Origin of the sequence: Pseudomonas abietaniphila (assembly GCF_900100795.1) — a bacterium.
GTDB classification, from domain to species: Bacteria; Pseudomonadota; Gammaproteobacteria; order Pseudomonadales; family Pseudomonadaceae; genus Aquipseudomonas; species Aquipseudomonas abietaniphila.
On sequence record NZ_FNCO01000030.1, the window covers coordinates 1 to 42,300 of the forward strand.

General features: G+C 60.2%; 35 protein-coding genes. 17 read left to right on the forward strand and 18 right to left on the reverse strand.

The window, feature by feature from the left end; genetic code table 11:
* The first annotated feature begins 914 nt into the window (after positions 1 to 914).
* A complete protein-coding gene (gene mgtA, locus BLS87_RS32205; protein WP_074759262.1) occupies positions 915 to 3,656 on the forward strand; it encodes a magnesium-translocating P-type ATPase in 2,742 nt (913 codons plus the stop codon).
* Positions 3,657 to 3,916: 260 nt separating this feature from the next.
* On the opposite strand, the gene BLS87_RS32210 is transcribed toward mgtA, so the two are convergent.
* The 13 genes from BLS87_RS32210 to dksA form a co-directional block, all read right to left on the reverse strand.
* Positions 3,917 to 5,095: an acetyl-CoA C-acetyltransferase gene (locus tag BLS87_RS32210; RefSeq protein ID WP_074759205.1), complete on the reverse strand. Its 1,179-nt coding sequence runs from the start codon at positions 5,093 to 5,095 to the stop codon at positions 3,917 to 3,919.
* A 195-nt stretch (positions 5,096 to 5,290) separates the two neighbouring features.
* On the reverse strand, positions 5,291 to 6,160 hold the full coding sequence (locus BLS87_RS32215) for an oxygenase MpaB family protein (RefSeq protein ID WP_074759207.1): 870 nt from the start codon (positions 6,158 to 6,160) through the stop codon (positions 5,291 to 5,293).
* Positions 6,161 to 6,459: 299 nt separating this feature from the next.
* Entirely contained in the window at positions 6,460 to 8,397 is a 1,938-nt protein-coding gene (gene acs, locus BLS87_RS32220; RefSeq protein WP_074759209.1) for an acetate--CoA ligase, read from the reverse strand.
* A 251-nt stretch (positions 8,398 to 8,648) separates the two neighbouring features.
* The gene (pgi, locus tag BLS87_RS32225; protein WP_074759211.1) at positions 8,649 to 10,313 is read right to left on the reverse strand and encodes a glucose-6-phosphate isomerase; all 1,665 of its coding nucleotides are present in this window, start codon (positions 10,311 to 10,313) and stop codon (positions 8,649 to 8,651) included.
* 282 nt (positions 10,314 to 10,595) lie between these two features.
* A complete protein-coding gene (panC, locus tag BLS87_RS32230; RefSeq protein ID WP_074759213.1) occupies positions 10,596 to 11,447 on the reverse strand; it encodes a pantoate--beta-alanine ligase in 852 nt (283 codons plus the stop codon).
* On the reverse strand, positions 11,444 to 12,244 hold the full coding sequence (gene panB, locus BLS87_RS32235; RefSeq protein ID WP_074759215.1) for a 3-methyl-2-oxobutanoate hydroxymethyltransferase: 801 nt from the start codon (positions 12,242 to 12,244) through the stop codon (positions 11,444 to 11,446). Before panB ends, panC begins: the two co-directional genes overlap by 4 nt.
* A gap of 738 nt (positions 12,245 to 12,982) precedes the next feature.
* Complete coding sequence (gene folK / locus BLS87_RS32240) at positions 12,983 to 13,456, reverse strand: 2-amino-4-hydroxy-6-hydroxymethyldihydropteridine diphosphokinase (RefSeq protein ID WP_074759217.1); 474 nt, start codon at positions 13,454 to 13,456, stop codon at positions 12,983 to 12,985.
* A 5-nt stretch (positions 13,457 to 13,461) separates the two neighbouring features.
* Entirely contained in the window at positions 13,462 to 14,856 is a 1,395-nt protein-coding gene (locus BLS87_RS32245; RefSeq protein ID WP_074759219.1) for a polynucleotide adenylyltransferase PcnB, read from the reverse strand.
* Between the two features lie 764 nt (positions 14,857 to 15,620).
* A complete protein-coding gene (locus BLS87_RS32250; RefSeq protein ID WP_074759221.1) occupies positions 15,621 to 17,060 on the reverse strand; it encodes a sigma-54-dependent transcriptional regulator in 1,440 nt (479 codons plus the stop codon).
* Positions 17,061 to 17,082: 22 nt separating this feature from the next.
* Positions 17,083 to 20,037 (reverse strand): sensor histidine kinase, encoded by a 2,955-nt coding sequence (locus tag BLS87_RS32255; RefSeq protein ID WP_167362134.1) that lies wholly within the window; start codon positions 20,035 to 20,037, stop codon positions 17,083 to 17,085.
* A complete protein-coding gene (locus tag BLS87_RS34025; RefSeq protein WP_002552060.1) occupies positions 20,021 to 20,197 on the reverse strand; it encodes a hypothetical protein in 177 nt (58 codons plus the stop codon). Before BLS87_RS34025 ends, BLS87_RS32255 begins: the two co-directional genes overlap by 17 nt.
* Positions 20,198 to 20,325: 128 nt before the next feature.
* Positions 20,326 to 21,213 carry a tRNA glutamyl-Q(34) synthetase GluQRS gene (gene gluQRS, locus BLS87_RS32260; RefSeq protein WP_074759225.1) on the reverse strand — a complete coding sequence of 296 codons (888 nt, stop codon included), beginning with the start codon at positions 21,211 to 21,213 and terminating at the stop codon, positions 20,326 to 20,328.
* A 90-nt stretch (positions 21,214 to 21,303) separates the two neighbouring features.
* Entirely contained in the window at positions 21,304 to 21,750 is a 447-nt protein-coding gene (dksA, locus tag BLS87_RS32265; RefSeq protein ID WP_074759227.1) for an RNA polymerase-binding protein DksA, read from the reverse strand.
* Between the two features lie 345 nt (positions 21,751 to 22,095).
* Between dksA and BLS87_RS32270 the strand changes: the two genes are divergently transcribed.
* Together BLS87_RS32270 and sfsA are read left to right on the forward strand one after the other, a co-directional pair.
* On the forward strand, positions 22,096 to 23,268 hold the full coding sequence (locus BLS87_RS32270) for a pyridoxal phosphate-dependent aminotransferase (protein WP_074759229.1): 1,173 nt from the start codon (positions 22,096 to 22,098) through the stop codon (positions 23,266 to 23,268).
* On the forward strand, positions 23,268 to 24,011 hold the full coding sequence (sfsA, locus tag BLS87_RS32275; protein ID WP_074759231.1) for a DNA/RNA nuclease SfsA: 744 nt from the start codon (positions 23,268 to 23,270) through the stop codon (positions 24,009 to 24,011). Before BLS87_RS32270 ends, sfsA begins: the two co-directional genes overlap by 1 nt.
* Here the strand turns inward: sfsA and BLS87_RS32280 are convergent.
* Positions 23,989 to 24,318 (reverse strand): Rieske (2Fe-2S) protein, encoded by a 330-nt coding sequence (locus BLS87_RS32280; protein ID WP_074759264.1) that lies wholly within the window; start codon positions 24,316 to 24,318, stop codon positions 23,989 to 23,991. The genes sfsA and BLS87_RS32280 overlap by 23 nt on opposite strands.
* Positions 24,319 to 24,486: 168 nt before the next feature.
* Here BLS87_RS32280 and BLS87_RS32285 point away from each other — a divergent pair, with 168 nt between their 5' ends.
* From BLS87_RS32285 to deoC, 5 genes are all read left to right on the forward strand, one after another.
* Positions 24,487 to 25,386, forward strand: coding sequence for a heme/hemin ABC transporter substrate-binding protein (locus BLS87_RS32285; protein WP_074759233.1), 900 nt, complete (start codon positions 24,487 to 24,489; stop codon positions 25,384 to 25,386).
* Positions 25,383 to 26,420 carry a FecCD family ABC transporter permease gene (locus BLS87_RS32290; protein WP_074759235.1) on the forward strand — a complete coding sequence of 346 codons (1,038 nt, stop codon included), beginning with the start codon at positions 25,383 to 25,385 and terminating at the stop codon, positions 26,418 to 26,420. Before BLS87_RS32285 ends, BLS87_RS32290 begins: the two co-directional genes overlap by 4 nt.
* Positions 26,420 to 27,187 (forward strand): heme ABC transporter ATP-binding protein, encoded by a 768-nt coding sequence (locus tag BLS87_RS32295; RefSeq protein WP_074759237.1) that lies wholly within the window; start codon positions 26,420 to 26,422, stop codon positions 27,185 to 27,187. Before BLS87_RS32290 ends, BLS87_RS32295 begins: the two co-directional genes overlap by 1 nt.
* A 58-nt stretch (positions 27,188 to 27,245) precedes the next feature.
* On the forward strand, positions 27,246 to 28,118 hold the full coding sequence (locus BLS87_RS32300) for a ChaN family lipoprotein (protein ID WP_074759266.1): 873 nt from the start codon (positions 27,246 to 27,248) through the stop codon (positions 28,116 to 28,118).
* A 146-nt stretch (positions 28,119 to 28,264) separates the two neighbouring features.
* Positions 28,265 to 29,026, forward strand: coding sequence for a deoxyribose-phosphate aldolase (gene deoC / locus BLS87_RS32305; RefSeq protein WP_074759239.1), 762 nt, complete (start codon positions 28,265 to 28,267; stop codon positions 29,024 to 29,026).
* A gap of 185 nt (positions 29,027 to 29,211) precedes the next feature.
* Here the strand turns inward: deoC and BLS87_RS32310 are convergent, their stop codons facing one another.
* The 3 genes from BLS87_RS32310 to BLS87_RS32320 form a co-directional block, all read right to left on the reverse strand.
* Positions 29,212 to 29,508, reverse strand: coding sequence for a TfoX/Sxy family protein (locus BLS87_RS32310; protein WP_074759241.1), 297 nt, complete (start codon positions 29,506 to 29,508; stop codon positions 29,212 to 29,214).
* A gap of 249 nt (positions 29,509 to 29,757) precedes the next feature.
* Complete coding sequence (locus BLS87_RS32315) at positions 29,758 to 30,102, reverse strand: pentapeptide repeat-containing protein (RefSeq protein WP_074759243.1); 345 nt, start codon at positions 30,100 to 30,102, stop codon at positions 29,758 to 29,760.
* Between the two features lie 99 nt (positions 30,103 to 30,201).
* Complete coding sequence (locus BLS87_RS32320; RefSeq protein WP_074759245.1) at positions 30,202 to 31,737, reverse strand: bifunctional aminoglycoside phosphotransferase/ATP-binding protein; 1,536 nt, start codon at positions 31,735 to 31,737, stop codon at positions 30,202 to 30,204.
* A 134-nt stretch (positions 31,738 to 31,871) separates the two neighbouring features.
* On the opposite strand from BLS87_RS32320, the gene mrcB reads away from it, so the two are divergent.
* Genes mrcB through BLS87_RS32335 form a run of 3 tightly spaced genes read left to right on the forward strand, consistent with a single transcriptional unit; the run spans position 31,872 to position 35,290 of the window.
* Positions 31,872 to 34,193, forward strand: coding sequence for a penicillin-binding protein 1B (gene mrcB / locus BLS87_RS32325; RefSeq protein WP_074759247.1), 2,322 nt, complete (start codon positions 31,872 to 31,874; stop codon positions 34,191 to 34,193).
* A 16-nt stretch (positions 34,194 to 34,209) separates the two neighbouring features.
* Entirely contained in the window at positions 34,210 to 34,968 is a 759-nt protein-coding gene (locus BLS87_RS32330) for a tetratricopeptide repeat protein (protein WP_074759249.1), read from the forward strand.
* Positions 34,961 to 35,290, forward strand: a complete 330-nt coding sequence (locus tag BLS87_RS32335) for a YqcC family protein (protein WP_074759251.1) — start codon at positions 34,961 to 34,963, stop codon at positions 35,288 to 35,290. The genes BLS87_RS32330 and BLS87_RS32335 overlap by 8 nt, the downstream gene beginning before the upstream one ends.
* Positions 35,291 to 35,293: 3 nt before the next feature.
* On the opposite strand, the gene BLS87_RS32340 is transcribed toward BLS87_RS32335, so the two are convergent.
* Complete coding sequence (locus tag BLS87_RS32340) at positions 35,294 to 35,722, reverse strand: DUF4124 domain-containing protein (protein WP_074759253.1); 429 nt, start codon at positions 35,720 to 35,722, stop codon at positions 35,294 to 35,296.
* 410 nt (positions 35,723 to 36,132) lie between these two features.
* Here BLS87_RS32340 and BLS87_RS32345 point away from each other — a divergent pair, with 410 nt between their 5' ends.
* From BLS87_RS32345 to msrQ, 6 genes are all read left to right on the forward strand, one after another.
* Positions 36,133 to 37,857, forward strand: coding sequence for an acetolactate synthase 3 large subunit (locus tag BLS87_RS32345; protein WP_074759268.1), 1,725 nt, complete (start codon positions 36,133 to 36,135; stop codon positions 37,855 to 37,857).
* Position 37,858: 1 nt separating this feature from the next.
* Complete coding sequence (gene ilvN / locus BLS87_RS32350) at positions 37,859 to 38,350, forward strand: acetolactate synthase small subunit (RefSeq protein ID WP_062385123.1); 492 nt, start codon at positions 37,859 to 37,861, stop codon at positions 38,348 to 38,350.
* 47 nt (positions 38,351 to 38,397) lie between these two features.
* On the forward strand, positions 38,398 to 39,414 hold the full coding sequence (gene ilvC, locus BLS87_RS32355) for a ketol-acid reductoisomerase (RefSeq protein ID WP_074759255.1): 1,017 nt from the start codon (positions 38,398 to 38,400) through the stop codon (positions 39,412 to 39,414).
* 153 nt (positions 39,415 to 39,567) lie between these two features.
* The gene (gene pssA, locus BLS87_RS32360; RefSeq protein ID WP_074759257.1) at positions 39,568 to 40,416 is read left to right on the forward strand and encodes a CDP-diacylglycerol--serine O-phosphatidyltransferase; all 849 of its coding nucleotides are present in this window, start codon (positions 39,568 to 39,570) and stop codon (positions 40,414 to 40,416) included.
* Between the two features lie 70 nt (positions 40,417 to 40,486).
* Positions 40,487 to 41,500, forward strand: a complete 1,014-nt coding sequence (gene msrP, locus BLS87_RS32365; RefSeq protein WP_074759258.1) for a protein-methionine-sulfoxide reductase catalytic subunit MsrP — start codon at positions 40,487 to 40,489, stop codon at positions 41,498 to 41,500.
* Positions 41,500 to 42,120: a protein-methionine-sulfoxide reductase heme-binding subunit MsrQ gene (gene msrQ, locus BLS87_RS32370; protein WP_074759260.1), complete on the forward strand. Its 621-nt coding sequence runs from the start codon at positions 41,500 to 41,502 to the stop codon at positions 42,118 to 42,120. The genes msrP and msrQ overlap by 1 nt, the downstream gene beginning before the upstream one ends.
* Positions 42,121 to 42,300: the final 180 nt, after the last annotated feature.

Below are 42,300 nucleotides of genomic sequence, written 5' to 3' on the forward strand. Positions count from 1 at the left end.
GTTGGAAGACTCACGCCCAGATCGGGCAGACCAAGGTGTCTGACTGCCGCGAGACCTGTAGGAGCTGCTGGAGGTTACGACAGTGGCGAATGCGGTGGGACAGGTACATCGGCGGTGACCGACACGCCGCTTTCACTGCCCTCGTAACCTCGGACGTCTCCCACAGGAACAGCGTCGGCCCACTCATCAGTGTCCAGGCTTCAGATTTTAGGGAAGCGACTCGTTGCACAGACAGATGCGCGGCGTTCCGACCTGTAGCCGGCTCGCTGGCGATTGCGATAGATCAAGCGCTAAAAAAGGGATTGCCCTACCGCAGCCCCTGTAGGAGCGCGCTTGCCCGCGAATGCGATTTATCTGAAAAAAACAGGTCGCCTGATACACCGCCATCCCGGGCAAGCGCGCGCCTGCAATGGCCGTTTTTTACCCATTCCTGAACCTTTCCTGAAGCCCCGCGCAATAGTCCTGGCAGGCGCGTAATGGCCGTTTACACTCCTGAAAGCCGGGCGTATTCTTCGCCCGTTTTCAACCAATGCGGAGACCCACAGTGGGTACTTGTTCGAGTGACAGACGTCAGCCGGTTTCGATGACCGGCCCATTCTCGGCGAGTTAACGCGCAGTCATTTTGCTGCCGTTCGCTCGCCGACAATCGCGAGAAACGGCAGTGCTTTTACTCCCGTAGCAGTCCTGCATACCGGTGGTGGCGTCCTTGAGGTCGCGACCACCGGCGAGCAGGGCCGTTGCAGATGGAGCGCCCTGTCCCCTTCCTGACGTTACACCCGCGCGGCCTTCACGGTCGCGGGCCATACCTTGCGTGTCGTTCCTTGCGGAGCTTCACGTGCGGTCGGCCGTACCTGCCTGGGCCTTTTAGTCGTCAGCCCTTCAGTCCAGGGGACACAGCCATGAAGTTCACCACCCTGAAGCTCGCCCTCCTCAGAGAGTTTTTCGCAGGCTTTCTGCGCACCCGTCATTTTGGCCGGCACTTTCGCCGGCTGGCGATGCTCGACAGCGTGACCGACGCCACCGTCAGCCGCGAAGTCCCGCCAACGCTGGCGCAAACCTTGACCCGGGGTGCGACCAGCGACGTATCCGAACTGCTGACGCGTCTGGGCAGTCATGCCGAAGGCCTGACCGAAGCCGAAGCCCTGGCGTTGCGCGACCAGCACGGCCTGAACGAAGTCGAGCACGAACAACCGCTGCCGTGGTGGGTGCACCTGTGGCACTGCTACAAGAACCCCTTCAACCTGCTGCTGACCTTGCTCGCCTTCATCTCGTGGCTGACCGAGGACATGAAAGCCGCCACCGTGATCTTCTCGATGGTGGTGCTCTCGACGCTGCTGCGTTTCTGGCAGGAGACCCGCTCCAATCAGGCAGCCGATGCGCTGAAAGCCATGGTCAGCAACACCGCGACCGTGATGCGTCGCGCTGAGGTATCGCAGGATGACGCGCAGGCCAACGGCGGCGGCAAACAGCGCATCGAATTGCCCATCAAGCAATTGGTGCCAGGCGACCTGATCGTGCTGTCGGCTGGCGACATGATCCCCGCCGATTGCCGCGTGCTCAGTGCCAAGGATCTGTTCGTCAGTCAGGCGGCGATGACCGGTGAATCGATGCCGGTGGAAAAATTCGCGCGTCGGCAGGAGGGCGATACCGGCAACCCGCTGGACCTGGAAAACATCCTGTTCATGGGCACCAACGTGGTGTCGGGAGCGGCGACCGGGGTGATTCTGGCGACGGGCAATCACACCTATTTTGGCGCCTTGGCTCAACGGGTCAGCGCCACCGACCGCGCGCCGACGTCCTTTCAGGCCGGGGTCAACAAAGTCAGCTGGTTGCTGATCCGCTTCATGTTCGTGATGGCGCCGCTGGTGCTGTTCATCAACGGTTTCACCAAGGGCGACTGGATGGAGGCGTTGCTGTTCGCGCTCTCCATCGCGGTCGGGTTGACCCCGGAAATGCTGCCGATGATCGTCACCTCAACCTTGGCCAAGGGAGCGGTCTTTCTGTCGCGCAAAAAAGTCATCGTCAAACGCCTGGACGCGATCCAGAACTTCGGCGCCATGGACGTGCTGTGCACCGACAAGACCGGCACCCTGACACAGGACAAGATTTTCCTGGCCCGGCATGTCGACGTCTGGGGCGATGAGTCCGACGACGTGCTGGAAATGGCTTACCTCAACAGCTACTACCAGACCGGCCTTAAGAATCTGCTGGATGTGGCCGTGCTTGAGCACGTGGAAATCCATCGTGAACTGCGGGTCGGCACCCACTTCAGCAAGGTCGATGAAGTGCCGTTTGATTTCACTCGGCGGCGCATGTCCGTGGTGGTGCAGGAGCAAGGGCAGGCGCATCTGCTGATCTGCAAAGGCGCGCTGGAAGAAGTCCTGGCCGTGTGCAAGCGCGTGCGTCACGGCGAAGTGGACGAAGCGCTGACCCCTGAATTGCTGACGCGCATCATGCAGGTCACGGCTGAATTCAACGACGAAGGGCTGCGTGTGGTGGCAGTGGCCGCGCGTTCCATGGAGCAAGGGCAGGATGCTTATGGACTGGCCGATGAAAGCGACCTGACGCTGATCGGGTATGTCGCGTTTCTCGATCCGCCCAAAGAAAGCACCGCGCCTGCACTCAAGGCCCTGGCCGAGCACGGCGTCGCGGTCAAAGTGCTGACCGGCGATAACGAGCGTGTGACCGCCAAGATCTGCCGCGAAGTGGGGCTGGAGCGCCAAGGTCTGCTGCTTGGTGGCGATGTCGAGCGCATGAGTGATGCCGAGCTGGCGGTGGCGGTGGAAACCACCAACGTGTTCGCCAAGCTGACCCCGTCCCATAAGGAACGCATCGTTCGGCTGCTCAAAGCCAACGGGCATGTGGTCGGGTTCATGGGGGACGGAATCAACGATGCGCCTGCGCTGCGGACCGCCGACATCGGCATTTCCGTGGACAGCGCCGTGGACATCGCCAAGGAAGCGGCGGACATCATCCTGCTGGAAAAGAGTCTGATGGTGCTGGAAGAGGGCGTGCTGGAAGGGCGTCGTACCTTCGCCAACATGCTCAAGTACATCAAGATGACGGCCAGTTCGAACTTCGGCAACGTGTTCTCGGTGCTGGTGGCGAGTGCGTTCATTCCGTTCCTGCCGATGCTGCCGATGCACCTGCTGGTGCAGAACCTGCTGTACGACATTTCGCAGATCGCCATTCCGTTCGATAACGTCGACGAAGAATTGCTGAAAAAACCACAGCGTTGGCAGCCTGCGGACGTTGGGCGTTTCATGATGTTCTTCGGGCCGATCAGCTCGATCTTCGACATCACGACCTTTGCGGTGATGTGGTACGTGTTCGGTGCCAACACCCCAGAGCATCAGACTTTGTTCCAGTCGGGCTGGTTTGTGGTGGGGCTGCTGACTCAGACGTTGATCGTGCACATGATCCGCACACCGAAGATTCCGTTCCTGCAAAGCCGTGCGGCGATGCCGTTGATGGTGATGACCGGGGTGATCATGGTCGTCGGGATCTTCCTGCCGATGGGCCCGCTGGCGCACTACTTCAAACTGCAGGCGCTGCCACCGCTGTACTTCGTCATCCTGCCGCTGATTTTGCTGGCGTATGTGGGGCTGACGCAGGCGGTGAAAGGGTTCTACGTGAGGAAGTTTGGTTGGCAGTGATGTTTGAGCGGTGTGATCGTGCCCACGCTCCGCGTGGGCACGCATTCCTTGACGCTCCGCGTCGCTCGCGCGGTGACGCGGAGCGTCCGGGGCTGCATTCCCACGCGGAGCGGGGGAACGATCAACACGGATTGCTTTTGATTCTGGCCGGAGGCCGTAGGAGCGCGCTTGCCCGCGAATGATTTGGGTCAGACACCAAAACTATGTCTGATTCACCGGCCTCTTCGCGGGTAAGCGCGCTCCTACAAGAGCCTTCGTGTTTAACGGGCCAACGCCAGCGCCACGCCTTGACCACCACCGATGCACAAGGTCGCCAGACCTTTCTTCGCATCGCGTTTGATCATTTCATGCAGCAACGTCACCAGCACGCGGCAGCCCGACGCACCGATCGGGTGGCCGATGGCGATGGCGCCGCCGTTGACGTTGACCTTCTCCATGTCCCAACCCAGCTCTTTACCCACCGACAGCGATTGCGCGGCGAAGGCTTCGTTGGCTTCGATCAGGTCCAGCTCGTCCAGCGACCAGCCGGCTTTGTCCAGGCAGCGGCGGGTGGCGCTGACCGGGCCAATGCCCATGATTGCCGGGTCAACACCGGCGTTGGCGTACGCCGCAATGCGTGCCAGCACCGGCAAGCCCAGTTCTTCGGCCTTTTTCGCGCTCATCAGGATCACGGCTGCTGCGCCGTCGTTCAGCGACGAAGCGTTACCGGCCGTCACGGTGCCGTCTTTCTTGAACGCGGGTTTGAGTTTGCCCAGCGACTCGGCAGTGGTGCCGGCGCGCGGCTGCTCGTCGGTGGCGAAGGCAATCGGGTCACCTTTGCGCTGAGGAATCAGGATCGGGGTGATTTCGTCAACGAAGCGCCCGGCGTCAATGGCGGCAGCGGCTTTCTGTTGCGACGAGGCGGCAAACGCGTCCTGTGCTTCACGGCTGATGCCGTACTTTTCAGACAGATTCTCGGCGGTGATGCCCATGTGGTAATCGTTGAAGGCATCCCACAGACCGTCACTGATCATGGTGTCGACCATGGTCGCGTGGCCCATTCGCAGGCCGGTGCGTGCACCCGGCATGACGTAGTTCGCCAGGCTCATGCTTTCCTGACCGCCCGCGATGATCACATCGGCGTCGCCACAACGAATGGCCTGGGTGCCGAGGTGCAAAGCTTTCAAGCCCGAGCCGCAGACCTTGTTCAGGGTCATCGCAGGCACGGCGAACGGCAGACCCGCCTTGATCGACGCCTGGCGCGCAGGGTTTTGACCTGCGCCGGCCGTGAGCACCTGGCCCATGATCACTTCGTCGACTTGCGCAGGGTCCAGGCCGGTTTGTGCCAACAGCTGACGAATGACCGCCGCGCCCAGGTCAACGGCAGGAATGTTCGCCAGCGAACCCTGGAAACTGCCCACCGCGGTGCGGGTTGCGGCAACGATAACGACGTCTTGCATGGTACGAATCCTCACTGTTGTTGGTTTAGCCGCCGGGACCGGACTAAAAGCTGAAGAGAAAGACGGTCCGGGACAGCGGAATCAAGGGCGCACATGGTGGCATGAATGACGGGGGCAATTTAAGCCCTCTGTCGTTTTGCTTCATGCGGCCCAGACACAAGCCTTGCTCCTACAGAAAAGAGGAGGTGGCATCATTCACAGCACACCCATCCGCCGTCTGGCCCGATGAACCGAGGCATTGCGCACCGCCCAGCGCAGAACCGGCGCGGTGCGATTCACGCCGGCACGGATCATTTTGCGCTTGAAATCGCCCATCTGGATATCAAACAGGTCGCCGGCAAATCCGGGCAGCAAGTCCATCCCGGCCCGCATCATCAGGTTGCCCATTGGCTTGGCCATGCGACTGGGGGCCGGTGCTCCCTGCAAAATCCGCAGCACTTCGCGTGTACGTGCATCGCACCGCAATTGCGGGCGCATGTTCTCCAGATATCGGGCGATGTCCTGCGCCGATCGTGGCACCTGTTGGGCACCGAGGCGTTCGGCAACCAGCGCGGTTTCGGCGTAGTACCGATCCTGATCCTCAAGTGACAGCCCCGGGTTCAGGTAGCGCAAGTGCGCCGCCATGAAGCTGCTGACTTCCGCCACATGCACCCATGTCAGTAACTCCGGATCGTCCGCGGCGTACACGCTGCCGTCCAGGGTGGTGCCGCTGATCTGCGAATGAATGCTACGCACCTTGTCGATCAGCCAGTTGGCATCGTGGGTGGAACCAAAGGTCGTGCCCGAGATGAACTGACCGGTCCGCCGCAGACGGCCGAGCATGTCCTCGCGAAAGTTTGAGTGGTCCCACACACCGGCCAGCACGCGCGGGTGGAGCATCTGCAGCATCAACGCGCAGATGCCGCCGATCAGCATGCTGGGAAAGTCGCCGTGCACCTGCCAGCACACCGCCTGCGGCCCGAACAGCCCGGGATCGCCCTTGGGGTTCTCCATGTCGAGCTGACCCAAGGCCAGACCGGTCATGCTCATGACCTGGGTTTCGATGCGTGTGCGGATGAATTCCATGGGTACTCAATTGAATTGTCTGACGCCTGTGTGGGTGGCGTCTCAGGACTGTAGGAGCCGGCTTGGTGCGGGCCGCGTTCGGACGAATGCGGTGGATCAGCAACATTGATGCTGAGTCACACTCCGCATTCGCTGCCCTCGTAACCTCGGACGTCTCCTACAGGGATCGGGTTGATGCGCAAACTTGCGCTCAAACCTCAAACCTCAAACCTCAGACCTGTGGGAGCCCTCAAACTTGTGGCCAGCAAGCCGGCTCCTACACGTCCGCGCTATGCTGGCGATAGGCAAGGGGCCGTGATTCAGGTGTTCAAGCGCTTCTCGATCAAACCCTCCACCACGCTCGAGTCCGCCAGGGTCGAAATATCCCCCAGGCTGTCCAGTTCGTTGCAGGCGATCTTGCGCAGGATGCGCCGCATGATCTTCCCCGAACGGGTTTTCGGCAAGGCCGGGGCCCACTGAATCAACTCCGGTTTGGCAAAACTGCCGATTTCTTTACTGACCAATGCCAGCAGATCCTTGCGCAACGCGTCGTCGGGCTCGATCCCGGCCATGGTCGTGACGAACGCATAAATCCCCATGCCCTTCACATCATGGGGATAACCGACCACCGCCGCCTCAGCCACGCTGTCGTGTAACACCAGCGCGCTTTCGACTTCGGCGGTGCCGATCCGGTGGCCCGACACGTTGATCACGTCGTCCACACGACCGGTGATCCAGTAATGCCCGTCCTGATCGCGGCGCGCGCCATCGCCGGTGAAGTAATAACCGGGATAGGGTTTGAAGTACGTCTCGACCATGCGTTTCTGGTCGCCGTACACGCCCCGGATCTGACCGGGCCAGCTGGCCTTGATCGCCAACAAACCGCTGGTGGCGCCTTCGAGCTCCTTGCCCTTGTCGTCCAGTAACACGGGTTGTACCCCGAACATCGGCTGGGTCGCGCAACCCGGTTTCAGTGGCGTGGTGCTGACCAGCGGGGTGAGCATGATGCCGCCGGTTTCGGTCTGCCACCAAGTGTCGACGATGGGGCAACGCTCTTTCCCGACCTTGTGGAAGTACCATTCCCACGCTTCCGGGTTAATCGGCTCACCCACAGTGCCGAGCACGCGAAGTGATTCCCGGCTGGTGCTTTCCAACGGTTTCGGGCCCTCACGCATCAGGGCGCGCAAGGCCGTGGGTGCGGTGTAGAAAATGTTCACACGGTGCTTGTCGATGACCTGCCAGAAACGCGAGGTGTCCGGGTAGTTCGGCACGCCTTCGAAAATCAGCGTAGTGGCGCCATTGGCCAGTGGGCCGTAGACGATATAGCTGTGGCCGGTGACCCAGCCGACATCGGCGGTGCACCAGTAGATCTCGCCATCGCGATAATCGAACACGTATTTGTGCGTCATCGCTGCCTGCAACAGATAACCGCCGGTGGTGTGCAACACGCCTTTGGGTTTCCCCGTGCTGCCAGAGGTGTAGAGGATGAACAACGGGTCTTCGGCGTCCATTGGCTCGGGCGGGCAATCGTCGCTGGTGCCGTGCATGGCCTCGTGATACCAGATGTCACGGCCCTCAACCCAGTCCACCTCGCCCTCGGTGCGTTTGACCACCAGCACGGTGCTGACGTCGGGACAGCTTTGCAGTGCTTTATCGACGTTCTGTTTGAGGGGCACGTACTTGCCGCCGCGCACGCCTTCGTCGGCGGTGATCACGGTCTGGCAATCGGCGTCGAGGATTCGGTCGCGCAATGCGTCAGGCGAAAACCCGCCGAACACCACCGAATGCACTGCGCCGATCCGCGTACACGCGAGCATCGCGTAAGCCGCTTCCGGAATCATCGGCATATAGATGCACACACGGTCTCCTTTCTTGACCCCACGTGCTTTCAGCACATTCGCCAGGCGAGCAACGTTGTGGTGCAGCTTCTTGTAGGTGATTTCGGCCGACTCTGAAGGGTTATCGCCCTCCCAGAGGATCGCCACTTGATCGCCACGCTTTTCCAGATGGCGATCAATGCAGTTGTAACTGACGTTCAGCTGGCCGCCTTTGAACCAGGTCGCAGTGCCGGTCTTGAGGTCAGATTGCTGAACCTCATTCCAGGGTGTCGACCAGTCGAGGAATTGTCTGGCCTGCTCGGCCCAGAATTCATCGGGCTGTTCAATGGATTGCCGATAAAGCCGCTGATAGTCGTCTGCGCTCAGTTGGGCAGCCTTACGGGTGGCGTCGGCGTGGGGATACTTGCTGAGATCGAACATGGCGTCTCCCTTTTGTTTTGCTTGCGGCATGACATCAGAGTAGTCCCTGACGTCAGGGTTCGATCTGGACGCAATACCTGTAGGAGCGAATTCATTCGCGAATCGGCCGTACGGGCGATACATCTCTATTGCCTGAACGGTTTTCGCGAATGAATTCGCTCCTACAGAGGATTCGTTGTGTAACCCCAAAAAACACAAAACCCGCCGCCTCTTTCGAGGGAGCGGGTTTCGAGGTGTTGCCTGAGGCAGGATCAGCCGCGGTGACGACCGCGGAAGTAATTGATCAGGCCTTGGGTCGAAGCGTCTTCTGCCGGGGTTTCTTCAGTGCCCACAAGGCGACTGTAGACGCCCTTGCCGAGCTCTTTGCCCAGTTCCACGCCCCACTGGTCGAAGGCGTTGGTGCCCCAGACCACGCTTTGCACGAACACTTTGTGCTCGTACATTGCCACGAGTGCACCCAGACGACGAGGGCTGATGCGTTCGCAGACGATGGTGTTGCTCGGACGGTTGCCCGGCACGACCTTGTGTGGCGCGACGCGCTGAACTTCGTCTTCCGACAAGCCCTTGGCCCGCAATTCAGCCTCGGCTTCTTCGCGGGTTTTGCCAAGCATCAGGGCCTGACTCTGCGACAGGCAGTTGGCGTACAGCCACTGATGGTGGTCGGACACCGGGTTGAAGCTGACGATCGGCACGATGAAATCGGCCGGGATCAGTTGGGTGCCCTGGTGCAGCAACTGGTGATACGCGTGCTGACCGTTGCAACCCACGCCACCCCAGATCACAGGGCCGGTGTCGGTGTTGACCGGCACGCCGTCCTGGCGAACGCTCTTGCCGTTGGACTCCATGTCCAGCTGTTGCAAATGCTTGGTGATGTTGCGCAGGTAGTGGTCGTACGGCAGGATCGCGTGGCTCTGCGCGCCCCAGAAATTGCCGTACCAGACACCGAGCAGACCCAGCAGCGCTGGCATGTTCTGTTCAAATGGCGCGTTCTGGAAATGCTGATCCATGGTGTAAGCACCGGACAGCAGTTCCTTGAAGTTGGACATGCCGACGGCTAGGGCGATGGGCAGGCCGATGGCCGACCACAGCGAGTAACGACCGCCCACCCAGTCCCACATCGGGAAAATGTTTTCTTCGCGAATACCGAATGCCACCGCCGCTGCGTTGTTGCTCGATACCGCAATGAAGTGACGGTACAGCTCGGCTTCCGAACCGCCCTGCGCCAGATACCAGGCCCGGGCCGCCGTCGCGTTCTTCAGGGTTTCCAGCGTGCTGAACGTCTTGGAGGAGACAATGAACAACGTGGTTTCAGCGCGCAGCTTGCTGGTGAGCTCGTGCAGTTCGGTGCCGTCGATGTTCGCCAGATAATGGCAGCGAACGCCTTTTTGCGCGTAGGACAGCAGCGCTTCGGACACCAGCTCAGGACCGAGGAAGGAGCCACCGATACCGATGTTCACCACGTCGGTGATCGGCTTCTCGGTGTAACCGCGCCACAGGCCGTCGTGGATACGGCCGACCAGATCGGTGATCTGATTCAGTACCTTATGCACTTCCGGCATCACGTTGACGCCGTTGACCAGCAGCTTGTCGCCTACCGGACGGCGCAGCGCGGTGTGCAGCGCCGGACGGCCTTCGGAGGCATTGACCAGCTCGCCGTCATATTGCGCCTTGATCGCGTCTTTCAGACCCACTTCGTTAGCCAGATTGACCAGCAACTGGCGAGTCTCTGCAGTGATCAGGTTTTTCGAATAGTCGAGAAACAGCCCGGCGCTGCTGAGGGTGAATTCGCTGAAACGCTGCGGGTCTTCGTTGAACGCCTCACGCATGCTGAAATTCTGCATGGCTTTGCGGTGATCGGTGAGCGCCTGCCAGGCGGGCAGGGTGGTGACGTCATGAGGAGTGCGGTAGTACGCCATCGCTGCGGGTTTCCTTGTACTTGAACTGCCTTTGGACACTGAAAAACCAAGGCGGGATCGAATGCATGCGTTCGCCGAAGCCTAACCTCCGGACGGGCCGATGTCTGCGCCTTGCTTTACCTTTGCTCGGTACTTTTTCTCACAAGGTAGTGTCGCCTGTCTCAGGCGACCTGTACCGGTATGGCATTGCTCGTGTGGCTAAGTTCATTGCCGAAGCCTTTTAGCGCAAGCGCGTGCTCGGGCTAGTGAGCATAGTTGCGAATAGCTGCCTTGTGCTCCCTGTCACTGCTTGGTCAGGTGCAAATTGTCGATCAAACGGGTCTTGCCCAGGAACGCTGCGCCCAGGACCACCAGATCATGGTCGTCAGGGGTGGCGGGGCGCAGGGTCACGGCTTGGCGAATCTCAAGGTAGTCGGGGCGAAAGCCTGCGGCTTCGAGCGCTTTCTTGCCGTCGTCCAGCAGTTGAGCATGGTTCTGTTCGCCGTTGTGAAGGGCCTCGCCGATGTGGGTGATCACGCGATACAGCGCAGGCGCAGTGGCGCGCTCCGCTTCGGTGAGGTATCCGTTGCGCGACGACAGCGCCAGGCCGTCAGCGGCGCGAACGGTCGGCTCGCCGATGATCTGGATCGGCATGTTCAGGTCGCGCACCAGCGCACTGACCACGGCCAGTTGCTGAAAGTCTTTCTGGCCGAAAATCGCGATATCAGGCTGAACCATGTTGAACAGCTTGCTGACGACGGTGGACACGCCGTCGAAGTGACCCGGCCGGCTGCCGCCACACAGACCTTCCGACACCACGGGCACACGGACGATGGTCTGATCGGCCATGCCGTGCGGGTACATCTCTTCGACGGTTGGCGTGAACAGCAGGTGGCAACCGGCTTGCAGGAGCTTTTCCTGGTCGGCTGCCAGCGTGCGCGGGTAGGTGGCCAGGTCTTCGTTGGGCCCGAACTGCAGCGGGTTGACGAAGATGGTCGCCACCACGAAGTCGGCGCGTTGAGCGGCCTTGGTGACCAGCGCGGTATGGCCGCTGTGCAGGTTGCCCATGGTGGGCACCAGGGCGATACGTTTGCCTTCGCTGCGGGCGCGTGCGACGGCGGCGCGCAGTTCGCGCACCGTTTTTACTGTGTTCATGCCGAGAATCCGTGTTCTGGAGCAGGGAAGCTGACGTCTTTGACGGCGCTGACATACGCGGCGATGGCCGACTGGATATCAGGCTGACCGGCCATGAAGTTCTTCACGAACTTGGGCACGCGGCCGCTGATCGACAGGCCGAGCATGTCATGCAGCACCAGGACCTGGCCGTCGGTGGCGCTGCCGGCGCCAATGCCGATCACCGGAACTTTCACCGCGTGGGTGATTTCCTGCGCCAGGTCGCTCGGTACGCATTCCAGCAGAATCATGGCCGCACCGGCCTGTTCCAGGGTGATGGCGTCGGCGCGCATCTGACGCGCCTGAGTTTCCTGACGGCCCTGCACCTTGTAACCGCCGAGCACGTTCACCGCCTGAGGGGTAAGCCCCATGTGCGCGCACACCGGGATACCGCGCTCGGCCAGCAGCCGAATGGACTCCGCAAGCCATGCCGCGCCTTCGACCTTGACCATGTGCGCGCCAGCCTGCATCAGCATCGCGCTGTTGGCGAAGGTCTGTTCGAGGGTGGCGCAGGACATGAATGGCAGATCGGCGAGAATCAATGCGCCCTGATTGCCGCGTTTGACGCTGGCAACGTGATAAGCCATGTCGGCCGTGGTGACCGGCAACGTGCTGTCATGCCCCTGCAGGACCATGCCCAGCGAATCGCCGACCAGCAACACTTCAACGCCGGCCTGGCTGGCGGTGTGGGCGAAAGTTGCGTCGTAGCAGGTGAGCATGGTGATTTTTTCACCTTTCTGCTTCAGGCCCAGCAGGGACGTAACGGTGATATCTGGCATGAAAAAGTCCTCATTCAGGCGCTGTGAACACGACGGCGAGCAACGCGTGATTCATTCTGCAAACGCAGGCACATCGTCGTTTCGCGATGTTTGCAAAGACCTGTTTGGCGCCTATAGACCGGTAGTCCGGCTTCGGGACGCTTATCTTCGTGAGGAGGGGGCGGGAAGTCAATTCCGGGTGTTACCGGTTTGAACAGGATGTTACCGGAGGGTAACCGCTGCAGGGCGTATGTCAGAACCATGCTGGGCGTAATGCCGAACTGTAGGAGCGTGGCTTGTCCCGCGATCTGGCGCGCAGCGGCAGTGAATCCTGCAAACACGATCAGCCTGGCACACCGCGCTGGATGATTTCAGGACCGCTGCGCGCTCCATCGCGTCCGTCGTAACCTCCGAATGCTCCCACGCCCTCCGGGCAGGAGCGGGATTGCGGTCTGCCCCACCCCTCCGGGCAGAAGCGGAGTTGCGATAACCGCTGGGTCGCGATCTGACGGTCTATCGTCTGTTATTGATTCTGGCCGGAGGCCGTAGGAGCGCGCTTGTCCCGCGATCTGGCGCGCAGCGGTAGCAAAATCAGGCGACTCGGTTGTCCTGACACACCGCATGCACAGGTTTTGCTGCCGGTTCCCGGCAGATCGTCCGAGTGCGGCCCAGAGCAAGCGCGCGCCTACACCTTGCGCTCTAGGGGGAGGCTGCGCATGTGATTTGAGGAAGACAGCTAATACGCCCTGCGGACTGAAGTTAGAGACGCTCCAGCCCTTCGAACGGGCATGCAGCCAGCAAACCATCCAGCGCGCGGCCGTCGGCGAGGGTGATCCCCGGCGCCAGCTCAGCCAGCGGATAGAGCACAAAGGCCCGCGCCTGCATGTGGTAATGCGGCACTTTCAGGCGAGGTTCATCGATCAGGCGATCGCCAAACAGCAGGATGTCCAGATCCAGCGTGCGAGGCCCCCAACGCTCCAGGCGTTCACGGCCCTGACCGTTTTCGATGGCTTGCAGCGCATCCAGCAACGCCAGAGGTTCAAGCGCCGTGTCGAGGGCGGCGACCGCATTGGTGTAACGCGGCTGGCCCGGCAGCAAGGAATCGCTGACATAAAAAGAAGAAACGCCCGACAGGCGGGTGTGGGGCAGTTGCCCAAGCGCTTTGAGCGCTTCGCGCAATTGCTCGGCGGGGGCGGCCAGATTGCTGCCCATGCCGATGTAGACACGTTCCATGCCCGTTATTCCGATGCGTCCGCGCCAGCGCGCTTGCGCTTGCTGCCACCGCTGCGACGACGCTTGCGTGGGCCCTGACCGGTCTCGGACTTGCTGCCCAGGTCACGGATCATGTCGCGACGACCCGATTCGTTAGCGTCCTGATAGTCCGTCCACCAGTCGCCCAGGCCATCGGTCTCTTCGCCGGCGGTTTCCCGCAACAGCAGGAAGTCGTAACCGGCCCGGAAGCGCGGGTTGTCCAGCAACAGGTCGGCGCGCTTGCCGGAACGACGTGGCAGGCGTTCCTGCATGTCCCAGATCTCACGGATCGGCATCGTGAAGCGTTTCGGGATCGCGATGCGTTGGCACTGCTCGGCGATCAGTTCGTGCGCGGCTTCCTGCATGGCCGGAATTGGCGGCATGCCCCGTTCCTGCAAGCGCAAGACCCGTGCAGGCAGCGCAGGCCACAGCAGTGCGGCGAACAGAAACGCCGGCGTGACCGGTTTGTTCTGCTTTACGCGCAGGTCAGTGTTGGCCAGGGCCTCGCTGATCAGCGTGTGTGTGTACGTCGGGTTGTACTCCAGCGCTTTGGAACTCGCCGGGAACAGAGGCTCGAACAGTTCCAGGTCAACCAGCATCTCGAAGGTGGGTTCTGCGTAACCGTTGAGAAACAGCTTGAGCACTTCTTCGAACAGGCGCGCGGCCGGGATATCACGCAGCATCGGCGCCAGCGGTCGAATCGGCGTCGCACTGTGTTTCTCGATACCGAAGTCCAGCTTGGCGGCGAAACGCACGGCCCGCAGCATCCGCACCGGGTCTTCTTTATAGCGCTGCTGAGGATCGCCAATCAGCCGGATGAGGCGATTGCGGATGTCGTGTACGCCGTTGGCGAAATCGAGCACGCGTTCGGTGACCGGGTCGTAATACAGGGCGTTGATGGTGAAGTCGCGACGTTGCGCGTCTTCTTCCAGCGTGCCGTAGACGTTGTCGCGCAGAATCCGCCCGCTTTCGTTGCGCGAAGACTGGTTGCTGTCTTCGTCTTCGTCGTCTTGAGGGTGGTTGGCGCGGAAGGTCGCCACTTCAATGATTTCACGACCGAAATGGATGTGAACCAGTTTGAAGCGACGGCCGATGATGCGGGCGTTACGGAATTCGGCGCGGACCTGCTCAGGCGTGGCGCTGGTGGCGACGTCGAAGTCTTTCGGCGTGATGCCCAGCATCATGTCGCGTACGCAACCGCCGACCAGATAGGCCTGGTAACCGGCATTTTGCAGGCGTTCGACGATGCTCACCGCGTAGCGGCTGAATTGAGTGCGCTGCAACGAATGCTGGCTGCTGCTGAGCACTTCGGGCGTTGTACGCACGTGTTGCTGCGGTTTGCGCAGAGGAGAACGGAATGACTGGAACAGCTTCTTCAGCATGGGATGCACTGTTTGAAGGAATATTCGGCCAATTACGAAGAATGACCGCATGATGGGCGGGGATTCTAGCATTTAGTCGAGGGATGGTGTAGGACGCTGCGCGAAGGCAGTCTTGGGGCAGGCAGAGCGGGGCTTGAAGCGCCTTCGCAATGGGTTTGCGGCGGGTGTTTGGTCTGGAAGCTACTGGGGGAGCCGAAGCTCCCCCAAAGTGCGTGCTCTTATTTTTATTGTCTGTCGGGCTTTTTATTTTTGTTGAACGCCCAATTCACGGCTTTCGCCTGTGAAACCTCCCAATCGGGAGTCAAGAGCAAACGGATTGCTTTGGTCGCTGTGCTGCAGTAATCAATCGATCCAACCAGTTCAGGCTCTACCTTAGGGTAGTTTTTTGTTGTTCTCGGCCTGGTTGCGGGACAAGTCCCAAATGCAACGCCTCTCCAAAAGAATCAGTTAGCTGCGCCTCCGCCGTGTTGTTTTTATTATGCGTGAGTCGATACGTCTTGTTTTTATTGTGTTGTTTTGCGGGTGACTGATTTTTGTTGTTCTTGTACGAATACATATAGCAGGACGCGTGCCAACTTTTGTGTAAAACGCTGCAGCCCTTTAAACACGGGGTGTGGCAAAACGACGCTATTTTTCGAGGGTCGAAAAAAACCGGGGTTACGTTACCGTACGCCCCGGCCTTTGTTACGTGTCGCTGAATGAGGTAACAGTTTTTTCACAAGGCCCGAACACCGCGTGCCAGAGCCTTGTGCGGGGTGGTGACCTCAGGTTTCGCTGGCCACACCCGTCTTGCGACGAGGGATACCCAGGCGCTGACGGCGCTCCCACAGGCACTTGCGGCTCACGCCGAGTTTGCGTGCCAGTTCGGTCTCGGTCATGTGGTCCTGATGCTCAAGCACGAAGTGCTGGAAGTAGTCTTCCAGTGACAGGTCTTCGGTGGGCTCATGAGCGGTGGAGCTGGCGGAATTACCGGTCTGCGGGGCCAGACCGATGAACTCTTCGACGTCCAGGTCGCTCAGCTCGATGTCAATGCCCAGCAGGTCCGCTGAAATTTCCGGGCTTTCGCACAGGATCACGGCGCGCTCGACTGCGTTTTCGAGCTCTCGCACGTTACCCGGCCAGGAGTAATGACGAATCGCCTGCTCGGCGTCAGGGCCAAACCGCAGGTCGTTGCGTCCGGCCTTTGCGCTTTGCCGCGCCAGGAACGCGTTGGCGATTTCGTTCACGTCGGCGCCACGTTCACGCAGCGCCGGCAGTTTCAGGGCGATGACGTGCAGACGGTAGTAAAGGTCTTCGCGGAATTGTCCGACCTTGGCCAGGCTCTTGAGGTCCCGGTGGGTCGCCGCGATGAGGCGTACGTCGACCTTCTGCGATTGCACCGAGCCGACACGGCGAATTTCGCCTTCCTGAAGCACGCGCAGTAAACGCGCCTGCGCCTCAAGGGGCAGCTCACCGATTTCGTCGAGAAACAGGGTTCCGCCGTCAGCCGCCTCTACCAGACCGGCGCGCCCGGCGCTGGCCCCGGTGAATGCGCCTTTCTCGTGGCCGAACAGTTCGGATTCGATCAGGGTTTCCGGAATGGCCGCGCAGTTCACCGAAATCATCGGTGCCTTGGCGCGACGCGACAGGTTGTGCAGGGCACGAGCCACCAGTTCCTTGCCGGTCCCGGACTCACCCTGGACCAGCACGTTGGAATCGGTTGGCGCGACTTTGCGGATTTTGCTGTACAGGTCCTGCATCGGCGGGCACGAGCCAATGATGCCGATTTCACCGTTACTGTTGTCAGGTCCCGACTTGTCGGCAGCGGACGCCTTGCCGCTGGCCACGCGCTCAGCCTGAAGGCTTTGCACCGTTTGCCGGTCACGCAGAATGCGCGAGACGGCCTGCAGCATTTCGTCGTGGTCGAAGGGCTTGGCGATGTAATCCACCGCGCCCATTTTCATCGAGTCCACGGCCGAGCGCAGGCTGGCGTAGCTGGTCATGATCAGCACCGGCTTGCCCTGGCCGAGCTTGATCAGCTCAGTGCCGGGTGCGCCGGGCAGGCGCAGGTCGCTGACGATCAGATCAAACGAGGGGATGCTGAAACGTTCTTGAGCTTCCTGCACGGATCCGGCTTCACTGACTTGGTACTGATTACGTTCCAGCAAGCGACGCAAGGCAGAGCGGATAATGGTTTCGTCTTCGACGATCAAAATGTGCGGCATTGATTCGATTCTCTCGACGGTCTCAGTTCACAGCGGACGTCGCTTCGACATGTCGCGGTAATGTCACCCGAATACGGGTTCCGCGTTGTTGCTCGGGGTCAGCCGGGCTGTCGATGGTGATTTGTCCATAATGCTCTTCAACGATGGAATAGACCAGTGCGAGCCCCAGTCCTGTCCCTTCCCCCGGATCCTTGGTGGTGAAGAACGGTTCGAACAAGCGGTCCATGATTGCTTTCGGAATTCCAGTGCCTTCATCTTCGACGATCAAATCGACCGTATGTTCTGAGGCTTCGCTTTTTACCCGCACTGCACTGCCCGCAGGCGAGGCGTCACGGGCGTTTGAGAGCAGGTTGATCAGCACCTGAGCCAGGCGTTGCGGGTCGCCATCGACCCAGTGGCTCGGGTTGCACAGGTTATAGAATTGCACTTCGAAATTGCGGCGATTCAGCGCGAGCAGACCAATGGCATCCTGAGCGACTTCGGCCAGGCATACAGCTTCGTCGGCATGCTGATGGCCGCCCGCGTGGGCGAAGCTCATCAGCGACTGCACGATGCGCGAGACACGCTTGGTCTGTTCGATGATCTGGCTGCTGATTTCGGTCAGTTCGCCATCATCCTCGCGCTCTTCGCGCAGGTTCTGCGCCAGGCAGGCAATGCCGGTGATCGGGTTGCCAATCTCGTGCGCCACACCTGCCGCCAGGCGACCGATGCTGGCCAGACGCTCGGAGTGGACCAGTTTGTCTTCGAGCATCTGGGTGTCGGTCAGGTCTTCAACCAGAATCACCAGCCCGCTGTTACCGGGCGCCAGCGGTTCGTCGATGGCCGCTTTATGAAGGTTCAGCCAGCGGGTCTGGCCGTCCAGCGCCAGACGCTGCTTGTGCAAATGCTCGTCCGGCACGTTGATGAAGCCCAGCAGCAATTGCCGCCATGGGTCGGCAATGGTTTCAAGGCGCGAGCCGACCACACGCTGCGCGCCAATCCCGGTGAGTTCCTCCATGGCCTTGTTCCACATCAGGATCTCCTGATCCTTGGCCAGCGAGCAGACGCCCATCGGCAACTCCTGCAGGGTCTGACGGTGGTAACGGCGCAGGGCATCGAGCTCGGCGGCGAGGCCGGTGAGGCGCGAGTGATAGTCCTCGAGCCGGCTTTCGATGAAGTGAATGTCTTCGGTGACGTAGTTCTCGCCGCCTGATTTGTACGGCAGGAAGGTCTCGACCATGTCCTGTGCGACGCTGGGGCCCATCAGGCCGGACAGGTTGGCTTCGATGCGGTCACGCAGGCGACGCAGCGCATACGGGCGACGCTCGTCGAACGGCAGATAAAGATCGCGCAGGGCCTGTTCGACTTCCTTTTGCGCGGCTTTGGCACCCAGCGGCTTGGCCAGTTGAGTCGCGAACTCCTGCGGCGAGACGGCGTGCAATTCACGACGCTGCGGGCGGCGAACGTTATCCACAGCGCAGGCCTCGGCGGCGCTGGCTTCCTCAGGGCTGGGGTTGCTGAACAGGGAAATCAGGGTGAACACCAGAACGTTGGCGGCCAGCGAGGCAATCGCCGCCATGTGCCAGCTGGTGTCATCCAGCACGTAGATCATGTTCAACAGCGGAATATAGAAGCCCTGGAAGTTGCCGATCAGCGGGAACAGCATGCTGACCAGCCACACCACGATCCCCGCGATCAGGCCTGCCATGAAGCCGCGACGGTTTGCGGCGGGCCAATACAGAACCGAGAGCACGCCGGGCAGGAACTGCAAAGTGGCGACGAAGGCGACGATTCCCAGGTTGGCCAGGTCCTGCTTGGCGCCGAGCAGCAAGTAGAAACCGTAGCCGGCCATGATGATGGCGACGATCAGCCCACGGCGGGTCCACTTCAGCCAGCGGTAGATATTGCCTTCGGCCGGCGGCTGGTAGAGCGGTAATACCAGGTGGTTGAGCGCCATGCCAGACAAGGCCAGCGTGGTGACGATGATCAGGCCGCTCGCCGCTGACAGCCCGCCGACGTAAGCGAGAAGCGCCAACAGTTTGTTGTTGGCGGCAATGCCAATGCCGAGGGTGAAGTATTCCGGGCTGGTGGTCGCGCCCAGTTTCAACCCGGCCCACAGCACCAGTGGGACGGCCAGACTCATCAGCAACAGAAACAGCGGCAAGCCCCAACTCGCGCTGACCAGCGCGCGCGGATTGAGGTTTTCGGTAAAGGTCATGTGATACATGTGCGGCATCACGATGGCCGAGGCGAAGAACACCAGCAGCAGCGTTCGCCAAGGGCCTTCCTGCAGGGGCGTGTGCAGCGCAGCCAGTGCGCTCTGGTTCTGCAGAAGCCATTGTTCAAGGCTCGCCGGGCCGTCGAACACGCCGTAAAGCGCGTAAATCCCGATGCCACCGATGGCCACCAGCTTGATCACCGACTCGAAAGCGATGGCGAACACCAGGCCTTCGTGTTTTTCCCGGGTGGCGATGTGTCGCGAGCCGAAGAAGATGGTGAACAGAGTGATCAGCACGCAGAACGCAAAGGCGACGTAGTTGCGCACAGGCTCACGGGTCAGGATCGCCATGGAGTCCGCAACGGCCTGGATCTGCAGGGCCAGCAGCGGCAAGACGCCGATCAGCATGAAAATCGTCGTCAGTGCGCCCGCCCAGGTGCTGCGAAAGCGGAAGGCAAAGAGGTCAGCCAGCGACGAGAGCTGGTAGGTGCGGGTGATCTTGAGAATCGGGTAAAGCAGCACCGGCGCGAGCAGAAAGGCCCCCGATACGCCCAGGTAACTCGACAGAAACCCATAACCGTATTCGTACGCCAGGCCCACAGTGCCGTAGAACGCCCAGGCACTGGCATAAACGCCCAGCGACAGGGTGTAGGTCAGCGGGTGGCGAATGATCCAGCGCGGGATCAGGCCGCGTTCGCTGATCCAGGCAACGCTGAACAGCACCAACAGGTAGGCGGTGCTGACCAGGATCATCTGGGTCAGGCTAAAGCTCATCGGCATCTCGTTGGCTCTGCAGAATGAAGGTCACCACGATCAGGATCAGCCACAGCATGTAGGGCCGATACCAGGCGCCCGTTGCGTCGATCCACCAATCCATGATGGCGGGGGAGAAGAGGTAGATGCCTACCACCAGGAGCAGGACCAATCGATAAATGTACATTTGGCCTCCCAGATTGAGTGACGCCGGCACGACAGCCTGTGACGGAGCGGCATGGTAACGGATGGCTATCAGGCTGCAAGCGACGTTTCGGCCAGCTTTGTGGTGCAGTTTGGAGCAACCGCTCTAGATCAGTCTATTCGAGCTTCTTCGATGCTGGCGACCCGTGGAATCAAATCGGCATTCCAGTGGGCGATGCCCCAGCCAAGCACCTCACGCGGCGTCGCGAAGGACAATTCGTCCGTTACCGGCTGTCCCAAGGCGCGCAAGGCACGCATCAGTAATGGCGTGGCCTGATCGACAGGTAACGGTGGTGAGCGGTAGGACTTGCCCAGCTTATGGCCGTCAGGCTGGGTAATCAGCGGGACGTGCAGATAGCGCGGTTGTGGCAATCCCAGCAATTCCTGCAGGTAAAGCTGGCGCGGCGTGGAGTCCAGCAGGTCGGCGCCGCGCACGATGTCCGTAACGCCCTGCCAGCCATCGTCCAGAACCACCGCCAGTTGATAGGCGTAGAAGCCGTCCCGCCGCTTGATCACGAAATCGCCGACGTCACGGCCCAGGTGCTGACGAAACTCACCCTGAACCCGGTCTTCAAAGCGGTATTCCAGCTCTGGCACGCGGATACGGATTGCTGCGTTATCAGGCGAATGCCCTGCGTTGCGGCAAAAGCCCGGGTAAATCCCCTGGAAATCTTCGAGCTGCTTGCGCGAACAGGTGCAAGCGTAGGCCAGCCCGTAGCTGAACCAGCGATTGATGATGTCTTGATAGGCCTCATGGCGGTCACTTTGCCGCACCAGCTCGCCGTCCCACTCAAACCCGTAGGTTTCCAGGGTATTGAGGATCGCGGTCTGCGCGCCGGGTTCTTCGCGGGGCGGATCGAGGTCTTCCATGCGCATCAGCCACTTCCCGCCGACCGCGCGCGCATCCAGATAGGACGCCAGGGCGGCAACCAGAGAGCCAAAATGCAGGTAGCCGCTGGGCGTTGGCGCAAAGCGCCCTATATAAGAGGGGGATTTCATGGGCAGTGATGGTACTGGAAATCGGTTTGGGGACAATGCCAAAACAACAAAGGACGCCGAAGCGTCCTTTGTCTTATACGAAAAGCAGGATCATTTACCGACCTGCTTTTCCTTGATTTCAGCCAGCGTCTTGCAGTCGATGCACAGGTCGGCAGTCGGGCGGGCTTCCAGGCGGCGCAAGCCGATCTCGATGCCGCAGGACTCGCACCAGCCATACTCTTCGTCTTCGATCAGTTGCAGCGTCTTGTCGATCTTTTTGATCAACTTGCGCTCACGGTCACGAGCACGCAGCTCCAGAGCGAATTCTTCTTCCTGACTTGCACGGTCAGCAGGGTCAGGGAAGTTGGCCGCTTCGTCCTTCATGTGATCAACCGTGCGGTCGACTTCCTGCATCAAATCCTGCTTCCACTTGTTCAGGATCTTGATGAAGTGATCGCGCATGGGCTTGCCCATGTATTCCTCACCCTTCGCTTCGACGTAGGGGGCGAAACCGCTGATCGTTGTTGAATTGCTCTTTTGCTTTTCTTCGGTGGGCATGAACGGACCGCCTCTCACTCTTCTAAGCCATTGCGCAGGGTAATGATCCATCGCCGACACCTGCCGGCCCTGCGGCTGCAAGCGGGCGAACTTACCAGATCGAATCGGAGCGCGCTACTCCCGGTTGTCGAGCATGGCTCTGCAACGCGCCCATGAACTATGACCACAGCCAAAGCGCCCGGTTTTATATTATTTTGCAGTGCTATCAGTCTAGCCCCCTGTCGCCACAACATCTTCATTAGTGGATCGTCGGCACAAAACGGCACCGGATAAATCCTGTAGCCGGGCAGGCGGTTGGGTAGAATCGGCAAATTGTTTCCGACACGTGTAAATAAAGGAAGGCCAATGCCCCAGCCCTACAGTGCGCGCAGCCGCGCCATCGAACCCTTTCATGTGATGGCGCTGCTGGCGCGCGCCAATGAACTGCAAGCGGCGGGGCACGATGTCATCCACCTGGAGATCGGCGAGCCGGACTTCACCACGGCCGAACCCATCATCAAGGCCGGGCAGGCTGCATTGGCGGCGGGCAAAACCCGCTACACCGCCGCGCGCGGCTTGCCTGAGTTGCGCGAGGCTATTTCCGGCTTCTATGCCCAGCGTTACGGCGTCAACGTGGATCCGGGCCGCATCCTGATTACGCCTGGCGGTTCGGGCGCCTTGTTGCTGGCGGCGAGTCTGTTGGTCGATCCCGGTAAACACTGGTTGCTGGCCGATCCGGGGTATCCGTGTAACCGTCATTTCCTGCGTCTGGTGGAAGGCGCTGCGCAATTGGTGCCGGTCGGGCCGCAGGTGCGTTACCAACTGACGCCGGATCTGGTCGCACAGCACTGGAATCAGGACAGCGTCGGTGCGTTGGTCGCCTCGCCGGCCAACCCGACGGGCACCTTGCTGCACCGTGACGAGCTGGCTGCGCTGTCCGCGTCGATCAAGGCGCGCAACGGGCATCTGGTGGTGGACGAGATTTATCACGGTCTGACTTACGGCACCGATGCCGCCAGCGTGCTGGAAGTGGACAACGACGCGTTTGTTTTGAATAGTTTTTCAAAGTATTTCGGCATGACCGGGTGGCGCCTGGGGTGGCTGGTGGCGCCGCAAGACGCGGTCGGCGATCTGGAAAAGCTGGCGCAGAACCTTTACATCAGCGCACCGAGCATGGCGCAAAGCGCCGCGTTGGCGTGTTTCGAGCCGCAGACACTGGCCATTCTCGAAGAGCGTCGCACTGAATTTGGCAAGCGAAGGGACTTCCTGCTGCCCGCGTTGCGTGAGCTTGGCTTCAACATTGCCGTCGAGCCCGAAGGCGCCTTCTATCTTTATGCGGACATCAGCGCCTTCGGCGGCGACGCGTTTGCGTTTTGTCGGCATTTTCTGGAGACCGAACACATCGCGTTCACGCCTGGCCTGGATTTCGGGCGTTATCAGGCCGGCCATCATGTGCGTTTTGCCTACACACAGAGCCTGCCTCGACTCCAGGATGCCGTTGAGCGTATCGAGCGTGGACTGCGGAGCTGGAAGGCCTGATGCGTTTTTCTCCCGAACTCGAAGAAGGTCGCCTGATCCAGCGTTACAAGCGCTTTCTGGCCGATATCGAAACCCCCAGCGGCGAACGCCTGACCATTCATTGCCCCAACACCGGCTCAATGTTCAACTGCATGATGCCCGGCGGGCGCGTCTGGTTCAGTCGCTCCAATGACCCCAAGCGTAAGTTGCCGGGCACGTGGGAAATCAGCGAGACCCCTCAGGGACGCTTTGCCTGCGTGAACACCGGCCGCGCGAACAAACTGGTGGAAGAAGCGCTGTTGGCGGGTGTCATCACCGAGCTCGACGGTTTTACCGCGCTCAAGCGGGAAGTGGCCTACGGGCAGGAGAACAGTCGGGTCGATTTCCGTCTGGATTACCCAGAGGGTCCGCTCTACCTGGAAGTGAAAAGCGTCACGTTGGGGTTTGACGATACGGCCGTGGCGGCGTTTCCCGACGCGGTGACCCAACGCGGCGCGAAGCATTTGCGCGAGCTGGCCGCCCTGGCTCGCGAGGGCGTGCGCGCCGTGCTGTTGTATTGCGTCAATCTGACCGGGATCGAGGGCGTGCGTCCCGCCGAGGAAATCGATGCCGCCTATGCCCAAGCCCTGCGTGAGGCCGTCTCCGCCGGAGTTGAAGTCCTCGCCTATGGTGTGCAACTGACGCCGGATGAAGTGCGCGTCGACCGTCGTCTCAAGGTTCATCTGGCTGAAAAGGGCGTGCTCAATCCCGTGCTGGCGGGCTGATCCAGATGCCCTGCGCGTCTTCGCCGCAGGTGATGACGCCCAGGGTTTTGCCTTCACACGGCCCGGCGATGCATTCACCACTTTCGATCAGAAACAGTGCCCCGTGGGTCGCGCACTGGATCAGGCTGGCGCTGCTGTCGAGAAACTGGTCTGGATGCCATTCCAGCGGCACGCCACGGTGCGGACATCGGTTCTGGTAGACGTAAACCAGACCGGCGCGGCGTACTGCCAGCACTCGCAGGCCATCAATCTCGAAGCCACGGCTTGTTCCTTCGGGCAGTTCATTCCCGTTACACAGGTAGTTCAGTGGAGTCTCCTTCGCGCTTGACGCGCAAATGCAAATAATTATCAAATTGCCCGGTTGTCATAGCGTCTAGTCTGACAGCTCTGGAAATGACGCGTCGATCCAGCGTACGCCGGGCCTGATCCTTGAGGCATGTCAGGCGCGCTCCCTCTTTATAAGGATTCTCCCGCTATGCGCTCCCTGAGCAAACTGACTGTGATTCTGGCCGGGCTTGTATTCACTCATCTGGCGTCAGCTCAATCGCAGCCACCTCAGCGTTGGGTCAGTGCGGGCGGGGCGTTGACGGAATGGGTCGTGGCGTTGGGTGGGGAGTCTCATCTGGTCGGTATCGACACCACCAGCCAGCACCCCGAATCGATCAAATCGCTGCCCAGCATCGGTTATCAGCGGCAGTTGTCGTCTGAAGGCATTCTGAGCCTGCGTCCGAACATTCTGGTAGGCACTGAAGAAATGGGCCCGCCGCCCGTTCTCGAACAACTTCGATCGGCAGGCGTGAAGGTGGAAGTGTTGTCCGCCAGCGCGAACATGACGGCGTTGCACGGCAACTTGCAGAAGCTTGGAGCGTTGCTCGGCGATGAACCCCGGGCACGTGAGCTGAGCGAACACTACGCGAAGCAACTGGACACCCAGCACAACTGGGTTGCGCAGGCGCAACAGCGCCAACCCGCGCCTGGCGTCATCCTGTTGGTCAGCCATGCCGGGGCAGCGCCGATGGTGGCTGGCGTGGGGACCGTGGGTGACTGGCTGATAAAACAGGCCGGTGGCCGAAATCTGGCGACTCATGCCGGCTACAAGATATTCTCTGCCGAGGCCATGACCGGCTTGAATCCTGATGTGCTGGTGTTCACCGACCGTGCACAGAACGGGGCCTCCTCCCGCGACGCGTTGCTTACGGAAAACCCTTTGCTCGCCTCGACGCAGGCCGCACGCGATAACCGCCTGATCGAAGTGGATCCGACGCTGTTGGTCGGCGGTCTGGGCCCTCGTCTGCCGGAGGCGATGAAGACCCTGTCCAAAGCGTTCTATCCTGCAAATACCACCCTCAACGCCAAGGTGTCGCCAGCTCAATGAGGGCGATAGTGCAGCCTCGAACGTTATTCACCCTGCTGAGTCTCGCTTGCGCACTGGCTGTCTGGCTGTCGCTGGCATTGGGGCCTGTAAGCCTCCCGCTGATGGACACGCTGCGCGCCGGTCTGCGCCTGCTCGGTGTGCCGTTGGCAGGGGATGACGTTCAGCAGGCCGAGCTGATCCTCGGCCAGATTCGTATGCCTCGCACGCTGCTCGGGTTAGCGGTGGGGGCTGTGCTGGCATTGTCGGGCGTGGCGATGCAGGGCTTGTTCCGCAACCCGCTGGCCGACCCGGGCCTGGTCGGTGTTTCCAGCGGCGCCGCGCTGGGTGCGGCGGTCGCCATCGTGGCGGGTGCTTCTCTGGGTGGCTTGCCGCCTGTGCTTGAGCCTTATTTATTGTCGATCTGCGCATTCGCGGGCGGCCTGACCGTCACGGGCATCGTTTATCGCCTCGGGCGCCGCGATGGACAGACCAGCGTGGGCATCATGCTGCTGGCGGGTGTGGCGATGACAGCGCTGGCAGGTTCGATTATCGGCCTGTTCACCTACCTGGCCGATGACGCTGCTTTGCGCACGTTGACGTTCTGGAACCTCGGCACGCTGAACGGCGCCAGTTATGCGAGGCTCTGGCCTCTGCTGCTGGTCTGTACGGCGGTGATTTTCTGGCTCCCGCGCCGGGCCAAGGCGCTGAATGCGCTGCTCCTTGGGGAGTCCGAGGCCCGCCATCTGGGCATCGAAGTGGAGAGGCTCAAGCGCGAGCTGATTCTGTGTATCGCGCTGGGTGTCGGTGCAGCGGTGGCGGCTGCGGGGCTGATTGGATTTGTCGGGTTGATCGTGCCTCACCTGATTCGGTTGGTCGCAGGCCCCGATCACCGTGTCGTGCTGCCTGCTTCGGCACTGGCCGGTGCGAGCCTGTTGCTGTTCGCCGATGTGTTTGCGCGGATGGTGCTGGCGCCGGCAGAACTGCCGATCGGCATTGTTACCGCCTTTATCGGCGCGCCGTTTTTCCTGTTTTTGCTGGTTCGAGGACGCACCTGATGATGAAGGCGCAGGGGCTCAGCGTTCATCGTGACGGTAAATGCGTGCTGGAACACATCGACCTGACCGTCAACCCCGGCGAAATCCTGGGTGTGCTCGGGCCGAACGGGGCTGGCAAGAGCACGCTGCTGGGCGCATTGTGTGGTGAGTTGAAGACGACGCAGGGTCAGCTTTGGCTCGACGAGCAGTTGCTGACGCACTGGACAGGCCAGCAGAGGGCTCGGCGTCTGGCGGTTCTCCCGCAAAGTTCGACGCTGAGCTTCGCGTTCAAGGTGCAGGACGTGGTCGCGATGGGGCGTTTGCCTCATGACAGCGGCCAGCAGCGTGATGCCGAGATCGTCCAGGCTGCGCTGGAAGCCGCCGATGCGCTGCACTTGAACGATCGCAGCTACCTCACGTTGTCGGGTGGTGAGCGTCAGCGCGTTCACCTGGCGAGGGTGTTGGCGCAGTTGTGGCCGGGCGAGGGCGGGAAGACGTTGTTGCTGGACGAGCCGACCTCGATGCTGGATCCGCTGCATCAACACACCACGCTGCAGGCCGTGCGTGATTTCGCCGACCGGGGTGGCGCGGTCATGGTGATTCTTCACGATCTCAATCTGGCGGCGCGTTACTGCGACCGCCTGTTGTTGCTGGCGTCGGGCCGCCCTTATGCGCTGGGTACGCCAGACACGGTGTTGGTGCCGGAGTCGCTCAAGGCCGTATTTGGCCTGGATGTGCTGGTTCAGCGTCACCCCGAGCGGGGACACCCGTTGATCATCGCGCGGTAAACCGTTCTGAAAAGTGGTTTTACAAGGAGGTCGCGTGCGTCGTTACCTGCTGTTTCTGATGCTGTCATTGGCGAGCGCCTGCCAGTCGCCGCCGACGTTGCCACCCCTACCTTCCTGGCAAAGCCCCGAGGGGCGTGAGCACAGGGATCTGGGCATGATTCGCGATCTGGGCACCGGACAGGCGTTGAACCCGCAACAGTTGATCGCTCGTCTGGCCGGGGCCCCCCGTGTGCTGGTGGGCGAGCAGCATGACAATCCCGATCACCATGCCTTGCAGCTGTGGTTGTTGCAGGCGCTCAGCGATCAGCGCCCACAAGGCAGCCTGTTGCTGGAAATGCTAACGCCGGACCAGCAGGGCCGGGTTGATCAAGTGCAGCGCGGTTTACAGAGCGGCCGCTACCCTGCCGACTTGCCCGTCGCCTTAGCCTGGCAGAACGGCTGGGACTGGGCGCTTTACGGGCCGATAATGCGGTTCGCGTTGGCCCAGCCGTACCCGGTGCTGTCCGCCAACCTGAGCAAAGAAGAGATCGGGGCCATTTACCACCAGCGTCCCGTGCTGAGCGGCACCCAATCAACCCGCGAGACCGTGCGCGCGCAGTTGTTGGCGCAGGTCCGCGAATCTCACTGCGGCATGCTGCCCGAGGATGCCCTTCCCGCGATGCTCGCCGTTCAGCAACAGCGAGACCGGCGCATGGCGCACCGTGTCATGGAGGCGCCGGCGCCTGCCTTGTTGTTTGCGGGCAGTTATCACGTTCGCAAGGATCTGGGGATTCCTCTGCACATGGCGGACCTCAGCAGCCCGGAGCGTCCCGTCGTGTTGTTGCTGGCGCAGGTCGGCAACGAGGTCGAGCCCGGCAGCGCGGATTACGTCTGGTACACCGCTGCACTGCCGGATCAGGACTACTGCGCGCAGATGCGCCCGCCGTCCTGACAACCAAGGCGATTGTTTGCAGGCAACATCCTTAAGACGTTTCTGATAGTCGCGTAGGTCAGCTCTTTACAGCCTGCGTGGTCGTTCACGCGCACCCTTGCTGGATTATCGTCGCTCCCTCGAACGTGAAGGGTGAGGCAAGTGGCATGAGCAGGATGAACGAGAGCGACGAAGCATGGGCTCAGACGGCGATAGCGTTGATGGAGTTGACGTCGTTGAACGCTGACGACACGGCCGAGCGCATTGTGGCCTTGTGCGAGCGGGCCAAGACACCGGTGGGAAATGTCGCGGCAGTCTGTGTGCTACCCAGGTTCGCAGGCCTGGCCCGGCGTACGCTCGACGACGCCCAGGCCAGAGAGATCAAGGTGGTGGCCGCGGTTAATTTCCCCAATGGCGGTGCCTCCGTCGCCACGGTGGTGTCTGAAACAGAGGCTGCTGTGCTCGCGGGGGCCGATGAAATCGACCTGGTCTACCCGTTCCACGCGCATCTGGCAGGCGACAAGCAGATCGGTGCCGAAATGATCGCGGCCTGCAAAGCCCGATGCGGCCGACGCGGGACGCTGACGGTTACCCTTGAAACCGGCGTGTTGCGCGATCCCCAGATCATCCACGATGTGTGCAGGATGGCGATCCGCGAGGGTGTCGCCTTTCTCAAGACCAGTACGGGTAAACAGATCGTCAGCGCGACACCACAGGCGGCGCGGATCCTGATCGAGGCGATTGCCGAACTGGGCGCGCAAGTCGGATTCAAGGCGTCTGGAAATGTGCGCACGATCAGCGAGGCGCGGACCTACCTCGAGATCGCGCAAGCCCGGTTTGGGCCTTACTGGCTGGAGCCGCAGAGAATGCGGTTGGGCGGATCGAGCCTGCTGGACGATCTACTGACGCAGCTTGGCATGGGGGCATGAGTGAGCTGCACTTATCGCGGGCAAAAAAAGACCCGGCAAAAAGCCGGGTCAAAAACCGTGATTAGCCTGATGAGGAGATAATCTGAGAGTCCGAACCAAGGAGCCTTTCAGGTTACCAGCCAGTCTCGCGACTGGATGTGATAATCATAGTAATTCTCATTTGTAAGTCAACAGGTGATCTCAAACTATTTTTCAACGGCGGTGGTGTGAGGTCGCAAGGCTTCTCTGTCGAGTCCGGAGACCTGTTCATTCAGTGAGGCTTTCACTTCAAGCGGCAGGTCGCACCAATGCTGGTCAAGCAGTGCGCCCTCAATGGCATAGAGCAGGACCTTGGAGGTGCGAAAGCCGCGGGTCTTGACCGCGCGATAAGCGTGTATGGCGCCCAGTCGGCGCAAGTCTGCTTCGTTGTGAATTCCGGCTGCATGCAGCCACTGGACCGAAGTCTTGCCCAGATTTTTCATCTGTTGCAGTTCGTCTTCCATGTTGCCTCCGTGCAAGGTGTTGCTCCGTGTTTAAAAACCTTACAGGCCTGGACAAACTGCGGGCTCAAGCCATGGAATGAGTATAGATAGCCATGAGAGAGGGGAAAGCCAACGCTCGGTAAAACCCCCAGCGAAGCGCCGGACGTTAGCGAAAAAGGTGGTTAAAGCGACAAACGGGGCAGGCCCGGCATGTCCGAGCATGCAGGGCGGGGAGGCTGACCACTCGCGTGGGGCGAGTGCGGTGCAGGCTTAACGTGTGCGGTAACGCAGGCGTGTGCCGAAGTTGACCGACATGAGAATCTCGTCGGCGCTCAGCTCTGGCGGGAAGTAGGCCCCGGAGATCTGGGCATGGGCGATGCTTGCGCCTTCCAGCGAAGCGGTCCGAAAATCGACGCCGCGCAGGTCGGCAGACCGAAAATAAGCGTCAGTGAAGTCGATGTCATCGGCATTCAGTTCGCGCAGATCGAGGCCGCGAAAATCACCGCCGGCGAGATCGATCGGCCCGTTTTTCGGGCGTTGGAGGTTGAAGGCGTTTACGTCATCTCTTCGCAGCAAGGCAAAGAGCGGGGAGTCGAGCTGCTTGGGCTGGTTCATGGCGTCACCTTGTTGGAATTCTGACGCCAGTATAATGCCACTATCGTCGAGCCGTGAAGGGGCTTCCTTCACGACGCGATGATTGGTGAGCGGTCGTGATTACAGGCCGGGCAGGTACTGACGAATATCCGTGACGAGTTTGTCCAGATCCCCGCTCAGATTGGTTTCTACGTGACGGCTGCGCAGCGTTTCGTCTGCGGTCAGTGGTTCACGGTTAGCCAGTTGAGCTTCGATGACCTCCATGGTGGCGTCGGACGGGTCCTGGTTCTGGGCCTGACGCTGCGCGAGCCAGCCTTGGATGACCGCCTTGGGCGCCGCGCAGTCGAGGATCAGGAACGGTGCGCCGGTCGCTTCCGCCACCTGTGCTGTTGCCAGACGCTGCTCGTGCTTGAGGAACGTCGCGTCGATCACGACCGGGAATCCGGCGTGCAACACCACGGCCGCCAGTTCGTTCAGGCGCTTGTAGGTGTCGGCGCTGACCTCGGCTGCGTACAGGTCTTTGCTGTCCCCAAACAGGCGCTTGCGTTCGATATCAGAACGCAGACGAACGGCGCCCAGCGCTTCCACCAGACGCATCGCCACATGGCTCTTGCCGACAGCGGAAACACCGTGGGTGATCGCCAGAAAATTGGAAGGGATGGCGCTGTAGCTCTCCGCCAGGTTGGCGTAGTTGCGGTATTGGCGCAGGGTGGTGGCGCGTTGCACATGGTCAGCATCGGGCGACAGGCTGAACAGCGACACCTTGGCCCGAACCAGCGCACGGTAGGCTTTGTAGAAATTCAGCAACTCCAGGCCCGCGTAATCGCCGGTGTGCTCCAGGTACTGGCTGATCAGGCGACGCGACAGGCTTTTCAGGCCACGGTCTTCCAGGTCCATCGCCAGAAAGCCGATGTCGGCGTAGACGTCGGTCATGCGGAACGGCTCGTTGAATTCGATGCAGTCGAAAATCACGACCTTGCCGTCAATCAGCGTGATGTTGCCCAGATGGATATCACCGTGGCATTCGCGAATGAAACCATCGGCCTTGCGCTGACTCAGCAGAGGCTTCAAGCGCTCGTAGCTGGCCTTGGCCCAGGCTTCGAGGGCGTCGAGCTGAACAAGATCGGCCTTTTCGCTGAGGAACGGCAGAATCTGCTCGAAGTTCTGGGTGACGGGTGCCATCACGCTTTCGGGCGAGCCCAGTTCGTTTTCGGACAGGACGCGCGGCGCCTTTTCGTGGAACTCGGCAATCTGGCGCGCCATGTCATCGATGTGCGCCGTGGTCAGTTCGCCTTTCGCTTGCAGGGTGCTAAGCAAACCGTCCTGCGGGAACTGGCGCATTTTCAACGCGTATTCGATCGCCTCGCCCTCGCCGCCCAATTGAGGCGCTTCAGCGCTGCCGGTGATCGGCAACACTTCCAGATACAAATTCTCGGTGAGACGCTGATTGAGCTTCAACTCCTGCTGGCAGAAGTGCTCGCGAGAGGAGAGGGTGGTGAAATCAAGGAAGCCGAAATTCATCGGCTTCTTGATCTTGTAGACGAAGGGGCCTGTGAGCAGCACCCAGGAAATATGCGTCTCAATGACCTGAAACTGCTCCACCGGGTGCGGGAACAGGGCAGGGTTTTGCAGAGCGGCTATCAGTGTCTGGCTCACGGACAATCCTTGAAAAGTGATAAGTCGAAAAAGAAGGTGACTAAAGGCGGCCATTATGGCCGCTTGGCGCATTGCTGCAAACCGCTGAGAGGGCGGTCTGCCGATGATCTTGAAAGTGCGTATAATCCGCCGCCATGACTCGATCCCGCACTTCGAAAAAATCCCCCAAACCCGCCAACAGCCGCCTTCGCAGCCTGTTGGGCTGGGCCCTCAAACTCAGCCTCGTGGGCATGGTGATTCTTGCCTGCTTCGCGGTGTATCTGGACTCCATCGTCCAGGAGAAATTCTCCGGCAAGCGCTGGACCATCCCCGCCAAGGTCTATGCGCGGCCTCTGGAGCTGTTCGTCGGACAGAAACTGTCCCGTGACGACTTCCTCATCGAGCTCGATGCCTTGGGTTACCGGCGTGAAAGCGTTGCCAATGGCCCAGGCGCTGCGGCGGTGAACGGCAACAACGTTGACCTGAATACGCGCGGCTTTCAGTTCTATGAAGGCGCGGACCCCGCTCAGCAGATCCACGTGCGTTTCTCGGGCGACTATGTCGCAGACCTGACGGCCGCCAATGGTTCGAAGCTCGCCGTTGCGCGGCTTGAGCCGCTGATGATCGGCGGTCTTTACCCGAAAAACCTTGAAGACCGCATCCTGATCAAGCTCGATCAGGCGCCTCCTTATTTGCTCGACACGCTGGTAACCGTCGAAGACCGCGACTTTTACCATCATTTCGGCGTGTCGCCGAAGTCGATTGCCCGGGCTTTCTGGGTCAACGCCTCGGCCGGACAGATGCGTCAAGGGGGATCAACCCTGACTCAACAGTTGGTCAAGAACTTCTACCTGACCAACGAGCGCAGTATCACGCGCAAACTGACCGAAGCCATGATGGCGATCCTGCTGGAGATCCATTACAGCAAGCAGGAAATCCTCGAGGCGTACCTCAACGAAGTCTTCGTCGGTCAGGACGGTCAGCGCGCCGTTCACGGTTTTGGCCTGGCGAGCCAGTATTTCTTCAGCCAGCCGTTGTCGGAGCTCAAGCTCCATCAGGTGGCGCTGTTGGTCGGTCTCGTGAAGGGGCCGTCCTACTACAACCCGCGTCGCAATCCTGAACGGGCGCTTGAGCGCCGTAACCTGGTGCTCGATCTGCTTGAACAGCAAGGCGTTGCCTCACCGGAGGCCGTGGCGGCGGCGAAGAAAATGCCGTTGGGCGTGACCAAGACCGGCTCGCTGGCTGACAGCTCGTTCCCGGACTTCCTGGACCTGGTCAAGCGTCAGCTGCGTCAGGACTACCGCGACGAAGACTTGACCGAAGAAGGCCTGCGAATCTTCACCAGCTTCGACCCGATCCTGCAAATGAAGTCGGAAGCCGCTGTCCGTGAGAGTTTCGCGAAGATGGCGGGGCGCAAGGGCTCCGATGATATGGAAACGGCCATGGTCGTGACCAACCCGGAAACGGGTGAAGTGCAGGCCTTGATCGGCAGCCGTCAGGCCGGATTTGCCGGATTTAACCGCGCGCTGGATGCCGTGCGTCCGATCGGCTCGCTGGTCAAACCGGCGATTTACCTCACCGCGCTGGAGCGTCCTCAGCAGTACACGCTGACCAGTTGGGTTCCGGACGAACCGTTTCAGGTAAAGGGCGCGGATGGCCAGATCTGGAAGCCCCAGAACTTCGATCACAAGGCCCACGGCAACATCTTCCTTTATCAGGGGCTGGCGCATTCCTACAACTTGTCCAGCGCCAAGCTGGGACTTGATCTGGGTGTGCCGAATGTCTTCAAAACCCTCACCAAGCTGGGCGTAACCCGCGACTGGCCGACGTTTCCGTCGATGTTGCTGGGGGCTGGCGCCCTGAGCCCGATTGAAGTGGCGACCATGTACCAGACCATTGCCAGCGGCGGGTTCAACACGCCACTGCGCGGTATCCGGAGTGTGCTGACTGCCGAAGGCGAGCCGCTGAAGCGTTATCCGTTCCAGATTCAGCAGCGCTTCGACCCGGGTTCCATCTATCTGCTGCAGAACGCCATGCAGCGCGTGATGCGCGAAGGCACCGGCAAGTCGGTGTACAACGTATTGCCAGGCACGCTGAACCTGGCGGGTAAATCGGGGACGACCAACGATTCTCGTGACAGCTGGTTCGCAGGCTTCAGTCAGGATTTGCTGGCAGTGGTCTGGATGGGTCGAGACGACAACGGCAAGACACCGTTTACCGGCGCCACGGGCGCGTTGCAAATCTGGACCAGCTTCATGAAGAAGGCCGACCCGCTTCCGCTGGACATGGCCATGCCGGATAACGTGGTTCAGGCCTGGGTCAATGCTTCAACCGGGCAAGGCACCGACGCCAGCTGCCCGGGCGCCGTACAGATGCCGTATATTCGCGGCAGTGAGCCGCAACCTGGGCCAGCGTGTGGCGGGCCATCAGCGCCTGCCGAGTCGGTGATGGACTGGGTCAAAGGCTGGTTGAACTAAGCGAAGAGGATGTGAAGTGAACAAGTGGTGGATTCCGGCTTTAACGGCTCTGGCTTTGCTCAATGGTTGCGCCAGTCAGACGCGCAGCAACATTCCGGTGGTGGACGCGGGCTCGCGCGTCTCCAACAGCGAGCGTGTCTCGACAAACCGTAACACCGCCTATCGTGCGCCGGTCCAGAGCCCGGCGCAGGCGCAATCGATTCAAGAAGACTCGGGCGTCACCGTGATGGTCCCGGGCGGCGCTAATGCCAGCGCTGCGCCGATCTCGACTTTCGTCCCGCCGACCTCGGCGCCGGTCAGTACGGCCCCAATCAACACTGCTCCGGCCAATCAGGCGCCGATTAACAGCACCTACACACCGCCTGCCGCGACCGGCGATACCTACAATATGCCTGCGTCCGCGCCGACCGGTATTCCGTCGGCGTCGAGCAGCGGCGGTCTCTCTGCTGACGAGCAACTGGACGGTCCGGTGCTGGCGTTGCTGACCACCGCACAGCAACAGCAGAGCAGCGGCGACCTCAACGGTGCGTCGTCCAGCCTCGAGCGCGCTCAACGTGTCGCGCCACGCGAACCGCAGGTGCTCTACAAACTGGCGCAAGTGCGTCTGGCTCAAGGCGATGCACCTCAGGCAGAGCAACTGGCGCGCCGTGGTCTGACCTACGCCAACGGCCGGGCCAGCTTGCAGGCGAGCCTGTGGGGACTGATCGCACAAGCGCGTGAGAAGCAGGGTGACGCGGCGGGTGCAGCGCTGGCGCGGCAGAAGGCCAATGGATAATCGGTTTCCAAAGATCGCCGATCAGCTGCTGTTGATCGAGCGTGAACTTCGTGTGCTGGGCTTGTGGAAAGAGGTGCCGCCCAGCGATGAGGATCTGTCGAGTCGCGAGCCGTTTTGTGTCGACACGCTGGATTTCGATCAGTGGTTGCAATGGATTTTCCTGCCCCGGATGAAAATCATCCTTGAGCAGGATCTGCCACTGCCGAATGCATCGGGCATTCTGGAAATGGCGCAAATGGTCTACGCCAGTCGCGTCCAGGAAACCCGCAATCTGCAGGCACTGCTGGCTCAGTTTGACCGGCTGATCACAGAGTCAGTCTGACGCTCAGTTGCACGTATCGTCGATGGACCTCTTGACCTCGGCGATACGTGCCTGACGCTCCTCCTCGGTAAAGCGTCTGTATTCTCCGTTCACCTCTTCACGCACCCGCGGATTGTTTTGCAACTGCGCAAGGTTGGTGCGTTGGCGGTCGCAGTACGCTTTGCGCTTGGCGGCGTCGGCCGCGACCTGTTTCTTCACCTTGGTGTCGATGGCCTGCTGTTCCTGGTCGGCATCGGGCCGCGCTGCTGGTGCAGTGGAGGGCGGCGTGACCGGTTTCTGTATGTCGATTTCCTGAACCGACTGTCCGGCAGGCGGCTGGGCGTCGAAGTGCGTCACCCCCTGTGCATCGACCCATTTATAGATCTGGGCCGCCTGACCGGTAGCAGTCCCAACTGCCAGCGTCAGCGCGGTGGCGAGAATCATCCAGCGCATACTGCTTCCTTAACGTCGTTTGCGGTGCTGACGAAACCTATCACAAGCGCGCCGAGACGACCTCATTCGGTGCTTTTTCGCACAGTGTGGGTGAAGAAAGCGCATCGATGACTTGACTTGAGCGGGGCGAATCAGAACAATCCAAAGTTCGCTGTAGAGGGACTGCCAGAAGCAGACCGTCTCGGTAGATCATGAGGCGCACACCCGCGCCGACCTGTAACACCCGCAACGCGTTACCTCGCGCTGGGTGGGAAGACCCCGAAACACTTAGGGGCGCTCCCAATACTTGCTCAGTCAGTGCTGACGTAGTCGGCGACCACCGTCGCTCATGCTCTGCTTTGCAGTAAACCTATTAAGACCCGTCTCCTCGTTTGTGTGGACGGTATTCTGGCGTTTTAGAGGTGAACAACGTGGAGCTTTTATCTGGCGCTGAAATGGTCGTCCGCTTTTTGCGTGACGAAGGCGTTGAGCATATCTATGGGTACCCGGGCGGTGCCCTCCTGCATATTTACGACGCGCTGTTCAAAGAACCGGCCGTGAGCCACATCCTCGTTCGTCACGAACAGGCTGCGACCCACATGGCTGACGGTTATGCGCGCGCTACCGGCAAGGCTGGCGTCGTACTGGTGACTTCAGGTCCCGGTGCAACCAACGCCATCACCGGCATCGCGACCGCCTATATGGACTCGATTCCGATGGTTGTCCTGTCGGGTCAGGTGCCAAGCAACATGGTAGGGACCGACGCCTTCCAGGAAACCGACATGATCGGTATCTCCCGTCCGATCGTGAAGCACAGCTTCATGATCAAGCATCCGTCGGAAATCCCGGAAGTCCTGAAGAAGGCGTTCTACCTGGCGCAGTCCGGCCGTCCTGGTCCTGTCGTGGTCGACATTCCAAAAGACATGACCAACCCGGCCGAGAAGTTTGAATACGTCTTCCCGAAAAAAGCCAAGTTGCGTTCCTACAGCCCGGCAGTTCGTGGCCACTCTGGCCAGATCCGCAAGGCGGTGGAGATGCTCCTGGCTGCCAAGCGCCCGATCATCTACGCCGGTGGCGGCGTGGTGATGGGCAACGGTTCGGCACCACTGACCGAACTGTCGCAAATGCTGAACGCGCCGGTGACCAACACCTTGATGGGCCTGGGCGCTTATCCAGGGACCGATCGCCAGTTCGTTGGCATGCTGGGCATGCATGGCAGCTACACCGCCAACCTGGCGATGCACCATTCGGACGTTATCCTGGCGGTCGGCGCGCGTTTCGACGATCGCGTGATCAATGGCGCCTCGCGCTTCTGCCCGGGCGCCAAGATCATCCACATCGATATCGACCCGGCTTCGATCTCCAAGACCATCAAGGCTGACGTGCCTATCGTAGGTCCTGTGGAAAGCGTCCTGACCGAAATGGTTGCGACACTCAAGGAAATCGGCGAGACCCCTAGCAAGGAATCGGTGGCGACCTGGTGGAAGCAGATCGACGAATGGCGTGCGGGCGGCGACCTGTTTCCGTACAACCGTGGTGACGGCAGCGTCATCAAGCCTCAGGCCGTGATCGAAACGTTGTGCGAAGTGACCAAGGGCGATGCCTACGTCACCTCCGACGTGGGTCAGCATCAGATGTTTGCCGCGCAGTACTACCGTTTCAACAAGCCTAATCGCTGGATCAACTCCGGTGGTCTGGGCACTATGGGCTTTGGTCTGCCAGCGGCCATGGGCGTTGCGCTGAGCTTCCCAGACGCACACGTTGCCTGTGTGACGGGCGAAGGCAGTATCCAGATGAACATTCAGGAGCTGTCGACGTGCCTGCAGTACAACCTGCCGGTGAAGATCATTCTGCTCAACAACGGCGTGCTCGGCATGGTTCGTCAATGGCAGGACATGAGCTACAGCGGTCGTCACTCGCACTCCTATATGGAGTCGCTGCCTGATTTCGTGAAGCTGGTCGAAGCCTACGGTCACGTCGGCATGAAGATCACCGATCTGAAAGACTTGAAGCCGAAGATGGAAGAAGCGTTCGCCATGAAGGATCGCCTGGTGTTCCTCGACATCCAGGTCGACGTCGCCGAACACGTCTACCCGATGCAGATCAGAGACGGGTCGATGCGCGACATGTGGCTGAGCAAGACGGAGCGTACCTAATATGCGGCACATCATTTCGCTATTGCTGGAAAACGAACCGGGTGCCTTGTCTCGTGTCGTCGGTCTGTTTTCGCAGCGTAACTACAACATCGAAAGCCTGACTGTGGCGCCGACCGAGGACCCGACCCTGTCGCGTCTGACGCTGACCACCGTCGGTCACGATGAGGTGATCGAGCAGATCACCAAGAACCTCAACAAGCTGGTTGAAGTGGTCAAGCTGGTCGATCTGTCGGAAAGTGCCCATATCGAGCGCGAGCTGATGCTGATCAAGGTCAAGGCTACCGGTGCACAACGTGCGGAAATCAAACGCACCACGGACATCTTCCGCGGCCAGATCGTTGATGTTTCCAGCAGTGTCTACACGGTGCAACTGGCAGGGACCAGCGACAAACTGGACAGCTTCATCCAGGCGATCGGCACCAGTGCCATCCTGGAAACAGTACGCAGCGGCGTCACGGGCATTGCCCGCGGCGACAAAGTACTGAGCATCTAACCTAATTTTGCGAATGGCCTGAACGGCCGAGATAACAGGGGAATTTCATGAAAGTTTATTACGACAAAGACTGCGACCTTTCGATCATCCAGGGCAAGAAAGTGGCCATCATCGGTTACGGTTCTCAAGGCCACGCTCAGGCGTGCAACCTGAAAGACTCCGGCGTTGATGTCACTGTTGGTCTGCGTAAAGGTTCGGCTACTGTCGCCAAGGCTGAAGCCCACGGCCTGAAAGTGACTGACGTTGCTTCCGCCGTTGCCGCTGCTGACCTGGTCATGATCCTGACCCCGGACGAATTCCAGTCCCAGCTGTACAAGAACGAAATCGAGCCGAACATCAAGAAGGGCGCCACCCTGGCTTTCTCCCACGGTTTCGCTATCCACTACAACCAGGTTGTGCCACGTGCTGACCTGGACGTGATCATGATCGCGCCAAAAGCGCCAGGTCACACCGTCCGTACCGAATTCGTCAAAGGCGGCGGCATCCCTGACCTGATCGCTGTTTACCAGGACGCTTCCGGCAATGCCAAAAACGTTGCGCTGTCCTACGCTTCTGGCGTTGGCGGCGGCCGTACCGGCATCATCGAAACCACGTTCAAAGACGAAACCGAAACTGACCTGTTCGGCGAACAAGCCGTACTGTGTGGCGGTACCGTCGAGCTGGTCAAAGCCGGTTTTGAAACCCTGGTCGAAGCGGGCTACGCGCCAGAAATGGCTTACTTCGAGTGCCTGCACGAACTGAAGCTGATCGTCGACCTCATGTACGAAGGCGGTATCGCCAACATGAACTACTCGATCTCCAACAACGCCGAATACGGCGAGTACGTGACCGGTCCTGAAGTCATCAACGCTGAATCCCGTCAGGCCATGCGCAATGCTCTGAAGCGCATCCAGGACGGCGAATACGCGAAGATGTTCATCGCCGAAGGCGCAAGCAACTACGCATCGATGACCGCCAAGCGCCGTAACAACAAGGCTCACGGCATCGAAGTCATCGGCGAGCAACTGCGCTCGATGATGCCTTGGATCGCGAAGAACAAAATCGTGGACCAGACCAAGAACTAAGATTGTAGAAATCGGGTTCCGGTTAACGAAGAACGCGACCTCAGGGTCGCGTTTTTTCGTTCTGGGGGCTCATCTGGTATAAAGCTGCATCGTTTGTCGGCGCGACGTCGCCGCAAGCATCTGTCGAAATTTCATAGCTGCAAGGTATTGTCCATGAGCGAACGTCCCGAAGAGCCGAACAAGGCCTCTGACGCCGAAAGCCTGCTACCGATCGATGAACATATAGAAGAGGGCCACGACGCCGAGGGCCGCAAGGTCAGGCATCGCGGCATTTATCTGCTGCCGAACCTCTTCACCACGGCGAACCTGTTTGCCGGTTTCTACGCCATCATCAGCGCGATGAGTGCTCAAAGTGCGATGAGTGCGGGTGATCAGGTGGGGGCGAGCAAGTATTTCGCCTTTGCGGCCATCGCCATCTTCGTGGCCATGGTGCTCGACGGGCTTGATGGTCGTGTTGCACGCATGACCAATACCCAAAGCGCGTTCGGTGCCGAGTATGACTCGCTGTCCGACATGGTTGCCTTCGGTGTGGCGCCGGCGCTGTTGGCGTTCGGTTGGGCGTTGGGTGACATGGGTAAGGTCGGCTGGATGGTCGCCTTCATCTATGTGGCGGGCGCTGCGCTCCGCTTGGCGCGATTCAATACGCAAGTGGGCAAAGCCGACAAGCGCTATTTCATTGGTCTGGCTAGTCCCGCTGCAGCTGGCGTGGTAGCCGGAACCGTGTGGGCATTCAGCGACTACGGCATCCAGGGCTCCAAGCTGTCTTTCCTGGTCGCTCTGCTGGTCGCGGCGGCGGGCATGCTGATGGTCAGTAACATCAAGTACAACAGCTTCAAGGAGCTGGACTTGAAAGGGCGTGTGCCTTTTGTTGCGATTCTGGCGGTGGTGTTGGTCTTTGCCGTCGTATTCAGCGATCCACCGCGCATTCTGCTGCTGATATTCCTCGGCTACGCAGCATCAGGTCCGATTCAATATCTGTTGCGCCTGCGTCGGCACAAGTAGTCCGAACGGCGTCATTTCCCGCATACTCCGCAGCATAGGTGCTTCAGTTCTCCATCGCTGCGGAGTCAACATGCTGATCAAATCCCCTTCCGCGTCTGACTGCAAAGAGTCGGATGTCACACCAGAATCCTTCTATCTCTCTCGTCGCTCTCTGCTGGGAGGCTCGCTTGCCGGGCTGGCTGTCGGCGCGTTGCCGCGTTGGTCCGAGGCCAGTGATGCATCGCAGTATGCCGATGTTGAACCGGGTGCGGCCCCTGGCTGGTTCAAAGACAAGCTCCCCACCACGCAATGGCAGGCCATGACGGTCAAGGGCGAAGCCATCACCCCGTTCAAGGATGCGACCCATTACAACAACTTCTATGAGTTCGGCACCGATAAGGGCGACCCGGCGCAAAACGCCGGTTCACTCAAGACCGAGCCTTGGAGCGTGGTGATCGACGGGGAGGTTGGCAAACCCGGGCGCTATGCGCTTGAGGACTTCATGAAGCCTTATCAGTTGGAAGAGCGTATTTACCGATTGCGTTGTGTCGAGGCCTGGTCGATGGTTATCCCGTGGATGGGCTTTCCGATTTCCGCGCTGCTCAAACAGGTAGAGCCGACTGCCAATGCAAAATACATTCGCTTCGAAACGCTGCAAGACCCGAAGACGATGCCGGGGCAGCGATCCGGTTTTGCATTGATCGATTGGCCTTACGTGGAAGGCCTGCGACTGGACGAAGCGATGAATCCACTGGCCATTCTGGCGGTGGGCATGTATGGACGTGAACTGCCAAACCAGAACGGCGCGCCGTTGCGCCTGGTCGTGCCATGGAAATACGGCTTCAAGAGTGTGAAATCGATTGTGCGCATCAGCCTGGTGAGCGAGCAGCCGAAAACCACGTGGCAAAGCATCGCGGCAAATGAATACGGCTTCTATGCCAATGTGAACCCGACTGTCGATCACCCGCGCTGGACTCAAGCCCATGAGCGGCGCTTGCCGAGCGGGCTGTTCAGTCCCAACATTCGGCAGACAGAGATGTTCAACGGGTATGGAGAGCAGGTGGCCTCTCTCTATACGGGTATGGATCTTCGGAAAAACTATTGATGCGTTATCCGTTCTGGCGTCTGTCTGTCTTCATTGCGATTTGTATTCCGCCTATCGTGTGGCTGCGCCAGGCGTGGTTGCTCGACCTTGGACCCGATCCCGGTAAGGTGCTGGTGGATCGTTTTGGCCTGGGCACGCTCGTGTTGCTCTTGATCACGTTGGCCATGACGCCTCTGCAGCGTGTGAGCGGGTGGTCGGGCTGGGTAGCTGTTCGCCGTCAGCTGGGTTTGTGGTGTTTTGCCTGCGTGGTGGTGCACATGCTGGCGTATGGGTTCTTTATCCTGGGTTTCGACTGGGCTCAGCTCGGCGTTGAATTGGTCAAACGCCCCTACATTATTGTGGGGAGTTTGGGTTTCCTTTGTTTGCTGGCATTGGCAGTGACCTCCAATCGCTACAGCCAACGCCGATTGGGCGCGCGATGGAAGAAGCTTCATCGGCTTAGCTATGCCGTCCTTGGGCTGGGATTGCTGCATATGTTGTGGATTGTCAGGGCTGATCTAAAGGAGTGGGCGCTATATGCTGGCATTGGCGCTTTCCTGTTAATGCTTAGAATCCCTGCAATTGCTCGGCGAATCCCGCGGCGGACGGGGAGGAAAGCGGGCGCTGTAACAAAAGTTTAAATAAGTGCTTGACGCTCGTCTGGATCTGTCTATAATTCGCCCCACTTCCGGCGCAGACGAAACGGAAAACTCCTTGATAATCAATGAGTTGGACGAAGTAAGCAGCGAGGAAGCGCTTCGGTTCAGATGCTTGAATCGACAGCGGTGAGAAAGGAGTTGACAGCAGGTTGTAACGCTGTA

Excerpts from the sequence above, each read along its gene's own strand:
- BLS87_RS32250 (WP_074759221.1), bottom strand. The coding sequence starts at position 17,060 with ATGCCGCACATTTTGATCGTCGAAGACGAAACCATTATCCGCTCTGCC.
- ilvC (WP_074759255.1), top strand. The coding sequence starts at position 38,398 with ATGAAAGTTTATTACGACAAAGACTGCGACCTTTCGATCATCCAGGGC.
- BLS87_RS32335 (WP_074759251.1), top strand. The coding sequence starts at position 34,961 with ATGGATAATCGGTTTCCAAAGATCGCCGATCAGCTGCTGTTGATCGAG.
- BLS87_RS32315 (WP_074759243.1), bottom strand. The coding sequence starts at position 30,102 with ATGAACCAGCCCAAGCAGCTCGACTCCCCGCTCTTTGCCTTGCTGCGA.
- BLS87_RS32310 (WP_074759241.1), bottom strand. The coding sequence starts at position 29,508 with ATGGAAGACGAACTGCAACAGATGAAAAATCTGGGCAAGACTTCGGTC.
- BLS87_RS34025 (WP_002552060.1), bottom strand. The coding sequence starts at position 20,197 with ATGTACATTTATCGATTGGTCCTGCTCCTGGTGGTAGGCATCTACCTC.
- BLS87_RS32295 (WP_074759237.1), top strand. The coding sequence starts at position 26,420 with ATGATGAAGGCGCAGGGGCTCAGCGTTCATCGTGACGGTAAATGCGTG.
- BLS87_RS32255 (WP_167362134.1), bottom strand. The coding sequence starts at position 20,037 with ATGCCGATGAGCTTTAGCCTGACCCAGATGATCCTGGTCAGCACCGCC.
- acs (WP_074759209.1), bottom strand. The coding sequence starts at position 8,397 with ATGTTCGATCTCAGCAAGTATCCCCACGCCGACGCCACCCGTAAGGCT.
- panC (WP_074759213.1), bottom strand. The coding sequence starts at position 11,447 with ATGAACACAGTAAAAACGGTGCGCGAACTGCGCGCCGCCGTCGCACGC.
- BLS87_RS32290 (WP_074759235.1), top strand. The coding sequence starts at position 25,383 with ATGAGGGCGATAGTGCAGCCTCGAACGTTATTCACCCTGCTGAGTCTC.
- msrQ (WP_074759260.1), top strand. The coding sequence starts at position 41,500 with ATGCGTTATCCGTTCTGGCGTCTGTCTGTCTTCATTGCGATTTGTATT.
- BLS87_RS32215 (WP_074759207.1), bottom strand. The coding sequence starts at position 6,160 with ATGGAATTCATCCGCACACGCATCGAAACCCAGGTCATGAGCATGACC.
- BLS87_RS32210 (WP_074759205.1), bottom strand. The coding sequence starts at position 5,095 with ATGCAAGACGTCGTTATCGTTGCCGCAACCCGCACCGCGGTGGGCAGT.
- ilvN (WP_062385123.1), top strand. The coding sequence starts at position 37,859 with ATGCGGCACATCATTTCGCTATTGCTGGAAAACGAACCGGGTGCCTTG.
- BLS87_RS32245 (WP_074759219.1), bottom strand. The coding sequence starts at position 14,856 with ATGCTGAAGAAGCTGTTCCAGTCATTCCGTTCTCCTCTGCGCAAACCG.
- folK (WP_074759217.1), bottom strand. The coding sequence starts at position 13,456 with ATGGAACGTGTCTACATCGGCATGGGCAGCAATCTGGCCGCCCCCGCC.
- panB (WP_074759215.1), bottom strand. The coding sequence starts at position 12,244 with ATGCCAGATATCACCGTTACGTCCCTGCTGGGCCTGAAGCAGAAAGGT.
- dksA (WP_074759227.1), bottom strand. The coding sequence starts at position 21,750 with ATGCCCACCGAAGAAAAGCAAAAGAGCAATTCAACAACGATCAGCGGT.
- mrcB (WP_074759247.1), top strand. The coding sequence starts at position 31,872 with ATGACTCGATCCCGCACTTCGAAAAAATCCCCCAAACCCGCCAACAGC.
- BLS87_RS32300 (WP_074759266.1), top strand. The coding sequence starts at position 27,246 with ATGCTGTCATTGGCGAGCGCCTGCCAGTCGCCGCCGACGTTGCCACCC.
- BLS87_RS32270 (WP_074759229.1), top strand. The coding sequence starts at position 22,096 with ATGCCCCAGCCCTACAGTGCGCGCAGCCGCGCCATCGAACCCTTTCAT.
- BLS87_RS32285 (WP_074759233.1), top strand. The coding sequence starts at position 24,487 with ATGCGCTCCCTGAGCAAACTGACTGTGATTCTGGCCGGGCTTGTATTC.
- sfsA (WP_074759231.1), top strand. The coding sequence starts at position 23,268 with ATGCGTTTTTCTCCCGAACTCGAAGAAGGTCGCCTGATCCAGCGTTAC.
- deoC (WP_074759239.1), top strand. The coding sequence starts at position 28,265 with ATGAGCAGGATGAACGAGAGCGACGAAGCATGGGCTCAGACGGCGATA.
- pssA (WP_074759257.1), top strand. The coding sequence starts at position 39,568 with ATGAGCGAACGTCCCGAAGAGCCGAACAAGGCCTCTGACGCCGAAAGC.
- msrP (WP_074759258.1), top strand. The coding sequence starts at position 40,487 with ATGCTGATCAAATCCCCTTCCGCGTCTGACTGCAAAGAGTCGGATGTC.
- pgi (WP_074759211.1), bottom strand. The coding sequence starts at position 10,313 with ATGGCGTACTACCGCACTCCTCATGACGTCACCACCCTGCCCGCCTGG.
- BLS87_RS32340 (WP_074759253.1), bottom strand. The coding sequence starts at position 35,722 with ATGCGCTGGATGATTCTCGCCACCGCGCTGACGCTGGCAGTTGGGACT.
- gluQRS (WP_074759225.1), bottom strand. The coding sequence starts at position 21,213 with ATGAAATCCCCCTCTTATATAGGGCGCTTTGCGCCAACGCCCAGCGGC.